Source organism: Ruminococcus sp., from assembly GCF_024691275.1.
Classification (GTDB): Bacteria; Bacillota; Clostridia; order Oscillospirales; family Ruminococcaceae; genus Ruminococcus.
Genome location: NZ_JAILNU010000009.1, coordinates 1 through 57671 on the forward strand (window position 1 = coordinate 1; position 57671 = coordinate 57671).

Sequence of the window (57671 nt, forward strand, 5' to 3'; positions counted from 1 at the left end):
TTCGTTCTTAATATGAACTGCAGCTCATCTTACCGCATCGACTCGACCATGAATAATGATTAGTGGCTCATTATTTTTTTATCAAAACCGGCTCACTTTTTTATTAGCGCTGTGGCTCAGTTTTTTATTGACAAAGGCACTCATATACTCTTTTATTGCACTATTTTTCGTTTACACAGAATTTGGGATTGACTCCTTTCCTCAGAAAGTTTCCCCTCGATTATTTCGTGTAAAGTTTCTGTATGAGTCCCACGCTCATACGCGGTGCTTTTTAAATATCATCTGTTTGCGAGCTTTTTCCTGATAAAGAGTACAACAGCCAGTATCAGTCCTGCAGCAGCTACACCGCAAAGTATCCTGAACCACAGGCAATAAAGCAAGCCTACCTGAATGAATGATACTTCCTTTATTGTGAAAGCATTTCCCGCTTCGTCAACAAGAACGAAGCTGAGGTCGTGCCAACCCTTATCAAGTGTATAAGTAAGAGTATCGCCGAAATCAGAATATTCAAACTTATCCTGCGGAACAGCCTGACCGTTGTCGTATACCATGCACTTTGACTTATCAAGCGATTCGCTGATGCCTGTAAGCTTAAATGTCTTGGTATTCTTCACGAAGAAATTATTCTTTTTAAGGTCAGAAGGGATATGGCAGGTCGGAGCGACTGCATCTATCCTTATCCAGCCCAGTGTAATGTGTGATGATTCGTCATTGTAAGTATTCTCAGCCCAGAGATACAGGTCTTTATTAGTACCCTCAGGGTAGTTGTCAATGAAGTACTCCTTTGGAAGCCTGTAATTATACACGCCCACTGCATACATATCAGACGAATTCTCGGCTGTGATGCCTGTGTCCTTAGCCACTCCGTTTTCATCACGAAGAATTATTCGTGTATTTGAACCTGTCTGAGCAAAAACAGTGATATCAAGATCACTGAATGAATCAGGTCTCTTGCTTATAGGTGTGTACTCGTCCTTCTGCAACGAATACCAGCCCTCGCCGTTAGCCTTATTGCTATTTGAAATATAAGCAAGCACATCTGTATTATTCATCATTACAAAGGTATTCTTGCAAAGTCTGCTCTTATTTCCTGCCTTGTCAACAGCAGTTATATTAACAGAATAAACGCCGTCCTTCTTGAATTCCGGAAGTGAGAAAACTTTTTCTTCTGTTATCTTGCCCTGCTCGAAGGTATTTGCGTCAACAACGACCTGTTTTGTCTGCTTATCGACCTTTGTAAGCTCAAGCTCCTTGCCGTTCTTGTATACAGGAGTATACACCGTAATGTCATAAACAAGGTGGTCGAAATTTACATCCGAGAAGCCTACAGACGGAACAAATCCTTCTTCAGCTTTGTTCTTTTCGTTGTATATCTCAAGCTTTTCATAGGATTTGGGATCGTCCTGAACGTACTCACCGTTTCTCTCAGAGATAACAGGTTTAGTGAAGTCTATCTCAAATACCTGAGTTGACTGTGAAGCTGTTGCATTTGAAGCAAGGTCAACAGGTGTTACCTTTATAAGGTATACACCGTCATCACCTTCCTTGAAAGGAATTTCAAGGATATGCTCATCGCCGTTGTCCTTCCAGCCATAAGCAGAAGTACTTATCATTGAAGATGTATTATGCTCTGATCCGGGATCCTTTTTCAATATAACGACATTAGCTCCCTCAGATGAGAAATTATGCTCTGTAACGGTTATCCTTGCGGTCTTGTTAAGACTGTCCGAACCATAATAGTTTCCGTTTCTTCCTGACTTGAACTCGTCGAAATTGGTTTTGAGTACAGGCGGTGTTCTGTCAATGACAAAATCAGACTGACTGAATGATTCAGCCATATTTCCTGCCATATCAGAGAACGATACATCAAAGCTGTAATTACCGTCATTGCTTATAGTAAAGCTTGTTGTATGAACAGCTTCGTCACCTTCTCCGCTTACGTTCCAGCTGCTCACAGGCTGCTCGGAACGGCTCCAGCTTCGGGTTGATTCATCATACCTGCTGAGAGTAAGCTCCACATCGGAAGCATTGAAGTTTCTCTCCTGTATCGAGATGCTCACTACCTGCTCAGTATTGAAGTATCTTCCGTTTGAAGCCGAATTATTGCTGAGAGATGCTGAAATAACAGGCACCGTTTTATCAATGCTGTACTGCTTTGTGATATAGCTATCATTTCCTGCGTTATCAATAAGCTTTACAAAAACTTCGTTATTGTTTGTATCGCTTTCAACCGTTATCCTGAAGCTGAATTCCGTTACGATGTTCTTATCTGTCAGGATAGCAGCTTTATCAGGAGAATCCGACTCTGTGACAACTGCTGCAAGTTCAGAATCACTTACAATATTGCCAAAATCATCAACTGTGATAACTCCTGATTTATTATCATTTCTGATTGACCACTCAATTCTGTTGATACCTGAGAATGTATCCTTTACATTGACTGTAAGAGGGATATTCTCCTTATACAGAGGAATATCGTCATAATCCCTTTTATCTGTCGGAATATCCTCTGTTATGGTAATGTCCGAAACTGTCTCGTGCAGTTCCCTGCCTTCAACAATAGTACCGTCAATAAATCTGTAACCCGAGGTATGTCTGAACTCAACAGGCATTTCCGCATCAGGCTTTTCCTTATCAGGAACGTATGCAGCAACTTTATCTGCCGCAAGGACCCATATCTTGCCCTTGAAGCCTTTCTTTACAGTAAACTCTGCATATGCAGTTTCATTCTCTTCATCAGCCTTATGATAGTCCTCTTCATCGCTGAACACGGTCGTAACTGATTTATTTCCCTCTGCGTCAAGCATATAAAGGTTTACATAATTGATACCTGAAGATACTCTTTTTATATTATTATCGTTTTCATCTTTTTCGTCATCAACATATACCTTTACGATCGTATCCTCATTAAAGAACAATCCGTACCTGTCATTTTCAGGTGCAACTTCTTCACCGTTCATATCATTAAGTTCGATCTTAACGACCTTCGGGTCTGCCTTATCAATATGAATGGTCTTTATTCTGTCTGCTTCAGTATTTTTGTCATCAGATGCGTAGTTTCCTGCGTTATCAAGTGCTTCGACAGTCAAACGGTAATGACCTTCTTCTTCGATAATATGATCGTATTTTTCAGAAAAATACTTCTTGTCATCTTTGATAAACTCAGGAAGCTGCTGTTTCGTATCATAGTTTCCGTCAACATTAAGAGTTTCTTCCTTATAATCAACTCTTCTTAGTCCTGATTTCGTATCCGAAGCAGATGCTGTAACATTTACGGATTCAGCATACCATATTTCCTTATCTATGATATACTGTCCCTCTTCAGGCAGTACGATCTTTGCAGCAGGCTTTTCGTTCTCAAGTTCGAGGAGTGTAGATTTATCGAGATTCTGACTAAGATTATCGTTTTCGTCAGTTGTGAAGTAATAAACTCTTTCATTTCCGACTATGTCTTTAATTGTAATTGTAGGTTCGCCTACATTATTAACAGGCAGATTACTGAAAACATATACATTGTCAGTTGATTTGTCTTTACGTTTACCTATTATTACTTTTCCGCCCCATAATAACTTTAGTGATGATTCATCAAGTCCGATACCTTCATCTTCTATCTCTACCTCGATATTAACAGTTTTATTTCCGAAAATACCAAACGACAAGAAATTCAATACTGCTTTTTCATAGTTATACTTGAAATTTCCTTTGATAGCAGGAGCAACACTGTCGAAGTAAAGTGTCCTTTCTTCTTCCTTAAAGTTGCCCGCAATATCTTCGGTCCTTATTATTAATTTATATTTTCCGTCTTCAAATTTACTATTGTTGAAACTACCCTCAACTTTATAAGTTTTTTGTGGGACTGTTATTGTTTTAGCCGTTGATACATTTTCTCCAGCATCATTTTTGCTGGTTACGGTGATAGTCGTTTGAGTTTTAGGAACAGTTCCACTCACTATTTTTGTTACCTTAGCTGTTTTTTCTTCAACAAGGGTTATTGAATAATTCCTGAGTCCATAATTATCACTGATATTCGCACTAACATTTATCTTGGAATTTCCAATATGATATAGTATACCATTTATTGACACCGTATCAGAAATTGAAACATCTTCTATTTCAGGTTTTTCACACTCATAATAGAATTCAACCTCATCACTTTTTTTAGCTAATCCATCTTCAATTACAGATGGATTGTGATAATCCCATGCTTCTATTTTAATAGTATTGACTTTTCCCTTTTTAAGGTCTTGGCATTTTGAAAGAGGTATATAGCAGTCATAGATATCATCATCACTGCTTATTTCACTTTCTCCATGCTTTACAAACGCTAACTTCTCCTGTTTTTCTATAGAAGGTTTAAAATAGAAAAAATTGGTGATATCATTATTGTATATTTTACCATTAATATTTAATTTAACTCTATATGGATTCTTTTCTTTAAAAGTAACTCTGATATAATCACCTGAGCAAGCATATATACGGCTTACATTTTCTCCGGTTTTTACATCTCCGAACTTATCTGCCTTTTTTTCTGATACATCACTTATTATATTTTTGTCGATATCTATTTTACCAGATACGACCTTAGAAGGTACAGTTATTACAGGGCTTACTTTATCATCATAAGAATATCTTTTACCTATAGCATTGCCTGCTTTATCAGTTACTTCAAAGTGAAGAGGATAAAATATCGGATTACCTTTATTATCATTACCTTTTTCTTTTAAAAATTCCTCTAAATCACCGTCTATTGGCAAAACAAAATTCAGCTTACCATCTTTTTCATTTATAATCAATTTACCGCTGAAATCAATCGTATTAGTAACTCTACCGTTATTGTCTGTTATTTCACCAAGACAGCTTAATGAGTTGAAACCTGATAAATACTCTTCAATAGAATCTACATTTCTGAATTCCCATATATTGCTCTCATAATTGTAATACTTTTCTACATCAAATGCACTCGGTCGAGTTTGATCGAATTTATACTTTAATGTACGTTCAGCTATAAAATCGTCTTTATACTTCAACCAGAAGTGAACATATCTTTCGCCTTCGGGGATTTGTTTATTCAAGTCATCTTTTCCCCATTTGTAATCCCATTTTATCTTCTCTTTGCTTTTCCACTCTTTTTCATCGTTCTTATCCGACGTATTGTAGTAAAGCTCGATATCATCGGTATTGAAGTTAACAGGCTTCCATTCTATATTTTTTTTCCAGTTGCCCTCATCAAGTCCGTCAACTCTGATAAGAAGGCTGTCTTTACTCGGATCATATTGGTTATAAGCCAGCATACTGTCAGATACTAAATTTCCGGCTTCGTCAACAACATATACTATCAAGTGATGACCATATGCTTCATAAGCATTTATCTTGAAGTTTTTCTTACCGTTGTTATTAGTAATTGATGTCTCTTTGCGTTCACTGATCTTCTTCAATTCTTCTATATCAGAACATTTCGGCTTATCGAGTGTGTAGTAAACCTTTAAGTTATTTGAATAATTGTCTTTCAAATCATTTTCACTGATTATATTTATATCATTTTCTTTGATATCGACCTTCAATTTAAATCTATCAGGAGAAGTTCTATCATACTTATACTGACGCTCGTCGGAAGATATTTCTTTTTCAACTCTCACTATATTTCCTGCTTTGTCAATTATTTCACATTCAACAACTGCCCATAACTTTATGTAATGCTCGCCCTCTACAATATCTTTACCTTGAAACAACATCTCAAATGGATATGTTCTTCCGAAATTATAATCAAATTTTTCGCTTCCTTCTACAGCATCGGCAATACTGCCCCAATCTATATCTTTATTATTATCTTTATCTTTTATTTTATAAAAGAATCTGACATTATACCGATACTCAAAATCATCATAAGTATCAGCATTTAATTCGACATTCCAATTCCTGGTAGTATTGCACCAATTATTATCAATTAGAGCCTCAAGCCTCACACTCTCAATGAATCGTTTTCTTGCATCATCGAATCTTTCTTCTGCTCTTTTACGATTCTCTTCTTCTCTTCTGCGCTCATCTTCCTCTCGAATTTTCAATTCTTTGTCTGTTTGAGTTATCACTTCATCGCCGCCGACTTTTACGTTATCTTCAGCTATAGCAGTAAAGCCTGCTGAATTTGAACTGCACATCAATGCCAAAGATGCAAGCCCTGCAAGAACTCTTTTCATTACAATCATTTATTAACCTCCTTACAAACAGCAAACGAATAATTATTGCCATTAAATACAGAATGCATATACATTGAAAACACTCCTGCCGACAGAAATATCATGCATATCCATGACGTGCCTGCTCCCATAAAATTAATGATTATGAGAACAACCGATGCAGCTATCATGACTGAATCAAAGAACCTTGCTTTCCTGTTCTTGAAAAAGCACAAAAAGCCGGGAAGATCGTACTTTTTATACTTAGCCTTCCTTCGTATCTTTCCGAGAACATAACTCATGACAATTCCTGCAATGAGTCCGCCCCAGAACAGGATACCAACAATATAAGCAAGAATTTTCTGCAATACTGTTCCGTTGAAATCAGATACAGGTATCAGCAGGAATGATGCGGCAGAAACTGCAAAAGCAACTAAGCTTCTCAGCATAATGCTTCTGTATTCAGCTTTTTTCAAAAGATCACTCCTTATCCTCGCCGTTCTGAGAAAGTATATCATGCAGCGCCGAATATGACGTACCGTTAACATACTCCTTCCTGAACAAATTATTTCCTTTACGTCTGTATGGGAAATATGCCATTGCACCGTATATGAAAACCAGCACTGCGCTCACGGCAGCAACAGCTATAAACGTCCACCATGTTTTATAATTGATATCGAGCCGGCTGTACAACCCTGATATAGCAGCAATGCCGAGAAACAGGAGCGACAGACAGACTGTGCCGACAAAACCGATAAAAATACCGTAGACAATATACCCGATTATCGGGTGTTTTTCAAAACGTCTGCCAATACGTGATTTAAGCTTTCTTACTGCGTCCATTGTTCACCTCGTTACAACTCTTCGACCTTATTAAGGAATTCAGCGACCTCAGAACGGGTCAGTCCGCTTTTTTCAGCGATCTCGTTGAGAACCCTGTCCCCCTTATTGTTAAGGGATATAGCCAGATGTTTGACTGAATTCCGATATGTGATACTGTTTTCGAGCTCCAGCAGCAACTGATAAGCTTCGTAATAATCATAATTAGTGTTATTTTCAGCACTATATATAGCTACTGCAAGCTTATACGCAGAGCTTCCGTCCTTCAGACCGAGACTGTTCACGGACGAGGAGATAGAAGATATCTCCGCAGGATTAGCATATTCGATAAGCTTATCTATAAAGACCATTTTATCGCTGTCATCGCCTATCTCCTTTATCATCGAGATAATAAGAGTAGTTTCCAGCGCACTTATATCATTATCCCTGCAAAGGTAGTCGAAACACTCCTGACATACCTCTTTCTTCTGACTGTCGTCACTCAGCTGCATTCTCTCCATAACTATTTTGGAGAGCTTATCGAACTGTGTTGCCTGATAGGCGGAATTACTTGCTGTATGGCTGTCGATATCTTCAATTATCTCCTCCCAGTCACCTGTAGCGATACGGTAACCTACAGCCTTATACACAAACGAGAACAGCAGCAGCGAGAATATGCAGCCGATACAGGTACCAAGAATAATGGCAGCATTCCTTATCTGCTTGTTTTCACCTTTTTTTACAGTCGGAATAGAGTCTCTTGCGTCCTCGATATCACTTTTAAGGTCTTCGTAACTATGGTAGAAACGGTCACTTTCAAGATAATCCTCAGTTCTCTGCTTAGTGCATTTCCTGATGATATCCTGCAAGGACCTGTGGTATCTTCCGCCAAGAGGTCCTGTACATTCAAGTGAGAGGTCTCTGTTGAAGTATGCTTTGTCATTGAGGAGATTCTCCTCATAGAATTTACGCGGATCGTCAGCAAATGTCTTGTTTTTGGTGACGAGCTCGACGATATTCATACATTCCCAGAAGGTCGCACCAAAAGAGAAAATATCACTTTCAATGGACATTCTTCCGATCTCATAGCCTACCTGAGAAAACGGGAAATCCGACTCGGCAGGCAGCGCATAGCACTCAGGTGCAGAAAAGCCGATGGTGCCGTGAGAATACAGTGAATTGATGTTTTCAGGCTGCTTATAGTCGACTTTTCGCATATTATGGTAAACAAAAGTCCCCTCATCAGGCAAAAAAACAGAGCGTCCGAAATCAATCAGGACGAGCTCCTCGCTCTGACGTGTGACCATGATATTTTCGGGTTTTATATCAAGATGCAGGACTTTTTTCTTTGAAGTTGTACTTATAAACATAAGAATACCGCACAGGCTCTGCATAAAATGGAGCAGCTTATCCTGATAGCGGAAGAATATCTTCTCATTCTTATACTTTTTGATGACTTCTTCTTTTTCGAGGTCGGTAAAGTCGTGAAAGCTCACCCAGTTATTGTTTTTCTGCTTTTCCAGACCCCAGAACTTTCTGCGGCAGTACTGTTCCAGTGACCAGCCGTCGATGTACTCCTCCACAACACAGAAGCAAGCCCTTATACTCTGCGACTTATTAGGATTCCTGCTGCGTATGAAAACGCCTGTACCAGGTATCTCGAGTTCAAAATCCTCGCCGATATCCTCTATAACGTCGTATATCCTGGCAACACTTCTGCATTCCTGAAGCTCCTCAAATATTTTAAGCTCCTGCTCCTTGAATCTTTCAAGCCTTTCCTCTGTTTTGGGCTTGAATTTAAGCACGCACGAAAACGACAAGTCTGTCTTGCCGTTTTTGTCCACTGAGATCTTTCTCCCCATGAAAACAAAGCTCTCAGTACCCATTGCTATGAAGCCGTGCGGAAAATCCTTTGTGTCTATCTCATAATGAAACTTTGTACCTTTGATCTGAGTACTCATTGAATCCTCTCAACCCTTATTTCGTCTATTTTAATTCAGGAAGGTCGAGCACGGCGAATATCGTCCGTGCGTCACCTTCGATAAGAGCATTCAGCTCGACCTTGCTTCTTCCGTTTGATGAATCATTGTCATCAATAGCTATATTTGCAAGGCTCATTGAGTTATCCGAATCTTTGCCGCTCATGAATCAGAGCCCTCCTCCGAAGTCGGATTCTCATTGAACTTTCCCAGATCCTCGTCGATCTGATTATAGGTATCCTTGATACTCTTCACGCTGTTGTTGATAGCCTCAAGAACTTCGGATACGCTGCCTATCTTTTCGAGGATATGATCGACCTCGGTCTTGTACTGATCCGCACCTGCACCCTTCCATTTTGTGAGAAGCGTATCATTTATATCCTTGAATTTAGTTTTGATCCTGTTGAATTCCTTGATCGCATCATTACTGTCAGATTCAAACTTTTCAAGCTTGCCTACATCTGCACAGCGAATATTGACTACATTGCTTTCAGCCATGATAAATTCCTCCGATCACTTTTCTTTTTTTATAAATTTGAGTTTCAAAAGCTTATCAGCTTCAATGTCATAGTAATAACCGTCACCCAGCTCACAGAGAGCGTATTCTTCTTTAAGGCTTTTAGCGTCCATGTTTCCGAGAACAGACTTCTGACCTCTTTCGCTGACGAATTCCGCTATATTATCCAACAGGAAAACAGAATTGAGCGAATTATTGAAGAAGTTATTGGTTTCCTGATCTGTTATCTTCTGAACGTCCGTGAATATGAATATCAGGTCTTCTTCCTCAGCGGCAGCAGCAAGTTTAGGCAGTATATTATTGATAAACTGCTTTTCGCCGTTGGCACTGAGATAGAGCATCTTGCTCTGAAGCACGAATACCGTGGGCTTGACGGGGTGCTTTTCTTCATTGTATGAAGGCATCAGCCTTGCATTCTCCTCACCGTAGATAAATGTTGCAACAGGAGAATTGAGCTGACTGTTCGCCAGACCGTTCCAAGTAAGATCCATGTAGTTATCATTGATAAAATGATAGAACTGCTGGAACGGTGAAAGGGTCTTGATTATCTTTCCCGATGATTTAGTCGGCTTAGCTAAAATATCTGTAAAGCCCCTTGACATATCGAATGTATCTGCTGCATCTTCCTCGGGCGGCAGAGTTGCTCTCTTTTTCGACTCTACGAATTTTTTGCAGTCCAGACCGAGAGCTTCACATTTTTCGTAGAACTCTTTTAGCTGCTTTCTTCCGTCGTCGAAGAAAACGAATCTTGCATTCGGTTTCTTTGCAAACAGCTCATCAAGAATGATACGAAGCAGGTTGGTCTTGCCGTATTCTTTCTTACCGTAGATGCCGATAACACGGGACTCTGAGAAATCAACAGTTACAGGACAGAAGTCTATATAGTCCAGACCAACTGAAACAGGACAAGGTATGCCCTCTGATTTTTTCTCTCTTTCCTTTGGAGTCTGTTTAAGTCTCTCATACTCATCAGGTATAAGATCACCCGAGAATGTGAGATATTTCTTTACGCACTTTGTATAGCTGCCGCTTTCTGCATCATAGCCAAACTTGTTCTTCATATCCTTCATGAACTCTCCGTCATCGGAAAGCTGATCTGCTATGAAGCACTGCAGCTCATACGGCGCATTCATTCTGAACGTACCTTCGATGCCCTCAGGCTTGATAGTAACGTTTGCAAAGCCTCTTCCTGCAATAGCGCCTATCTCAGTGACCTTTGAGTTGAAGATATCCATGTACTTGTCCGTTGGCATTTCAAGGGCTATCTTCTGTCCGAAGCTGTTGAGGTAAGAGTTCAGACCCTTTGTGTCAGCTGCCGTGAATACAACAGTTATTCCCTTTGAAAGACCGTCACGGCAAAGCTTTGCGAATTTTTCCTGATAAGCTGCATATCTCGGCTCGTCCTGAAATGCATTGAGATTATCGACCACAAAAGTGGTATGGACTATCTTCTTATCGCCCTTATATGAAGAAAAACCTGAATCCTCAAGTATAAGGGTATTATCCTTGATTATCTGCTCCAGTATCTTGAATACTCTCTTTACGTACTCCTCATTTGAGTTATCGAAATACGCAGAAACAAGTGGAAAATTCCTGTATGTAGACAAAGCGCCGCCAAAGTCAAGAATGAATATCTGTTCATCTTCATGTGAACATCTCATATGGAGCGTCTGTATCAGCAACTTCAGGAAATTTGTCTTACCACTCATGGAAGCACCGAACAGTGCAACGTTCTTATCAAGGAGATTCACCTTGAACAAAGGCTGTTTCTGAACGATCGGGATATCATACTGACCCAATGTACAGATAAGCGTTCTGTGTTCGGTATCATTATTTTTATTATTGTCTTTGTCCCTGATTATTTCAAGCTTAGTACTCAGCGGCGGCATAAATATCTGTTCGGGAACTGGCTTTCCCTTATTGACAGCAATGATAGTATCAACGACGAATTTGAGCTGAGTTGCGTTAGGATCAACGTTTTTCTGAGCTAATTTCTGAGCCACGTTGTCCTTCTGGGAGCGGTAGAACTTATCGTTGAAATTGCCGCTGTTAGGTACATAAGTGATGTCAAACGGCTTCTCGATACTAAGGTTCTGATTGGCACCTGTGTATGCAGACTGGAAATACTCAAACCTTGAACCCGTACCTACCAACAGATATGCACGACCGTTAAGAGGCATGGTCGGAGCAGCTGCCACAGGACTGTCTATCATTTCCTTTGAAGCCTGTTTTGTTGCAACTTTAAGGCATATTCTTGCCTTTGAGTTTACACGTATATCATCGGTGATCGCACCTTCGATATTCTGAGAAACAAGTATGATATGAAAACCGAGAGTTCTTCCGACACGGGCAATGGTAGTGATCTCGGCAATAAAATCCACGTCATTGCTCTCGCTGGAGAATCTTTTAAGCTCGGTAAACTCATCGACAACAAGTACAAGATGTGAAAGGCTCTTGATCTTGTCGATATCCTTTGATATAAGGACATTTGCCTGCTTCTCATTAAGCTTGCCGAACAATTCGAGTATCTTCTTGATACTGTCGGAGTATTCCGAATCCTCCGCAGCTATCATTTCCCTTTTCAGTTTCTTATATATCTCGTAAGCCTGTTTGAGGGAGATATCCTCCTTCTGGATAAGGTCATTGATCTTGACCATTATTCTTCTCGCACGGATATATGCATCAGCAGTATCAATACCGAATTCCTGAAGAAGAAGCTTTCTCTTCTTTATCTCAGCATTGAGCGTTTCAAGGAAGCGCTTGAGCATATATGCCGAAGAAATACCTTCGCTCTCACCTGCTGTATCGGTTACTACACCTACACAGTGCGGAAGATCGCCCAGTCGGTCGGAGAAGCCGCCGCCCTTCATATCGACCAGCATGAGGGTTAAGTCCATAGGAGAGAACTTCATACACAGACCAATGAGGTAGGTGATGATAGTCTCAGACTTACCTGAACCTGTAGTACCTGCTACCAGCATATGAGGGCCGTCAGCCTTCTCATAGAGGTCAAGCTTCATATCACCATGCTCATTCGCACCTATTTTTACTCTCAGGTTCCTTGTTACGTCGTATTCATCTTCACCGCGCGGATTAGTCCAGCTTTTAAGGAACATTTCCGCAGCCTTTGTGGTAGCGAGAGGATTGTCTGAATTCTTGTCCCTTATCTCTATCTCCTCACTGGAGATACCGTAAAGCTTAAAGAGAGTGACCATGCTTGGTACCTGACCGTTTTCAGCGATACGGGTATAATATATCGCACTTAAACGTCTGTAAGCAAGATCATACTGCTCATCGTAATCAGATGAATCAAAAACGTATTTATTCCAGAAGCTTGGATACTTCTTGGTATCTGTAACGGTAGCAAGGATATTTTCTCGTGTCATGACACTGTATCTCGGTACGACATAGCCGTAGCCTTCGCTGTTTGCTCCCTCGTCCAGATATATGACATCGCCGCAGTATCTCGGCAGCTTATCCTTGTCATCACGGCAAAACAGAAAAGTCAGTCCCAGCTTGTTCACATAGTCCTCGCCCTCCTTGGGAGCTTCCGGGAGATACTTTGAAAAGCCTGTTGACTTTATCTTATAGTCCTCAAAAACAACGCATACTATCTGCGTAACCTTATCAGCAGACGAATCATTTTCGTCATCAGACTGGTTGTCCTTTTCACGCTGATTCATTATATTGAGGAGCTGACCGTAAACAACGCCTGCGCTCTCCTTATTGAATACAAACTGAGATGTATCTTCAAGAAGCTCATTGCAGTGAGGAAGAAATCTGTACGATTCAACTCTTTTTTCCTGTTCTTCGACGCTGAGACCGTCCTCAAAGAAGAATATGAACTGAATATCTTCAGGAGAATGGTAATAGGTAAGGTCAAGTACACAGTGTTTTACGAATTCATGGGCATAGAGATTATCATGGGAAATGATACCCACAGCACCTGCATTCCTGATATCCAGCATACACGGTGCCTTGACACCGTCTGTGCCCCATGTCCTGCCGTCAAGGAAGCGGAAATATTCCGTGGAGAAATGATATGCAAGCTCGGACATAAGATACATTTCCTCGGAGATCCTGCCGTTTTTGAGCATTTCCTCTTTTCTGCGGGCTTCCTTTTTCTTCAGCTTGTCCTTTGGAATATCAATATATATACCCGATATTCTCTTCTCCTTGCCGTTCTGACAATTATCATAGCAAAGATGATAGTATACATCAGAGAATATCTCATCTTTCTTGTCAAACTTGATATTAAAGAGCGGCTTTACGTTTTCAGACACACCAAGAGTGATGCGCATAAAGTCGTTATCGCTCTGTGAGCGCGAGAAAATAGCAGAATCAAGTCTGGAAAGATTGGAAAACAGCCCTGACATATCGGGGTAGAGCTTTTGGAGATATGTAACGTCAGCCTGCTGCCATTTTCCTATTTTTTCGATCACACGCTTGATGTAATTTTCGTAGTTTTCCTTCCATTCCTTTTTCTTCTTTTTACTTGTAACACCCTGCCTGAAGAAATTATACGCAGTAGTGACCAGTGTCATAACACCTGTTGCGGCGGTCATCATCCACATCATTCCGCCCATGCCTGACGATGAACTTGACATAAAGGCACGAACGCCGACCATACCGCCTGTAGAAAGTATTGTAGGGACCATGATATCCGCAAGGGAGCGATCTTCCTTGTTAGGGACTTCACCGGGTGGGAGTATCTCTATATCCGAAGACTCAACAGCTTCAAGAGTACGGCTGCTGATATTATATTCAAGAGAATTGTCGTCAGAACGCAGGATATAGCTTCCGGGGATCTCCTCAAAGAGCACAACATCGGTCAGACTTGTCTCCATAGTTATCATCAGGACACTTGAAGTAACAAAACCGAGTTCCGTCAAAGTGATCTTCGTGTCTTTCAGTTCCTTATTGCAGTCAATTACCTTGAACTTGCCCTTTCTGGTGTAGTTTACCGCGATCTGGTGTCTGTGCCTGATATATTCCCTGTACAGCTGAAAATGCTGCGGAAAATTATTGTGGAGTCCGTAGTAAAGACCTTCCAGAAAGGCTTTAAGGGTAATATCATCTTTTACAAGAAAGGCAAGACTGTCCTTGATACCCGAGTAATCACCATACGCTGAATCTGTCGGGAAATCAAATTGTACGGAGATCATGATCTCATTATTCTTCATAAATTATGCTCCTTGCATACTATTTATTATTTTTTGCATCACATCATTGAAATCATTATCAGAACAGCAAGGGCTTTCTACTGATATTTTCGGGATATCCGAAACACCCGCGAATACATAGTCGCTGACATTGTATTCAGGCAGTTCAAGCTCCGGCATTTCAATATTATCTGTCATTTCCATTGTCGTGGAAACGAAACCGCCTACCTCAGGAACGGATATATCCTCGATCTGCGGCATAGAAATCTCGATATCAGGTTCCTCATATCCCTTGATATCGGGAACAGATACCCTTTCGACCTGCGGCATAGAAAGCTCGATATCAGGCTTCTCATACTCCGTGATATCGGGAACAGATACCTGCTCGGTCTGCGGCATAGCAAGCTCGATATCAGGCTCTTCGTACTCACCGATATCGGGAACCGAAGGCTTGCTGAGCTGTAGGTTAACAGGCTCAATGATATCAGTCTTGTAGATATCAAGGCGCTTATTGAGCTCAGAAGTATCAATGCCTGTTATCACAGGTCTTTCGATCTCACCAATAGTAACAGGCTCCATCTCAAACGATACCTCGGGAGCTTTCTGTACATCTGCGACCATTTTTTCAATACCGAGCAATGTCTCTTCATTGCTGCCTGAATACTCAAAGCTGAGCTTTGGTGCTGCTTTAACTGCAACATCGGGGAAATTCTTTATATCAACGGCATCAATGCCTGTATATTTCGCTATTTGCGGAAGCTCCGTTTTTACAGTTTCAACGCTAACGGCATCTCTTTCAAACTCAAAGGATACCTTCGGAGCATTAATCTTCACTGTCTCGGTCAGTTCACTTATGACGCTCCTGCCTATTGGCTGCACATTAAGTTCGGGAGCATCGACCTTTACCTTAACTCCCTCAATGCTGTCTATTTCATAGTTACCGATACCGCTGTATTCAACACTGTCGGGAAGCGGTACTTTTACATTCGGGATATCCGCTATCCTGACATTCTGCAGGATCCTTCCGATCATCTGCTGTCTCAGCAGACTGTTTTCTTTTCCTTTGCTGCCTATTTCCTTAACCTGCGCAATATCATCGGGCAGAGCGACCCTGACTTTTTCAGCAGCAATGTATTCAGGTACATCTACTCTGCGAACAGGCTTTATACTCTTAAATTCAGGTTTTACGTACTGGAAGTTGGCGTTTTCGATCTGCACAAGTTTCTCTACTAAAGCAACTCTTTCACGATAGAGCTTCAGCTCTCTGTTATACTGTTCCTTTTGTGAATCATCCAATAACGTAATCTCATCTTCTGTTAATTCGATAAATGCCATTACTTCCGCCTCCTAAAAAAATACAGCCTCAGCCAAATTAACAGCAATGAGGCTGTATATAAATACTATCAGATATGATCTATCCGATCAATCAACCGTCACCCTTGATGCTTTCAGCAAGCTTTCCATCAACATCATCAAACTGCTGTAAGTTTGTTGAAAGAAGTGAAGCAAGACCTGTTACTGCACTTGGGAGATCCTTTGTTACAAATCCTTCGATCTTTGTCTCAAAGAATTCGAGAAGAGCGTCCTTTGCAGCGCCTTCCATATCAGCAATAGCATTTTTGAAAGCTGTAGCAAAAGTGTTTCCTGCTTCTTCATACTGCTTTGCATAATTATTAAGATTTGTAACGCTCTGTTCAACAGATGCTTTTACTATTCTACAACTTGCCATAATAAAACCCTCCTATCAATTACTTTCCGTTAGCTGAACCGAGCTGCTCGTCAACGCCCTCTTCAGCAGGAAGAGCTGACTTGATGCTGTTGCAGACCTTCTCAAGAGTATCGAGAATATCTGTAAGGCTCTTGCCTGTTGCAGGTTCAATATTGTTAGTGTAGAACTTTACTAAACCTGTTGATGCGGAACCCGTGAAATCCTTAGCAGTAAGATTTGTTATCTCGGTATTTACACTCTTATAAAGTGTTTCTGTTGTTGAACGATAAGCAGAAATAGCCTTTACTGCTTCATCCATCATTTCAGGTGTGATATTCACTGTTCCTGTTGTACCCATGCCTGGCATAAATAATTCCTCCTAAATGTTTTATTTATCCGTTAAGTTCTTCATACTTCACGAATATATCCTTGTAATAACCTGTACCCTTGATAGTTTCAAGAGTAGTTGATATGTGGTCGATGACAATGCTCATATCCTCAATAGGTTTGAGCAGAACGTCCTTTGCGGTCAGCTTGAGTTCTTTACCTGCGTTAGTATCCATCGCTTCTGATACATCCTTGTACATACCCTCAAGCTTTTCCTTCAGTTTTTCCGCATCTGACTTCAAGGTCTTCATATCCTTTGAAGCAGTTGCAAAAGCATTGTCATCAAGAACGATATCCTGAGACAGAAATGCCATATCATGCACCTCCGTTTTGAGCCTTGTTTATTTCCTCCAGAAGTTCGTCCTGTAATTCCTTTCTGAGATAGCTGCACTTCTCTGCTGCCTCATCATACTGCTCTGTATCAATAAGACATCTTATACGCAGCGTCATCGCATTAAGATCAGTAGGATCCTTCAATATCGCATTTCTGAACTTCTTCTGAACTTCATCATATTTATCCTGCCAACCTTCAAGTGCCAGATCCTTCATAGCGCGAGCCTCTGTGTACCAGCCAAGCTCAGCCATACTCTCGTCCTTGCTCTTTTGCAGTTCAAGAGCGTAGTACATAACCTTTCGGAAGTCTTCCTTCAGGGTATAAGCTCCTATGTAGATACGGTTTATCCTGTCACTGCTGTCAGGTGAAATAATGAATTCATCATCTTCGGAAATAGTATAAGTTTCATTTCCGTCATTCTCCTTAGTGTCGGGAGAAAAATATGTATCGCTGTTTCTCATTGCTTCGAGCTGTTCTGTACTGAGCTGCTCATAGCGGTAAAGATTAGCGTTCATCTCATTGAGAATGGAATTCTCATCAGCCTGCTGCGGGTCATACTCATAATAGAACAGTCCGTTATTGTATGAAAAAGCAGGCTTTTCAGCTCCTCTCAGGCAAGCGATCGTATTATCAGCATCTTCGATCTGCAAATACAGCTCGGCAGCATTGAGATAGCACTGAGAAGCTTCATCAGCTGTAGGCTTTTCAGTCTTCATATAATGCTTGATATACAGCAGAGCTCTCTCGAAGCATTCTTTATCCTGAGTTTTAGCGTATGTGGACATCTCAAAATCCACCATATCCTCACAAAGCTCTATCGGGAAATTCATCAGGTTCTTTCTCGCATAGGCGAGCTCCTTGAAAGCGTCCTCATTGCGTCCTGCCTGTTTAAGCAGGATATAAGCGACCTGATAGCCTGCGTAATCCGAAGGTGCGATAAGCTTCATCTGATTAGCAACGCTGAGACCACTTGGAACATCATCAAGAATACCGTATATAGCAGCTTTACGCTTCATGATATCCATATCTCCCGGGATAAGCAGCTCTGACTTTTTCAGATTGATAAGAGCGTCGTCCAGCTTGCCCAACTGCTGATTAGCAATGCCGAGAATATGATACATCTGAGCAGCTGCATCTTCGTTCAGTCCAAGTTCATCTGCCTTTGCAAAGCTCTGTAAAGCCTCTGCGATCTTGTTGACAGTTGCCTGTGCATAACCCAGATTGAAGTAGCGGTTGCCGTTGTCAGGCTCGCAGTTTACAGCCTTCTGGTAGTAATCAATAGCGTCTTCGTATCTGCCGAGCGACATACATACGTTTGCCGCACACTGGTATGCATCTGCACACTTGTCGTCAAGGTCTATCGCTCTTCTTGCAAGATTGAACGCTTTCTGATACTCACCATTAAAAAAGGCTACTTGTGAATTTGAGATAAACTCAGCTAATTGTTCGTTATTGACTTCTGGCATTTTTTCACCTCGTTACTTAATTATTTTTTATTAGTCATCAACTAAAATGAACCATATCATACGGATAATATTGTTCGTTTTTTAAATTTTCATCATCAAATCCGAGTCTTTTAACAATTGCGCCTGCTTCAAAACACCAATATCCATAGTAAAGATTATCATCTTCAATTTTATGAGTATCATACCACGAACTATCCTGACAGCCTTTATACCATCCACGCAGATACTTTTCTAATGCATCTTTATCTGCACACTCAATACTTCTTAGTAATTTTTTATAGGGACGTGGAAATGATACTTTTGATTTATCCAGTGTAGTATCTGAACCAACAAGAACAAAATCTATGAGGTAATCATATGTTTCAGATTTCATTAATTTTTCTCTTATTTTTTTTAACTTCACATTATCTATCCCTAAAAGATATGCAATTGAAGCAAAAATTAGATTATCTTCATAGACTTCGCCATCCCATGACTCACAAAACGAGTCTAACATATCTTCAAATTCTTGCTTAATTTCTTCTACAGAATCTCCTCTTGAATATTTGGCTATAATTATGCCCATTTTAATTCGCAATATTTCATCTTTTATATAATCAATTCTCTCCTCTTCTATTTCACCTTTTGCAATACAGTCTTCAAACATTTTGACTCCATCTTCTTCTTCCTCAAGAATAAAGGTATCAAAATATTCTTTTGATCTCAAAGTATCTCTCATTTACATACCTTCTTTCATTTTTTACGGAGTTTTAACGACATAGCCATTTGAATTTAATGTTTTAACATTGATTTTCGGACCATTGTTACCAAGTTTTATCTTAAATAATTCCCTTCCATAGCCGCCAGAACTCTTAATTTGTCTTGCGGTCTTCTTTCCAACAGCCTTTTCCAAATTCTTTTTAATCCACGGATCACTCATTTGCCTTCCAGCACCCTTAGTATTCGCTAATCTTGATGAACCATATTTGGATTCCGCTATTATATACTTAGGATCGCCATTTGGATTATGATATACACCATCAATTCCATGATGAGTAGGATCATTTAATGAAGAAACTCTATCTTTGCTTACTCTCTTATAGCCTTTACTTTCATAATACTCATCCATTTTCATTTCGCCGTAATTACCCTTTTCTTGAGTAGTTTCCAGCTTTTTTTGTCCAGATTCAACTTGATTTATACAATCATTGTTATGAACCCAAACAGCAATACCGCCGACGAAATAGGTATGATAATCCTCTACCTTAAAATTATACACCGAAACAGTTTCTTTTGTCAACTCTATTTCAAAAGATTCAACAAAAAGATCTTTTCCGTCAACGCTGATGAGCTTATCACCAACAAAAAGACTTCCTGCCTGTATAAAGCCCCTGCCCTGTACATAGAACGGGTGATTGTCTGTAGTGACTATCTCCTCACCATTTAATCAAATATAATTATTATCGACAATGTACTTTATATTATTTCTATTCAACATCCACATTTTATTTCTGGCACCATTTTTATATTCTTCAATCTGATTAATAATATCCGCAGAAAAACTGTCTGAAATTTGCTTAACTTTATTCTGTATTATATCTTTACCTAAAGTATCTGCAATATAATCCAAATGAACATTAAACTCATCAAATTTTTCATTAAATAAATATTCAACCGCTTCATTATAATTTTTTTCAAACATTGAACATAAACTTTTTATCTCAACATTTAAAACTTTTCTAAGCTCTGCAAATACTTCATTCAATTTTTCTTCTGTAGTAATATCAAACCATTCCTTGTCTTTAGGCTTTATCATTTTAGATGCAACAACGCTATCTACAGGAATTTTTCCATAATTTTTATTATAAATATGGAAGCCTACGTTTACTTCTATTCTATCACCAACTTTATTCCATTTGCATGAATAAAAATTTAATATAAAATCTAATTTCTTAACTGTCTTTTTCAAACATTTTTGGCTTTTTAAATATTTGAAATCCAGTTCATTAGCTAACGAAGATATTAAAGTAGTCTCTGCATCATTAATCGTTAAGTATCTCTCATCCATCTAAAAAACCTCACCTAAAATTAATAATATTGTTTCGTATACATTGATTGACTTTTTTACATAGCAAATCATTCACGCGGATCATATTTCCATCTTAAATCGCATCCGAAATCACAATAAACTTCTTTCAACTTGTTTAAAAATTTTTCTACTACATCAGGGTACATATGCGAAAAAAATATCAAAATAGCGGGTTTTAATTCGCCATATTTTTCCTTAAATTGCCCAGATTGAATAAATCCCATATAATCTTTTAATTTATCTTGTAAAATTTCCCAATGTCCTTTAATAACATCGTCATTCCATGGAATATGATCACTAATGCATAATACTTCGTAATCTTCTTCACTAAAAACAAGATCAATTACATTTCTATCAACAACCGACATTATAAGCTTCCTCCATGTGCAGCAAGATCTTGTGAAAGTGGCACAGTTACACCATTTCTGGTTGTATAACCAGGAGTAGGTGGCAATTTTGTTCCCCCTTCAAATCCTGGCTTGCCCTTACCTCTAATTTCGCCGCCATATTTTTGTAACAATTCATATCCTTTTCTTTGATTTGTAGTATATGGCGCTGTTTCTGATGCTTTAACTTCATTAAAAAATTCATTATTTATTTCATCAACTCTAACATTATAATCTACTAGATTACCATTTTCATCATAGGGACGAATAGTTACTTCTTGTTGTGTATCAGGATGATCTTTAAGTAATTCCGCATGCCTTTCATCCTGCGCTTTTTTTCCTTTAGCTTTATTATCATCAAGGACTTGCGCTTTAGTACAATCATCATTATGCACCCAAACAGCTTTTTCGCCAACAAAGTAAGTATGGTAATCCTCAACCTTAAAGTTGTACACTGTAACAGGTTCATCAACTTTCTCTATTTCATGTGATTCTACAATAAGATCTTTTCCTTCAACGCTTATTAGCTTATCACCTACAAAGAGGCTTCCTGCCTGTATAAAGCCGCGTCCTTGAACATAGAAAGGGTGATTATCGGTAGTGACTATCTTCTCACCGTTTATTGTAAGATGAACAAGCTTGTCAACCTTACGCTCAAATGTATCGAGAATCGTCTTCTCTCCTACTTCAAAGGTATCAGGATCAGCAGCTATGATCTTATCACCTTTTACAAGGTGTTCGATAGCAACGAGACCCGTAACTGTATTTATCATCGTTCCTGCTATGAAGCAAGCCATTGTCGATGATGCTCCGCCTGTGAATGCTGCCACCATTGATACGCCTGTCTGGAATCCGTTGTACAGCTTGCTCGAATGGAGCTTGTTATTCAGAGCTGTTATCGGGTTATTCGGGTCTATCATGCCAAGTCCCATTGCCAGCGTGTCAAATCCGCCCATTACTGTTGATATACCATTAGTAATCTTAGCAGTCATCTTGATAGCTTTGCCAAGCTTGCTCGCACATGAAACTGTTTTTCCGAACAATGCTCCTGCTCCGCCGAGACCTCCCATGATAGCACCTGTAATAGCTCCCTCGAAGGCTCCATTCTCGAAACCTTCAAGGAACGAGCCTCCCGACAAGACACTTGTAATGCCGCCTATAAGACCGCCAGAGAGCGCACCCATAAGAGCACCTAAAGCAGCTGCTCCGAGAATTCCTCCTACACCTGTACAGATCAATGCAATAGCTGCAATACAGATCACAACCGTAACTATAAGCTTCCAGTGATCCTTGCACCACTCGCCAACCTTCTTGAGACCGTCGCAGAATTTCTCCCACTTTGATTTTTCACACTCGGGTTTCAGGTAGGAATACTTCTTGTAGAACTCCTTCTTCTGCTTTGCTATCTCAGACGATGCCGAATTATCGCGGTTTATTGTAAGGTCTATGAACGCATTTACCTCTTTCTGAGTAGCCTCCAGACCCTCGATCTGCTGTTCCTGCGTCTTTGAAGATGATGAAATGCTCGTAACAACATTATCGCATACACTGCTGTTTATACCGAGTATCTTCTTTTTCAGAGCCGACAGATCCACACAGAAGTCGCTTACAGCACTTTTTGCCTGTGATATGTAATTCGACATACTGTTTATTTTGCTTTTATATAACTCTATGCTTGCCATATCTTCACCTCTTTCTTAAAAATGACTTGTTCCAGATGAATACTCATCTAAAATATCAACCGATCATTTACAAAGCCTTATTATTAAACATAAAACAATAAAATTAGGCCCTCTCTATTTTGTTAAGATAATAAAGCAGATCCTCATAATATAAAAGTGCTCTATCACCACAATCAATTATTAGGTAGTCAGAAGGATAGCAGAAATCAGACCATTTATCACAAAATAACCTTGCAGATACTTTTAATGCACATTCACTATAATAGCATACATTAACGTAACTGTCAATATATTCACTCAATGTACTTTCAAGTAATGTACTTGTCTCTTTCTCTGCTTTTTCATCTCCCCAACCACAATCATTAGTGATAAGTCGCAACTTATTAAGTCCAGTTAGAGCAAATGAACTTTTAGGTAGTAATTTATTATCACAGTAACAGAACCATATATCGCTTGCTTCTTTCTCAGATAATACTCGCATTTCAGATAATTCCGATTCAGAAAAAACAGCAAACTCCTCGTCTGTAAATCGACATCCGAATAAAAAATCTTTTATATCCATTATTAATCATTCTCCCAGAATATATGACCTTCTCCACCACTTTTTCCGTGTGACCAATCCTCGAATTTAATGTGAGGTCTATTGAAATTCACATCTCTTTCTATAGGATGTTCTTGGTAGTATTTAGCTCTTGGACCGTTCTCTTGGTACGTTGGCTGTTTTGGCAGATCTGGTCTTGCTTCTTCTATCAGTCTCAACGCATCTGCTTTTGTTTCTGTTACATAATTATTTCCTTTTCCCTTCAGATTCCCCTCTTTCAAGGATTTTACCGCGTCCTTCCATGTACGGCTTCCAGGTTTTCCTGTTCGAGGCATATCTTCAAAATTTTCGTATCCACGATTATGAACTAATATTTTCTGTTCACCAACAAAATATGTATGATAATCCTCTACCTTAAAGTTATATACATTTACAGTTTCGTCATTCTGCTCTATCTTGATTTCATCAACAACGAGATCCTCACCGTTTGCATTGACAAGTTTATCACCGATAAAAAGCTTGCCTGCTTCAATAAATCCTCGCCCTTGAACAAAGAAAGGATGATCTACGGTTGCAACAATCTGTTCTCCATTCACCATAAGATAAACAAGATTATGGACTTTTCTGACATATGTTTCAAGAACCTGCTTATATCCTACCTGCATTGTTTCTTCATCAGCAGCAAGTACGACATCACCCTCTTTAATGTTCTCAATGGCTTTATATCCATTTAAAGTTGCAATCAATGTGCCTGCAATAAAACAAGCTGCATTGTCAACATAACCATATGAAAATGATGCCAAACCACCTGTTACAAGCTGAAAAGCATTATAGTAGGGATTTGAGTGAGCTTCATGATTAAGGTAAGATATAAAACTCCCCATTACCGGATTGATCAAACCAAGATTAATGCCTGTATCATGTTGAAATCTTACTTGGAAATCATTGGTTAAAGCTAACAAATCAAATTCCAACATACCAAGTGAAAGCTTACCTGATACAGCAAATATCCCATTCATCACTGTACTACATCCAAGTGTTGTTCCAGCAATTGCACCAAACCCGGTTAAACCTCCAAATGCCGCTCCCATAAGAGCACCATCTATCGCTCCATTCAATACACCGCTTAGAATTCCTTTAACACCATACTGAGCGTAACCTGATATTCCTCCTATGACTGCACCTGCCGCAAGACCTATAACAAGCCCCTTCAGCATATTTCCAAGAATAAGAACTCCAAATTCTTCAAGTCCAGGCACTATCAGACATACCACTGCCACAACAAGTTCAATTACAATAAGTATCTCTTTCCAGTGATCTTTACACCACTCGCCAACCTTCTTGAGACCGTCACAGAACTTTTCCCACTTTGATTTTTCACACTCGTGTTTCAGGTAGGAATACTTCTTGTAGGACTCCTTCTTCTGCTTTGCTATCTCAGACGATGCCGAATTATCACGGTTTATTGTAAGGTCTATAAACGCATTTACCTCTTTCTGAGTTGCTTCAAGTCCTTCGATCTACTGTTCCTGCGTCTTTGAAGATGATGAAATGCTCGTAACAACATTATCGCATACACTGCTGTTTATACCGAGTATCTTCTTTTTCAGAGCCGACAGATCCACACAGAAGTCGCTTACAGCACTTTTTGCCTGCGCTATGTAGTTCGACATACTGTTTATTTTGCTTTTATATAACTCTATGCTTGCCATATTTTAACCGCTTTCTGTGAAACATCACATAAACTTTTTATAGTAAGCCATATTAGCAAGGCATTTCTGCTTGTCCCTTTCATACTCACTTATCATGCCCTGAGCCCTGCTGATATTTGAATCCAGCTCATCGCGTCTTGATTCCAGACTTCTCAGTTCTTTGTCCAAATTATCGATCTCACCTGAAATAGTTTTTTTACCGTTGCTGATATGCTGATAAATATCAGTAAGCTTTGAATTTGCTTTTGTAGCATCTTCGCCGAAGGAATTTGAAAGATTTGATGCTTTCACAGTGCTCGAGCTAACCATATTGCTGAAGTTGGTCGAAGCCTCACTTACCTTCTTATTGATATTGCTAAGATGCGAAAACATAGCATCTTTATTATTTGTTGAATTGCTGATAGCTTCGAGGATAGATTTATTCTTTTTGATCTCGTCCTTTTTATTATCAATGGCAATACATTTCTGCTGACGTTCCGAGCGGTATTCACCTATTTTCTGCTCATAGGAGCGTATATAGCCGCAGTATTCATAATACTTTCTCTGCTCAGAGTTATAAAGTCTTGTAGCTTCATCAGATGTCATTCTGCTGCCTCCTTTTCAATCAAAACCATTTAATTCCTGACCATTTAGCGGTCATACCTTTTACTAATCGGTTATTTCTACCAAATTAAATATATTATATCATTATTTTCTCGCACTTGTCAAGCAAATTACACAATTATTCTTCCCGATTCTACGCTGAATTGTGGGGATTTGTTGACCACAAAATGCCATTTCAACAGCCTGTATTTCCAAAGTCAATCAAATATTGCTATTATTTCAGCAAAAGTGCCAATATACCGCATTGAAATTTGTTCAACAATATGAAATTTGAAATAACAAAGAGCCACATATCTGTGGCTCTTTGATACATATAAATGATTCACAGTCTATCAGTTTTTGGACATGATATCTGTCAGCTGTGCTTGGGTCTTGTCCTTGGTACAACGACTTTTTCTCCGAGGGCAAGCTTCGTGATGAGCACCAGATCATTGATCCTTGTATCACCGCTGCAATCTATATCCGATTCATCTATAGTTGATTCTCCGTTAACAGCTTTTACCAGTTCTCTTCGCGCGATCACTACGTCAAAGGAATTGACAATAAGATCACCGTTGAGATCACCCGGAACATACTTAGGAGCAGGCTTTATTTCCTGATCACTTTGATTTGAAGGATAGTAAATATCCTCGCCGTTAATCTTCACAGTATTCTTATAGACTTCTGCCTTGCCGCTGGACTGCAAACCGCTGACTGTGAATGTCACGTAATCAGGATCAACAACGTCAAGCGCATATTTTTTCCATGCATAGAAATGATCGTTCAGATTGATCGTTCCCTCAGCTTTACCGTCCCTGTCAAGCTGATTATCTCTGCGGACGCTCCAGATCTGGTTGAAAAAACCGTTATCAGGCACTTCATAAAGATCATAGACAGCATCATTGCTCAGACTTACACTTCCGAGATGAACCGCATCATCAGTAATATGCCAGTCTTTCCACGCTTCAACGATAAAGTATTCGGTCTTTAGCGTATTGAGCCAGCCATATCCGCCTGCCCATGAAGCACCTTCCGACTCAAGATCAACACCGTACTCAATGGTCAGCTCCTCATTATTATACTTTCTAACGACGGAGCGATTGGCGTTTTCAGAGTTGTAATACTGCAATCCTCTGCTAAATTTAGCAAGATAATTATTTTCCCATTCACACTTGAACGCACCGCCTTTAAGGAGCTCAAGCTTGGTTTCACCAACTTCGGGAGACATTATGAAATCTTTATACAGATTAAAGTAATATCCGTCTCTCTCATCTGTTACAAGATCATTGAAAACAGTGTCATGAAGCACATCAACAGTGTTCTCGTCAGGCATCTGCCACTGATCCTCATAGTCAGGATTTATGTCAACATTGACATCTTTATCAGTTACTACAGAATACAGATCATTTTTCAGGATATGAGCACTTCCGCTCGAATTTAAGCCCTCAACAGCAAGAGTTATCTGATATATATCGCCTAACTCCGCTCCCGCTTTTTTCAATGCCTCCAAATGCATACCTATGGATATTTTTCCTTCAATTATATTGCTTTCAGCGGAGCGTTTTTCCGTACGTACACTGTAATACCTGTAAACTATCGGGCCTGAAGCCAGCCCCTGCCGTAAGTTCAAAGGCTGAATATATATTTCATATTCACCGCCGTCAAGTTCAACTTTTGCAATAGGATCATTTTTGAAAGTCGGCCTATTTATGCCCCAGTCATCAATAATAAAGAACTCCACATACGGATCGGTGAACCAGCCGTAAGCTCCGAAATAATAATCAGAAGCAGGATCCATAACAGCTTTGTAATCACTCACAGGACTTCCTAAAATCTTCCTCTTTTCCTGAGCATTCTTCTGGTAAAACTCGCCCGTCTTGAATAAGCAGTCAGTAACGTCCCGCCAGTAACAATCATACGAACCGCGCATACCCGGAGTCATTTTGATGCTTCCTGATGAATCATTCCAGTAACCGTAATCATAGAGCGCATAATTTCCATCATAATTGACAGCGCCCGAGATAAATCCGTCATCATCATTCTCAGTCGGAACCACAGTGTCACTCAAGACCGTAGTATCATTATCGGCTTCTTCCGCATTTACGAATGAATAAACAATTCCCGCAGTACTCAATGATGCAGCAAGAGTGAATGAAATGACTTTTTTTAATAGCTTTAACATAGCATCAACCCTCCGTAATGATTTTATCATATTATAATATAAAAATATATCTTATATAATTTTATTATAGTATTAATTTTTGAGTATTTCAAGTTAAATATTGTGTAAAACATCAGTTCAAGCGTCAAATTCTGACCAATAATTGCTATTTTTCGTTCTCACTGTGCAAATATTGATATAATAATAACATTCAGTCACTTTCTGTTCAAAAATTATGGTAAAATAATAATATCATGTGCCACTTTATACCCAAATTTCGGCAAAAAAGCAACTTTTTACACCTGCGGAGTCTCAAATATGAATGAAAAATGACCACTTGACATCAACTTTATTATATAGTATAATAAATTTCGGTTTATTACTTTATTCATTTAAAGCTTTACAAGTTTATGAGCCAAAACTTTAAAGCAACTGAAAGGTCGGGATACAAATGGACTCAAAATCCGCAACATTCGTCATACTCGCTGTTTATGTAACAATAATGGTGGGCATAGGAATCTATATGTCAAGAAAGACGAAATCCACTGAGGATTTCATGCTTGGCGGAAGAAGTGTCGGTTCATGGCTGACAGCGTTCTCATATGGAACAACATACTTTTCTGCCGTGGTATTCATCGGATACGCAGGTCAGTTCGGTTGGATGTACGGTGCATCATCAACATGGGTCGGTATAGGCAATGCCATAATCGGCAGCCTTATCCCCTTCTTCCTCATAGGAAAACGTACACGTCTGATGTCCAATCATCTTGGCGCAAAGACTATGCCTGAGTTCTTCGAGCACAGATTCGACTCAAAGGGACTTAAAACATTATCCGCACTCATCGTATTCATCTTCCTCATTCCTTACACAGCATCTGTATACAACGGACTTTCACGTCTTTTCGGAATGGTATTTGATCTCGGAGAAAACGGCGCTACATACATAATCATAGCAATGGCACTTCTCTCCGCTATATACGTAACCCTCGGCGGATACAAGGCAACAGCTCTCAATGACTTCTTCCAGGGCATAATCATGCTGATCGGTATCGGAACAGTCGTAGCTCTTACTGTACATAAGAAAGACGGTCTTTCCGCAGCTTTAGACGCTCTCAATACTATCTCGGACAGCAAGACCGAATCAGGAACTCTCGGTTCACTGTTCGGACCTGATCCGATAAACCTCCTCGGAGTTGTTATACTTACATCTCTCGGTACATGGGGACTTCCTCAGATGGTTCAGAAGTTCTACGCTATCAAGGACGAGCAGGCTATCAAGAAGGGTGCTATTATATCCACATTCTTCGCTATCGTCGTAGCAGGCGGTTCATACTTCATGGGCGGATTCGTAAGACTTTACTGCACACTTGACAACACTGACGGTTCAGGCAAGGCATTCATCGAAACAGTTAACGGCAAGCCTGTATACGATACAATGGTACCTTCGCTCTTACAGCAGGCTCTTCCGAATCTTCTTATCGGACTTGTTGTGGTACTTGTACTTTCTGCATCGCTTTCAACTCTTTCATCTCTGGTACTCACATCAAGCTCCACACTTACAAATGACCTGATAAAACCACGCATCAAGAACTTCGATGACAAGCACCAGATGACATTCATGAGAATATTTATCGCAGTATTCCTTATTATTTCTGTAATCATTGCCTGCAATAAAAATGCATCTATCTCAACTCTCATGTCATACTCATGGGGAGCACTTTCAGGCGCATTCCTCGGTCCGTTCCTCTATGGTCTGTTCATGAAAAAGGCATCTAAGGCAGCTTGCTTTGCAAGTCTCATCACAGGTGTCGGCATCAGTGTAACACACATGATACTGTTCAGTCTTAACATCGAAGCATTCAACGGCATCAAGCAGTCTATCATTGATCTCAACTGTCCGCTTTCGCTTCTCTCACCTATCAATGCAGGCGCATTTGCAATGATCGTGTCACTTATTATAGTACCTATCGTAAGCAGCTTTACGAAGGCTCCCGAGCAGAAGGTCGTTGACAACGCTTTCAGTTCACTTACATCAAAATAAACAAACAGCCCGAAAGCTCAAAAGCTTTCGGGCTTACTTTTATATTAAAAAATACCGGGCAATAAGCAAGGAACTTATACAGAAGTTTTTACGTGAGATATTGAGGAGAACCTTTCCTCAGAAAGATTTCCCCCGATAATTTCGTGTAAAGTTTCTATATGAGTACGTCGCTTAAGCTCGGTATTTTTTATTATTTGAACTGACTTGCAGTTAATTGCTTATTTCTTTCCCTTAATGAAATTATTAAGGCTTATAATGTCATCATCTTTAGTTGTTGAAGCATAAGCATAGTAAGCAAGTATCTTACTTGCATCAACAGAATCTATCTTGCCATCACCGTTTACATCAGCACAAGCAGTCTGAGCTGCTGTAAGACCTGAATCCTGATTGGAAGAGTTCTTTGCATAAGCCTTCAGTACATTAGATGCATCATTTGAATCAATACGTGAATCATCATTTAAATCGCCGAGCTTTCTGTCGCTGACATTTAAAGGAAGAGCCTCGCTATTCTCAGCAGGGAAAACTTCCTTGAACTTACCATCACCTGTAGGACGGCAAACAACGCTGGTGAAATATGTATTATCATTGATTACATCAATGCTGTAGCTTCCGCAAGCAGCGTCCTTTGTTAAAACAGCATCAAAGCAAGCCATCGGATAAGCATCAGATTTTTCAGCTGTATAAGCCATCGGTTTAGCTGAGGATATTGAAGAATAATTTGCTCCCATACCGTTGATCTCAGTATATGTTGCAAGATTCATAGAATCATCAGATGTGAATTCCTTGTAAGGAGTTGCGCCGTACTTAGCAACAGGACCTGTAATATTCTTGAGTTCAAGGCTCTTGTTCTTGCTAGCCCACTTAACGAATACCTGACCTGCTACCTTGTCCTCATCCTTGATGTAGATAGCAGCAGGAATAGTGGAAGACTTCTTCTGGTTTACATAGATAAGACCTGATAAAAGCTCCTCAACGCCATCGGTTTCAACACCCTTGAAGTAGAATGTAGGCTCTTTGAATGAATTAGCATCAGCAGCATTAGTGCAGAATGCAGCTGATAAAGTGGCTGTTATAGCCATAGAAGAAATGATTGAGATAAATTTTTTCATGAGTTACTCCTTTCACAGCAGTTCAGCCATACGCAGAACGACCTCTGCTACGCGCTTAGCTGCGATCTTTTCAAATTCGTCAAATGACATCGCACCTTCGTCGTCCGCATTATCTGATATACAGCGAACACTGACATAAGGTGTCTTGTTGAGGTAACAGCAGTGCCCAACTGCTGCACTCTCCATATCCACGGCATACGGATCGAATTTTTCCTGAATAGCACTCTTTACAACATTGCTTGTAATGAATGCATCACCCGAAACGATACGTCCTCTGAATGACTCTATACCGAATTCTCCGCATACCTTTTCAGCTGTATCCATAAGCACGCCATCAGCCTGGAATACGCCGCAGTACGGCGGATAATCCTTGAGGAAATGGAGATCGAGATCATGTGGAAGTACCTCTGTGGAAATAACGATATCACAAACCTTAACTGCCCTGTTCATTCCGCCTGCAATACCTGTATTTATCACACAATCGGGGTGGAAATTATCTATCATAACCTGTGTACAAACGGCTGCATTCACCTTAGCGATGCCGCAGCAAGCGTTTATAACAGTTTTGCCGTTTATATTATTTATGTAAAAATCAAAGCCTGAAAAATGCTTTATCTCGCTTTCACCGAGTATTTCTCTTATGTCCTTTAATTCTGAAGGCATTGCTCCGATAATAGCTATAGTATTCATAAAATCACTCCTGAAATAATATTATGTTATTATTATATCACACAAATATTAATAAATCAAGTATAAAAAAAGACCGTACCAAATTAACCAGCATTTGGCACAGTCATCTTTTTTTGCGGAAGCGCGGCATAAGTCGTTTTCTGTACAGTCTGAGCATAAAATCAAGATCAAGGTCATATACAAGGAAAATGACATTGGTTATTCCGAGCATTATGTACCCGCCGAAGCTGCCGAAATCATCAAGCTGTTCAAGCAGCTCCTTCAGTCCCAGAAGGTATACCGTTACATAGAAATATGAGATTATACATACGTTGAATATTGCAAGCTTTACAAGTATCCTTGTTAATTTCAACGGTATTTTCTGGATATAGGCTCTGAGTATGGGGTAATGTCCGAAAAGCATTATAAAAATAAGTGCTGCTTCTTTATCAAAAGTTATAAAAAGCGAAAGCAGGCTTACCGCAACATAGGTAAGCAGTGCCCATGGAGTATTGACCTCAACTGCGATTATCATGAGCAGTATGCCTGCTATTCCGGGAAGCAGCAGATAGAGCGCAGGGAGAACGCCCGCAAGGAACATTGTAACGAGACATAGTGCAGAAACGATGCCTCCCAGCGCAACTCTGTAGCTGATATCTCTCATTATTTAAGAGCCTTTTCCTTTCCGTCAGAAGTTTTTTTCGCCTGCTGGATATTATACACTATTGCAGCAAGGAGCTTGTTCGGAACGAATCTTGAACCTATAGCTCCCAGCTTTACAGTAAGTCCCGGGAGAGCAAAAAGCTTGCCCGCAAATGCCTTTCTGAGAGCATATTCCGCCGCCTGATCCGCTGAAATAGGCTTTACCGAGAAGCTGACACCTGCACGGTTATTGAAATTGGTATCAACAGGTCCGGGACAGAGTACGGTTATGGAAACATTTGACCTGTCTCTGCGAAGCTCCTCATAAATTGCAATAGAAAGCTTCAGGACATAATTCTTTGAAGCATAATACGACGACATGAGAGGTCCTGCCATAAAGCCTGCGGCAGAAGCAACATTTAGTATGATACCGCTGTCTTTTTTCTTGAAGTCCCTGAGAAAGAGCTTTGTGAGGATATGGAGAGCAGTGATATTCAGGTCGATCATGTTCAGCTCATCTTCCATATCTGTCTCGTCGAATTTACCGAACAGACCATAGCCTGCATTATTGACGAGCATATCGACATCTTTGTCCCTGCAAAGCTCATAAACGCGGAATACCTCCTCGCGCTTTGAGAGATCGGCTGTGATTATCTCGGTATCATTTCCGAAAGCTGCCTGCATCTTTTTAAGGACAGCTTCATTTCTGCCTGTAAGTATGAGCTTCCAGCCTCTCTTAGCAAGCTTTTTTGCAATACTTTTTCCAATGCCTGATGTTGCACCTGTAACAAGAGCCTTCATAAACCTCAATTCCTTTCAATTATTTTAGTAAGATCGGATCTGCTGCTGAGATCCTCGATGCCGAACAAGAAAAGTGTCTGTCCATATTCATTGATGTCAAGCTCTTCCGTCAGCGGTCTGTCCAGTTTCTCAGGAGAAACCACAGCGATCTCGCTGTAATGCTGCATGAGAAACGGAACAAAGCAGTCCGCATAGCTGTCCTTTATCACAAGGAGCTTTTTTTCGTTGTTTACACTGGTCTTTATCTTCATAACAGGTGCAGCTTCGCCCAGATACATAGAGTACATATTACTTGTACCGAGCCTGCTCCTGTCGAATACAGTGCCCTTTGAAACTTTACCGTCATTGCCGATACATTCACATACAACGTCATCAGCCGCATCTTTATATCTGTAGATATCAAGGATATCAGCCTTTGTACGTTTCGAGAGAGTTTTGTTGTAGAGATTCCCTCTGAATCTGTCGGTAACGTGTTCTATGGAGAATTTATCATACAGTGTCGGCTGAAAACCCAGCTTCTGAACGACAGTCTTATAAACACAATATGCCCCATAGCAGGTCCACTTAGTATCGTTGCGATAAAAAATATAGTTATCCTTCATCATTTTAAGGATATCATAAGCGTCGATCTTTCTTATGTCATTGCCAAGAGCGTCATAAAGATCGTTTATCTGCTGCTTCTCTGAATTGATTATCATATGCGACGGCAGTACATCGCCGTAAACACCTGCTGATGTAGGTATAGCAGCGAAATAGACCGTGCCGTCATATTTCACCGAAAAACTGTTGACAGCTGCTGCATCGTCCATGACTTCCTCTGAACTCCTCTGTGAGCTTTCCACATAAAGCATTCTGTCATCACTTATATAAACTCCATTGACAATGCTCTCCGAAAGCTCTGTCTGCAAGGCTGTCTTGGCAGCGACCCACAAATGCCTGCCTGCAAAATGATCGGCAACATATGAGCCGAGCTCAGCTGTTACGCTGCCGCTGTACAGTCCTTCCGCATCAATACACGGCAAAACTGCGAGCTCTCTGTCCTCGGAAAATGAATCGGGCAGCTTATGGCTGAACATAGTGATACTTCCGAATACAGCTATAAAAGTGAGCGACATTACAGCAGTGATCTTATTCATACGTTTACTCATACGTCCCTCCTTACAGTTTCAGAAGTATCATATCAGAGCTTCCGTCATACGACATGAGAGCTGTACACACTGCCAGAGCAAGTACAACTATTAAAGGAGTAACAGCGTTCACAAACGCCTTAACCTTTTTCCTTCCTGTACGCAGCATCATGTTCCTGAAAAGATCCGTTGCTGCATACATGGAAACAAGCAGCATAACTATATAGGATTTTAGCAGATAGAATGACTGCGAATCAGCAAAGCTGCCGTTTCCGCCTATCATGGCGAAAAGATACCTGACTGAGTATTCCGTACCGTTTCCTGCAAGGAATACCGTACAAAAGATAACTACCAAGAACGTATAGATACAGCCTGTGATATTCAGCGGCTTGTTCCTGAGCAGTCTTCCCTCGATAACAACGGCAAGACCAATGAGGAAGCCCCATAGTGTACCGTTGATACCGACGGTATACCAGAATCCGAAAATTGTCCACCCGAAAACGAAGACAGCTTCCTTCATCCAGCGCTTTGAACACACATTATATATAGGCTTCGTAACATACCTTCTCAGCCACTGTATGACCTGCGACTGCCAGCGGGCTGCAAAGTATTTTATCCTGATGCTGAGCAGCGGATAATTGAAGCTCTGAGGGAATCTGAATCCGAAAAAGTAAGCTATGCCCATGCCCATATCGGCAACTCCCGACAAAGTATAGTAAAGGCAAAGCACATATGCTGTAACACCGAGCCATGCGGTCATAGCAGACATCTCACTTAAATTTACAGCTTGAACAGCACAGTACAGCTTGAACAAGCCGTCTGCTGCAATTACCTTCTTGACCAGTCCCTTTGCAAAGATACCCATTCCCTTTCCTGTTTCCGCAAGGCACTCATTGCGGTTGTCCAGCGCCTTTGTGAAAACGCCGTATCGCAGAAGAGGTCCCATTATGAGCCTCGGGAAGAACATCATATACAGAGCAAACCTAACAATATTCCCGTCAGCCTTTACCCTGCCCTTGTATATATCTATGAGAGTACCTATAGCTGCAAGGGTGAAGAATGAGATTCCCACAGGATAGAAGCCTTCAGGAACTTTTATTATTCCCTGAAGCCATGTGAAATATTGGGTACGGAATACCAGTATAGTTACAAGATCAAAGGTTATACCGCAAGCAAGCGGGACTGCAACGAGCTTATCGTTCTTCCTGACTTTGCTTATCATATGGGCAAATCCATAGTTTACTGCGGTATACACGAGCATAAATACGAGAAAATACAGGCTTATCATGCCGCAGAACACCATGCTCAGAACAAGGAGAGTCAGCTCCCTGAACCTTTTTGGCGTAAGATAAAACAGCAGCAGTGATATCGGCAGGAACCCGTATATAAACAGCAGGCTGCTATATACCATTGTATTCCTCCTTAATTTTCTGAGTTATACGCGCAAGCTCAGCACTGTCCATCATAGTACACAGCACCTCTACAAGAGCACCGGCGGAGAGCTGCTTTGGCAGCCCAAGACTATGCTGTAATCTTTCACGGAGCTCACGGCTGTTTTCACCGCCGCTCAGCCCCAGCTCATAAAGGGTCATCTTAGTGATATCCGAGCGCTTTCCGCCCTGTGAAGCGGTTATTCCGGACTTTTCAAAAGCGCTCAGCAGAGTTTGTACATCAATGCCCTCAACACCCAGCTTGCCCTCAGCGGAAGGCTTGACCTTTCGTTTTTCCTTGCCGAAAACATCGGGGATATAAACATTCGTGACCTTTCCGCTGCCGACAGCACCTTTTATATAGCCTCTTATCTTCCGACCTGCCGCATCGGAATCGGTGAGGATTATTATACCTGTTTTTTTAGCGTAATAGCGGATAAGCTCCAGCTTTTCGCTGTCTTTGAAAATACCGAAACCATTTGTAATGATTATGACTGCATCAACGATAGAAGCGAGCTTTATCTTGTCATATTTGCCCTCAACTATGATAGCTTCATCTATTTTTATCATGATATCCTCCGCTAATTTTTTGTCATGAGCATTTTTGTGACCGTCTGTTCGAGAATGATCTTCTCGTCACCGCCGCCCGAATTAAGCTTCACATTGGTATCGCGCAGTATCCCGATGCACTCACGCAGCCTCCGTATGCTCATGCGGGAGCTGTCACGGAAGGCATTTTTGACCTTGAATTCCCAAACATAGCCAAAATCATTTTTCACGTCTATGATCTGTTTGCCGCACTTCCTTGCACAGGCTGCGCGGTACATATCCACAAATGATGCAGTTATATTTGCAAGAACGGCGCCGCGGTTTTCCTTATCCTGCATAAGCTCGTCAAGAGCATCGAAAGCGGCACGTTTGTTGAAAGCCGCAACAGCGTCTGCAAGCTTGAAGAACGTGACATCGCTCTGTCTGTGAACGAGATTGTGAAGTATCTCAGGCGTTATCTCATTTTTCTGCGCATATGAGCACAGCTTGTCTATCTCATTTTTGATTGTGAGAGTGTCCGACTGACACATTTCAGCGAGCTCACGGGCAGTATCAAGGGATATCAGCCCTCCCCTTGCCGAAACACTTGCCGCGATATCTTTGGCAAGCTCAGCCTCGGTCTTTATGGCACATTCAACAAGTTCGCCGATCTTTGCAGCATAGTCAGCCAGCTTTTTATTCTTGTCCTTGATTATGCTTTTGCCTGTCTTGTAATCAGCCTTAGCAGCTATCTCAAAGCCCGTGACATTGAATATGACAACTGTCTGAGGCGGTATATCCTTCAGGACTTCCATGAGCTTTTTATTGAGATCGTCCGCTCTCAGCCCAGCCATATTTTCACGAGGCTTTTCGCAGTTGTAGTCATTGATGAGGATACAGTTGTGCTCCGCAATCATAGGCATCATCTGTATCATATCGTAAAGCTCCGAGGTATCAAGGTATCTGCCGTCCAGCTTATTGAGGGCGAACTCCTCATTATCGCCGACAGCTTCTTTGATTATGAGCTTTGTTATCTTTTCGACTTCGGGGATATTTTTACCGAAGATATAGTACAGATTTTTCAGCTCGCCCTTTTTGAGCTGAACCTTAATGGATTTAGGATCTGTCTGTGGCATTACAGCCTCCTTATATCAAATCTGCCGCTATCCGACAGCACTATCTCAAAATTATTGTTTCCGCTGATATACAGCGTATTATCTGGAACATCGGCATCGTGCGGAGAATTTCCGCATATAACGGCAAGAACGCCGCTATCCTTTACAGCTTTTATGCTATCGGCAAAGCATACCGAGCTGCCGCTGTCTTCCACACGTACTGCTCCGTCATCGAAGGAGATCCTCAGATCACCGCATCTTATCTCCGCAGAGCATCCTACAGCAGAAATACCCATATCTTCCCCGACAAATTCATCTTCACACACAGCAAGCCAGTTTTCCACATCGGTATAACTCAGCTCCTTGTCATATGAAGCAAAAGCCGCATTGACCTTTTCCGTGAGAACAACATTATCAACTCTGCCGATACCGTTCTTTGAAAGGTACTTTTTCACATATGCAGCCGAACGGTAATGACCGCTCAGGTCAATGACCTCTGCCGTACCGTTTGAACTCACAACAATCGCTGCATTGTTTCCTTTGCCTAAAACAGCAACTATAGTCTGTTCACTGCGCTTCATCTGTGAAATACCGCTTACGGCAAAAAGAAATGCAACAGCCGCAGCTGCTGAAATACATATATAACGCCTGTTTCTGAATATGGCAACGGCGAACGCGACACATATCGCACATATTATCAGTCCGCCTCTTACCGCCCTGCTGTCACATGCAAAATGAGTGTACCTTATATGAGCAGCGGCATCTGATATGCGCAGCACCATATCGTTCACAGCCTTTGCAAACGGCAGAAGATCAACAACACCTGCTGTCAGAGCATAAATAAGTCCTATGACCATTGACAGCGAACAGAACGGAACGATAATTATATTTGTCAGCGGTGAAACAAGTGACGTTTCATCAAAGTACATAAGCGAAAACGGCAGTATACAGACTGTCGTACACAGCATTACCGCAAAGTTTACTGCTGCTTTCCGAAACAAAGTATCTCTCGGCATATCTTTTGTCATGTACGGTGCAAAAACCGCGATTCCGAAAGCACCTGCAACTGACAGAATAAATCCGCTGTCATAGACCGCATATGGCTGACAAATACATATAAGCAGAACAGCACCAGCAAGTGCATTGAAGGAGTCGTTCTGCCGTCGGAAAAGCCCTGCCGCATAAAAGAAATTCATCATTATTGCAGCACGTATCGCGGAAACAGGATAATTCGCAAGAGCTGTAATAAATATTATCAATATTTCCATGACAGCAAAGGAAATGTATTTATTCACTCTGCAAATTCTGAGAAGTCCCATGAGAACAAGCACAGCCACCGAAACATGAAGTCCCGACACTGCCAGAATATGACCTATCCCGCAGCGGTATAAAGCAGTTTTCACACCCTGATCCATGCCGCGTTTCTCTCCGAAAACCATACCTGCCATCAGGTCGCCGCTGTCATCTCCGAGCTTAACGCGGAAATCCGAAATAATGCGTTCACGGTAGGAAGCTGCCGCCCTGCTCAGCTTTTTGGCATCAGTATGCTCGATACTGATATCCTTTGCGCTATCCAGTGCAAGGAAGACTCCATCTGACTTGTAATACCGCTCACTATCGAACAGATAATCACAGGACTGGCGTGAAAATTCACATTCGCCTATACTGATGATATCTCCAAGCTCGGCATATTCACCCTGCGTGTAAAAACTTACCCTCGCAGGAATATCGCCGTTTATGCGTCCGCTGAGGATATAGTTCGATTTTTCTCCGCTGTACCGTACAGCATCGGTGACCTCGCCGCGGAAGCTTCCCTTACACTCCTCCATAGTCATGCATCTGTCATAATCTGCGGCAGTATAAACACTGAATACTATCACCGCAGCTGCAAAGAATACCGACATCATTCCGTAGTCAAAAGCTTTAAAGCTATACCTCCTGCCCACGACAGCCGCTGCTGCGATAACAGCTGCGAAGCCAACGATCAGGGCAGGACTTGTAAAAAATGAAGCGAAAAATAATCCCGCCATATACGCTGCCGCAGCTCCAATCATTTTTCGCTTCATAAATTATACCTTATTTAAAGAAAAGCGGAAGCTTTTCAAGGAAGATTATATCCTTCCTGTCAGCAGCATCGCCCTCAGCAAGAACGGCTGCCTTACCTGTGATCTCTCCGCCTGCCTCATTGACAAGCTTTTCCAGTGCGAGAAGTGACTCACCTGTGCTGATAACGTCATCAACTATGAGAACCTGCTTGCCTCTGAGCAACTCGGCTTTTTCCTGTGAGAGGTAAAGTGTCTGCTCAGCCGCAGTAGTGATGGACTTTACTGTAACAGCGATAGGATCTGTCATGTAGAGCTTTACAGACTTTCTTGCTACTACATAAGGCTTTCCGCTCTCTCTTGCCATTTCGTAAGCAAGCGGGATACCCTTTGACTCAGCTGTCACTATCACATCAAAGTAAGGAGACTTTGCGAGAAGCTGATTTGCAACAGCCATAGTAAGCTCCACATCTGAGAACATAACGAAAGCAGCAATATCCAGCTTATCATTAAGAGGACAGATAGGAAGCTCTCTCTCAAGACCTGCAACCTTTAACTTATAAGTATTTTCCACGATCAACACTCCTTATTCAGTTTTGCCGAGGGATTCAGGACCCCAGCCCATTTTTACGCCTGCAAGCATATGGAAATGCAGATGCTTTACGGTCTGACCTGCATCGTCGCCGCAGTTATTGATGATACGATAGCTCTCGATACCCTCAGCCTTTGCGATCTTTGCAGCAGCCTCGAACACCTTGGCTACAGATGAGGAATTTTCCTCGGTTATCTCGTTAGCAGAGGAGATATGCACCTTAGGGATTATAAGATAATGAACAGGAGCTATAGGAGCGATGTCCTTGAAAGCATAGACAAACTCGTCCTCATAGACCTTAGTGCTTGGAATCTCGCCGTCGATAATTTTGCAGAATAAACAATCCATACTGATTCTCCTTTACAATATTTTTTATATCAGGGCGGACTCAGCCGCCCTTAGAATTACTTAACAGTGTCTGCAACAACGTCCGCAAATTTAGCAAGTGCATCGTCGATCTTAGCGATATCGCCTGCACCTGCCATAGCTCCGTCAGGCTTTCCGCCGCCCTTACCGCCTGTTACAGCAGCTATCTCGCGGACGATCTTGCCTGCGTTGGCACCCTTCGCAACAGCTTCCTTTGTACATACGCAGTAGAATGTGCCCTTTTCGCCGACAGTGCCTGCAAAGAGAGCTATAATAGCTTCGTCCTTGTCCTTGACGCTGTCGCCCAGCTTTCTGAGAGCATCAGGAGCAGAACCTTCCATACGTGCGGAAACGATCTTCACGCCGTTTACTTCCTTAGCGTTGTCGAAGAGAGCAGCTGTCTTGGAGTTAGCTATCTGCTGTGTAAGGCTTTCCAGCTTCTTGTCCTTCTCCTTTGACTCAGCAGCAATTGCAGCGCACTTCTCGGGGAGTTCTGTGATATTTGCAAGCTTGAGAGCCTTTGCTGACTTGATGATAGTATTCTTGAACTCGTTGAGGAGATTGATAACGTTCATACCTGTAACAGCTTCGATACGTCTTACGCCTGCTGCAACAGAGCTCTCGGAAACTATCTTGAAAAGACCGATCTGAGCAGTATTTGATATATGAGTACCGCCGCAGAACTCAACTGACTTGTTAGCAGTTACAACGCGGACAGTATCACCGTACTTCTCGCCAAAGAGAGCCATAGCGCCCAGCTTTCTTGCCTCGTCGATAGGCATTTCCTTCATAGTAACAGGGAAAGAAGACATTATCTCAGCATTTACGATGTCCTCGACTCTTGCTATCTCCTCCTCAGTCATAGCGCTGAAGTGGTTGAAGTCGAAACGGCAAGCCTTTTCGTTAACGAGCTGACCGGCCTGATGAACGTGGTCGCCAAGCACCTGTCTGAGTGCGTGCTGGAGAAGATGTGCAGTTGTATGGTTGCGCATGATAGCCATTCTGCGATCCTTCTCTATCTGAGCGAGGACTTTGTCTCCCTTGGAGATGCTTCCCTGCTCAACTGTAGCGATATGGAGGAAATGTCCCTCTGACTTTATAGTATCATCAACAGAAGCGATATTAGCGCCGTTGATGAGCATACCTGTGTCGCCGACCTGTCCGCCGCTCTCAGCGTAGAAAGGAGTAACATCGAGAACGATAACAACATCGTCGCCCTCAACAGCTGTTTCAACTTCCTTGCCGTCCTTGTAGATAGCGAGTATCTCAGCGTCCTCAGCCTCGAAGTCGGTATAACCTGTGAATATAGTTGCCGGAGCATCTACCTTGATGCTGTTGTCAGCCCATGACGAACCTGCCTTTGCAGCGTGGTCAGCCTTAGCTCTTGCTCTCTGCTCCTTAGCAAGCTCTGTGAAGCGCTCGCGGTCAACTGTGTAGCCCTTCTCCTCGCATATTTCCTCTGTGAGGTCTATCGGGAAGCCGTATGTATCGGAAAGCTTGAATGCGTCGTCGCCCGAGAGTACCTTACCGCCCTCAGCAGCAAGCTTTTCTGTGAACTGATTGAGGAGCTCTGTGCCCTTGTCGATAGTCTTTGCAAAAGCTTCTTCCTCAACGCCTATTATCTTCTTGATATAGTCGCGCTTTTCAGCAAGCTCAGGATAAGCATTTGCGTTCTCGTTGATAACTGTATCGCAAACCTCTGTGAGGAAAGGTCTCTTAACGCCTAAGAGTCTGCCGTGACGGGCAGCTCTTCTGAGGAGGCGGCGGAGAACATATCCGCGTCCCTCGTTTGAAGGAAGGATACCGTCGCCTACCATGAAGGTAGTGCTTCTGATGTGATCTGTGATAACACGAAGCGAAACGTCCTTCTTAGCGTCTTTCTTATATTCAACACCTGCAATGGAGGAAATGTGCTTCATGATATTCTGAACAGTATCTACCTCGAAGATATTGTCAACACCCTGCATTACACAAGCAAGTCTTTCAAGACCCATACCAGTGTCGATGTTCTTGCTCTTCATCTCAGCGTAGTGACCTTCACCGTCACTGTCGAACTGGCTGAAAACGAGGTTCCATATCTCAATAACTCTGTCGCAGTCGCTTGCCTGCTCGAAGCTCTCGAAAGGACCATAAGCCTCTCCGCGGTCAAAGTGTATCTCAGAACATGGACCGCAAGGACCTGAACCGTGCTCCCAGAAGTTGTCCTTCTTGCCGAGACGGATTATCCTGTCGTGAGGGATACCGATATGGTTCTCCCAGATCTGCTCAGCCTCGTCATCGCTCTCGAATATTGTGATCCAGAGCTTTTCAGCAGGGATCTCAAGTGTCTTTGTGAGGAACTCCCAAGCCCAATCGATAGCCTCTGTCTTGAAGTAATCGCCGAAAGAGAAATTGCCGAGCATCTCGAAATATGTACCGTGACGAGCAGTCTTGCCAACGCTCTCGATATCGGGAGTTCTGATACATTTCTGGCAGGTAGTTACTCTCTTGTTCGGAGGAGTAGCCTGTCCGAGGAAAAACTTTTTAAGAGGAGCCATACCTGAATTGATAAGAAGGAGGCTCTTGTCACCCTGAGGTACAAGTGAAGCGCTCGCCATTCTTGTATGGTTCTTACTTTCAAAGAATGAAAGATACTTTTCACGAAGATCATTAAGACCTGTCCACTGCATAAATATATCTCCTTTAAAATATTATTGCGGTGTACCGTACAGGATTTTAACCTGTGCCCTCCGACGTGGAACAGTTATGCTGTTACCGTCTTTGGCAAGACGGAGTTTTACATCGGCGTTCTGAACGCTGAACTAACGGTACGTATACATATAGGTGCGCCGTGCGGGATTTGAACCTGCGGATCATAAAATGCTGAACCTCTCTTATACAAGACAGTGATTTGCTCTGCCAACTGAGCTAACGGCGCATAAATAAAAACACCTCCGCCGCCAAATGGGACGAAGGCTCTCGTGGTACCACCCAAATTTAAGAAAACAGCTGTTTTCTCCTCATACATCTTTAACGCAGAAATACGCCTCGGTTTCCCGAAGAAGCTCAGGGGTAGCACCTGTCCGTCATGTAAAAGCTCGCACCGTCCGCTTTTTCTCTGAGGCATAACGCATACAGTCAGTCCCGTCAATGCTATACCTCTATATTATAACGCTGTTTCGTTCAAAAGTCAATGGGTTTGAAAAGATTTCTGCAAAAATGCTGCTTTATTATTTCTTTTTAATGTTGAGTTCCCTTATCTTCTCTGCGATCTCCCGAAAAACAGGAGCAGCTGCTTCGTTGCCGTAGCCGCCGTTCTCAATGAGCACCGTTACTGCGTATTTCGGCTTTCTTGACGGAAAAAAGCCTGTTATCCATGCATGGCAAAGCTCCTCCCCTTTCTCGTCCAGCTTTCCTGTCTGCGCTGTTGAGGTCTTCGCACCCAAACTTATCACATTTGACCGTGCTTTTGAGTTTTCGTTGTCCCGAACCGCAGATATCATCATTTTGCGAAGCTGCATTGCCGTATCACTGCTCATTGCCGTTGAATAGCGCGTAGGCTTTTCGTCCGCAACTGCCTCACCGTCAGCTGTAATACCTTTGATAAGCCGAAGAACAGGCATATCTCCGCCATTGCATATCCCGCAGGTGAGCTGTGTTATCTGTAACGGTGTTGCAGCGAGCTTACCCTGACCAAAGGAAAAATTCGCACGTTCAGCAGGTACCGAAAGCTGCTTTTCCGTGGGAAGAACTCCTCCCGAACCTGTAACTCCTGCGCAGAGATAGTTTTCCTTTCCGAATCCGAGATACTCTGCCATTTGCCTGTATTTCCCTATATCAAGGCTCCTCGCAAGATCTATGAAATACGTGTTGCAGGAATTTGTCATTGCCTCAGTCATATCCTGCAATCCGTGACCGTCAAGCTTGTGGCAGTTGAATATCTTGCCTTCGATGTCTGTACTCCCTGTGCAGGCGTATGTCCTTCCGCCAAAGCCCTCCTCGATAGCTGCTGCCGCTGTAACAAGTTTGAAGACCGAACCGACACTGTACGAGTACAGTGCGCGGTCTATAAGCGGACACCTGCGGTCTTTCATCGCTTTTTCAATATCACTCGTTTCGTAGCACGGGAAACTGGCAAGTCCCAGAATATCACCTGTTTTTACATCTGCACAAACTATCGCTCCTGTATCAATGCGGCTGCCGCAGTCCTCGCATATCTTCTGGATATCGCTGTCAAGAGTCAGAACTACACCTGTTTTATATGAGCTGCTGCGAAAGACCTTCTTGCCGTCACCTATCAGTATACGTCCCATGCCGTCCTTTTTGTAGGAAACGCTGTTAGACGGAAAGTTGTTTCGCAGAATATCATCATAGGCATATTCTATGCCGTCAGCTCCCTTATCATCGGATAAATAGCCTATTATGTGCTGAGCGGTCTGATGCTCGGAATAGCGTATCGGCACTTCAAATATGGTAAGCCCGTCGGATTCAAGCGCCTTGTCGCTGCAATCAAACACAAACGGCTCGCCTTTATCAAACTGCTCGTAAAAGCTGTCCTTATCAATGGCATATTCGGCAGTCTGTTCCCTGTCAAGTGCGGAAGGCACCGCGGCTGCGATATGCTTTTTTTCCGCATTGATGAGCGGACGCATATTCCTGTCGTAGATAGTTCCCTGACACCGCCCCGCTTCAATAGTCAGTGTGCTTTCGAGCTGTGCCGCCGGAACGTCCTTCTGCTCAACCGCTATGCGATAGTAATTCAATGCTATGAATGTAAAGCTGATGAAAAAAGCTGCCGTAAGTATCAGTACTCCGTGCTCGCCGCGTTTTCGTACCATGATATCACCTCACGTATAGCATTGACAGGAACAGAGCTAATATTCAGTCATCATAAAATAGAAAGGACGACCATTGGTCGTCCAAATTAAGTATTTTCGTTTGTTGATTCAGTGTAAGTATAATCCATCAATACATTATACCTCAGAACTCGCCATTTTATTTTCATCATACTCTATTGTATCAGGAATTGTTTTTGATAAATCATATATTGTAAGACGAGGAAGCACTAATGGTTCGTTTTTAATTTGAATTAACTTATATGGCGTAAACCAAAATAAATAATCAATTCCTTTATTATAAAAGCTGTCCAAAAAAGCTTTATCTACAAAAAACAAGTGTGGAAAACATAATACTTCCTGTCCTTCGTAAAACTGAGTTTTAGGTGAAATATCTTCTTCTAATTTTAGATATCCTGTTGATTCATCATATACAATAAAAATTGTCTTATAATTCGGGTGATTCTTTTTATATAATGGAATATTCGCTATATGTTTATTTATAACACGAGCAAAATTTTTTTTATAGAAAACATAATTATGATCTTCATACGTAGATAAACCTGTATCCGCATTTATAAAAATTTTAGCTTTAGGATAACTTTTAATACTACCTTTATCTTTTAGTTCTCTATATAATTTACGTTCTCGCATAATTGTAGGATTATGCAACTTTCCTTTTTTCCCTTTTCTTTCAGTATCATTAACTCGCATAACATCTATCATCATTCTATATTCATCTGAGTAGAAATCTGGTGGTGGATCTGATTTTCCTGAACTATCAATCCATTTGTTCCAGTTATATTTTGAATGTATCATCTCAAGTACTTCTATAGCTTCACTTGATTCAACTGGAAAACAAATTTCTGGATTAGTACATTTTTGCAAGTGTTCGATTATATCTAATTCCTTATCTCCAAAAAGCATACTCGTCTCCTTAAAATCACGCGACTCCTTGCAAGGTTTAGAATCAAGCTGTATCTTCACATTATCACTCCCAAAACAATTGCTACCAGCTAACAGCTACTCCAGTATTACCGTAAAAGGTCCGTCATTGAGCAGTTCCACCTTCATATCAGTGCCGAACGAACCTGTCTCAACGTGCTTGCCCTTGCTGCGGAGATACTCCACAAAATACTCATACAGCGCATTTGCCTTGTCGGGCTTTGCAGCCTGTATGAAATTGGGACGATTTCCCTTGCGGCAGTCCGCATACAGCGTGAACTGCGGAACAACAAGCAGTGAACCGCCCACGCTGTCAAGGTCAAGATTTATCTTGTCATTCTCGTCGGAGAATATCCTCAGTCCGCATATCTTATCGCCCAGTCTGCGGCAATCCTCCTCGGTATCTTCGTGACCTACCCCGAACAGCAGCAGGAAGCCTGTTCCTATCTTGCCGATGACTTCACCGTCTACTGTAACACTTGCAGAGGTCACTCTCTGTAAAACTATCCTCATTTATGCCTACTTTCTGACTACGTCCATATCAAACGGCTTCAAAGTGAAATTATCACGCTCTCCGCCGTCGATTATGCTGAACATCGCCTTCGGAAGCGTTATCTCCACTTCCTGCTCTGAATTATTGAAGAAGAATATATAATCATCAAGACCATTTGTACGGGTCGTTACTTCCACGCCCTTCGGCAGGTCCTTCAGACGCGGTATGCCTGTCTGCTTCATTATGTTGCCTGCGAAGCTCTCATAGAACTCCCTGCTGCACACAGTTCCCACATAATATGCAACTCCGCTGCAATAGCGATTCATTGTCACCGCAGGACTTCCGCTGTAGAAGCAGTCTTCATATTCCGCATAAGCACGGGCTGTAGTAAGCTCCATTATATCACACCACTTGGAACATCTGAACTCATTGCCTGCAAAGTCCTTGATAGTCTGCTCCATATCGCCAATTGGATCATACTCTACTATCTCAGCACCGATAAGCTCTCTGTATACTGTTGGCAGCGGCTCCATGATGCAGTTGTTGAATGCATCTTTTACACCGCTGCGGTTCGTCATAACAACTGTTCCGCCCTTTATAACATAACGGTAGATATTTTCAGCCGCATTCTGATCGTACACGTACATTTCGGGAGCTATTACCGCCTTGTACTTGGTAAGATCAGCCGTAGGCGATATTATATCCACGTTTACTCCATAGCGAGTGAATGCAGCATGGAATAGCTTCAGCTGCTCAAAATACTCAAATCCGCTGGTCTGCGGCTGTATACCGAACGCCCAGTCATTGTCGGGAGAGTAGAGTATCGCTATGTCCGATACCAGCTCCGTTGTCTCTATTGCAGTGAGCTTCATTGCCGTCCTGCAAAGGTCTGCAAACTCTATAAAACGACGGGACGGAACATTGCTGTGGTCGATAAGTCCGTGCCAGTACATCTCTGCGCCCTTATTGGCTGTTCTCCAGCGGAAATGTATCACGGTATCGGCTCCGTGCGCCATTGCCTGCAATGCATAGCCCTTTATCTGTCCCGGACGCGGAGTCGGGCTCATGGGCATCCAGCAGCCCGTCGGACCGCTTAACTGCTCCATTACCCAGAAGTTCTTCTGCTTTACACCGCGCATAAGGTCGAGATAAAATGCGTGTGAGTATATCTCGTCATCATCTTCGGGGAGCATGATCGGCGGATAATTGTCATACGCAACAAAGTCAAGCAGCTCATACATACGATAATAATCAGGCTTATTCTCTGAAAAATAGGTGTTCGTAGTTACCTTTGCCTTTGGATAGTGTCTCCTCACTATCATAGTCATATCATTGACGAACTTCACAGCCATATCCGAAGCAAATCTGCTGTACTCCAGACAAAGCGAAGGGTTCTGCCACGCCTTCGGGTAGGCTGTCGGAGGCTGTATTTGTGATATATCACTGTATTCACCGCTCCAAACGCTGTTTCCGAACGCCGAATTGATATTTTCAAGGTTATCATACTTGTCTATCAGCCAGTCTCTGAACAGTCCGCGGCAAACCTCACAGGTACATGGGTAGGCTTCGATCTCGTTATCTATCTGCCAGCCCACTACAGCCGTTGTCCTTGCATATCTGTGAGCGAGCTGCTCGGTGATACGCTTTGCATAATACAGGAACATCGGCGCATTCAGACACCTGTGTGCTCTTATTCCTGTCTGGATACGCTTTCCGTCAGGTCCTACCTGAGTTATGTCAGGATAAGTCTCATACATCCATAAAGGCGGACAGCTCGTGGGAGTACAAAGTATCACGCCTATGGAATGCCGTGCAAATATGCTTATGGCTTCATCGAGCCATGCAAAGTCAAACTGTCCGTCACGCGGTTCAAGTCTTGACCATGCAAATTCGCCCATTCTCACAAGCTTTACGCCTGTTTTTACCATAAGATCAGCGTCCTTCTGCCACATTTCCTTGTCCCACTGCTCGGGATAGTAATCTACGCCTATTCTCATATCTTCCTCCGATCAAACAACTGTATACTCTATAAGTCCGCAGTTATCCATGAACCAGTTTGCAAATTTCTCTGTACTCATGTCATTGAAGTAAGTCTCTATTACTCTGCACACACCGCCATGACTTACGATAAGTACGTTCTTGTCGCTGAACTTCGATATTATCTCGTCAAGTGCAGTATATACCCTGTGTGAGAGCTGCAAAAGAGATTCTCCGCACCTTCCCATACGCACACCGAAATTCACCTTATTATCCGCAAATCCCTCAGTATATCGGCTCTTACCCTCATACTCGCCGTAATCCCATTCACGAAGTCTGTCATCTGTTATCATTTCGATGCCGCAGCGCTCTGCAACTGCGCGGGCAGTCGTCATCGCTCGTTTCATGGGTGATACGATCATAAGATCAATATTTCCCATCTCAGCCACCTTCTCCGCAAGTTCATGAGCCTGCCTTACCCCTGTTTCATCAAGCTCAATATCGGTTATGCCTAAAATGATATCCTGTTTATTGTACGAGGTCTGTCCGTGTCGTGTTGAATATATCTTCAAATCAATGCCTCCATTAAAGCTCCGCAGCTTTTGCTATCTCTGCGCGGGCATTGTCGAGCATCAGTGCGCTTGGGTCTTCTCCGCCCATGATACGCGCTATCTCTGCGACCCTGCCTTCCATATCCAGCTGCATTACGTGAGTTTCTGTTCGGTCTTTCACTATCTGTTTCTCGATGAGGAGATGATTGTCCGCCATTACAGCTATCTGCGACAGATGGGTAACGCATATCACCTGTCTCACCTTGCCTATCTCACGCAGCTTTATGCCTATTTTCTGCGCAGCCTTACCGCTTACGCCTGTATCTATCTCGTCAAATATCATTGTGGGGATCGAGTCCTTGTCCGCGATAACGCTCTTCAGTGCAAGCATTATCCTCGATAGCTCACCGCCCGATGCTATTTTCGATATGGGCTTCGGTTCTTCACCCCTGTTGGCTGATATGAGGAACTTCACAGTATCCATGCCGTTTACTGTGAGCTTTCCCTTTTCATGGCGGACTGCTATGATAACTCCAGCCATATTCAGGAATTCCAGCTCATCTGTAACGCGCTTTGTAAAGCGCTCCGCCACCTGTCCGCGGTACTCATACAGTGCCTTTGCCTGCTCCGTTACCTTATGGAGAAGCTCGTCACGCTTTTCCGCAAGCGCCTTTATCTCACCGCCTGCGCTTTCAAGCTGCATTGTTTCTCGGCAGGCATCATCGTACAGCTTTACCAGACCTTCACAGTCGGTTGCGTACTTACGCTTCAGCTTATTTATGCTGCCCAGTCTCGTTCCGAGGTATTCAAGTCTCTGACCATCAAGCTCCACCTTATCCGCAAAGGCTTCCAGCTCCGAGGAAATATCAGCAAGCTCTATCTCCGCAGCCGACAGCCGCTCATACAGCTCGCTCAGCTTCGTGCTGTTATCGGTATACTGTGCGATCTCAGTTTCCGCCGACACTATCATATCATTTGCGGCTTCCTCGCCGGTTATCGCACTGACAGCATTCTTTATGGCGATAAGAGTCTTTTCGGAATTTTTCGCTGTTTCGTATTCCTTTTCGAGTTCTTCATCTTCGCCTTCGCGGAGTTCAAGCTCGCCTATATCGTCAATTATCTCACTGAGGTATCGGCTGCGTTCAATTCGATTCTGCTCCTGCTTTTTCAGCTCACCAAGCTTACGTGCGGTATGCTGGAGCTCACGGAAGGTCACTCTGTACTCATTGAGCAGGGTATCATCTCCGCCGAAATCATCAAGGATCTGCAAATGCTTATCGCTGTCAAGGAGTATCTGATTATCATGCTGTCCGTGGATATTGATAAGGAGAGCTCCTATTTCCTTGAGAAGCGCGGCTGAGGCAGTCCTGTGATTTATCCTTGACACACTTCCGCCGTCTGCACTTATCTCACGGGTGACTGTCATCTCATCACCGTCGTGTGATATTCCCAGTTCGTCGAGCTTTTCGCAGACCTCCGCAGACAGCTCCGTAAAAAGCGCCGTTATAACAGCCTTGTCACAGCCTGTACGCACTATATCCTTAGTGCAGCGCTGTCCGAGCACAGCATTGATGCCGTTTATAAGTATGGACTTTCCTGCGCCTGTTTCGCCTGTGAATATATTCAGCCTGTTATTGAGAGGTATAACTGCTTCTTTTATTACTGCAAGATTCTGTATATATATTTCCTTTAACATTTTGAGAGGTTACCTCCTCTGGAAAAGCTCGCTGCGAAACTTCTTTGAGAGCTTCTTGGCATCGGCTTCGCTGCGCACCAATATAAATATGGTGTCATCACCTGCTATAGTGCCCACTATTCCCTGATGCTCCACCGAGTCTATGGCTGCACACGTTCCCTGAGCCATTCCTGCACGGCATTTCAGCACTATGGTGTTCATCGCATAGTCCACCGATATAACAGCTTCTTCAAACAGCGATTTCTCTGCGGTAGCAGCTGCGGGCATGGAATAGCGGTAAACGCCGTTCTCGTCACGCTGCTTCACCAGAGACAGCTGCTGTATATCCCTGGATAAAGTTGCCTGCGTCGTGTTTATGCCCCTCTCTGCAAGGAGCTTTATGAGCAGCTCCTGTGTTGCAACAGGCTGCTCCGTGATTATTTCAAGTATTACTTCATGTCTGCGGTTTTTCATGATACCACCGTATTCCTTATTTTATGGGCTTGCACATCTTTTTGCACAACGACTCATGGAATGAGTTTCCTATAAGATCTATGAAATTGATGTTGTTCTTTCCGCGGCATATCTCTATGCTCTCGCCGCTGCGGAGAGTTACATAATTCTCTCCGTCAACATTTATCACCATACTGTCATCACGCCGTGTCGTATCCTTCATGCACAGTTTCCTGCACGGCGAAAACATTGTCGCTCTTGAAAACAGTGAATGAGGGCATATCAGCGTCATCTCGATACATTCAAGATCAGGCTCGATAATAGGTCCGCCTGCCGAAAGTGCATATGCTGTCGAGCCCGACGGTGTACTGAAAAGCACTCCATCCGCACGATAGCGTCCTACAAGATATTCGTCGGAGTAGACTTCAAAATCGCATATGTGAAAGCTGCCTGACCGAGCCGAGACTTCATTCAGAGCAGTGGCAGTCACATCACCGTCCTTGCCGCGGTATACGACGTCCAGTGTCATTCTCTGCGATATCTCGTACTTACCGTCTTTAAGCAGACTCAGCTTATCGAGCTGGTCGGCTTCAAGTCCTGCCATAAAACCGAGAGTTCCCGTATTTATGCCGAGAAGCTTTGTATCGCTGCCCATGAGCAGCTTCGCACAGCGCAGTATAGTGCCGTCGCCGCCAATAGCGATAACTACATCTGCGGTCTTTGCGGATTCTCTTATATCCTCAAATACTACCTGCGGCTTGTCGGAAAAATCATGCCTGAATATCTCGCTTACCGTTACATCTATCCCGCTCTCAGCAAGCACATCGCAGGCTTCACGGGCACAGCTGAGTGCATTTGGCTTCTGAAAATTCGGGTACAATGCTGCCTTCATATACGTACTCCTTATAATTTATTGAACGAGCTGTCTGCAAGCTCTCTGAAATCATGTTCCGCGGACTCTCCCGACCTCTTGCACAGCTTCACCAGATACTCTATATTGCCGCTTCCTCCGCGGACAGGCGAATAGGTATACTTCTCGGTCACAAAGCCTATTGACTGTGCAAAAGCGTCGATCTCGGAGAGCACTCTAATATGCACCTTCCTGTCCTTTACCACTCCGCGCTTTCCTATGTCGCTTCGTCCTGCCTCAAACTGCGGCTTTATGAGAACTGCCGCATATGCTCCATCACTGAGGAGCTCATATACCTTTGGCAATATCTTCGTAAGGGAGATGAATGATACATCGACCGAAATGAAATCGGCAGTCCCGCCGATCGCCTCAGCGGTGACCTCACGTATATCAGTTCCCTCCATATTTACTACTCTCGGATCGGCTGCAAGCGCCTGTGCAAGCTGTCCGTGTCCAACATCAACAGCATACACCCTTGCTGCTCCGCGCTGAAGCATAAGATCGGTGAATCCACCTGTGGAAGCTCCTATATCAAGACATACCTTCTCTTCAAAATCGAGCCCGAACTCCTCCGCTGCCTTTTCAAGTTTAAGTGCGCCCCTGCCTACGTACACCTCAGATTCAGCCGATTCGATAACATCTGTTTCCGCAACCTCGTCAGACGGCTTTTTGGCTGCTTTACCGTTCACGGTTATACTTCCCGAGCGTATCATTTCCTTTGCACGCTCACGGCTCCGCGCGATACCTCTCGAAACAAGCTCACTGTCAAGCCTTGCCATTTTCTTTACTCCTGCTGATAATATACTCTGCCATTTTTTCGCTTGTAAGCCCAAGCTTTTCCAGACATGACATGACTGATGCCTGCTTTACGAAGCCCTCTGCCGTTACTCGGCTGTAATCGCCGCTGTAACCGAGCTCTGCCAGTATTTCTCCAACTTTTTCGGAAATACTTCCCTCGCCCATAGACTCTTCAAAAAAGACTATGCACTTGTATTTGCTTATCTCACTTCCCAGATCGTCATCAAGGGGATATATTCTCGTAAGCTTCAGTATATCACACTTCAGCCCCGAATCTCTGAGCTTTTTCTGGGCATTATAGGCTTCGTTGTAGAGCCTGCCGTATGTTATTATAAGAGTCTCGCTGCCGTCCTCACGGATATACAGATGCTCCGTAGTCAGATGGAAGCTGCTGAAATCGACCTTTTCCGAACCTCTCGGATATCTTACTGCAGCAAGTCCCTTCTCGTCGTATAAAGCCCTTTTCATGCACATCTTCATCTCGGAATAGCATGACGGCGAATATATTACAGTATTTGGGATAGATGTCAGCATCGGCACATCAAGCAATCCCTGATGAGTTTCTCCGTCCTCTCCGACTATTCCTGCGCGGTCAACTCCGAGAACTACGTGGAGCTTTCCTATTGCCACATCATGTACGAGCTGGTCGTAAGCTCGCTGTATAAACGTAGAATATACTGCAAACACGGGGATCATTCCCATGGAGGCAAGTCCTCCCGCAAAGGTCACGGCGTGCTGTTCGGCTATTCCCACGTCAAAGAAGCGGTTCGGATACTTGAAGTGGAAGAACTGCAAGCCTGTTCCGTACTTCATTGCCGCGGTTATGGCACATATCTTATCGTCCTTGTCCGCAAGGCGAACGAGCTCCTTACCGAACACTGTGGAATAGCTGTCCGCGGGCGCTATCTCGGGATTTCCCGTAGCTATGTCAAACTTTGAGATACCGTGATACTCTCCCGGATTCTGCTCAGCAGGCGCATAGCCCTTGCCCTTCACGGTCTTGACGTGAATAAACACGGGCTGGTGATATGACTTGGCAACATGAAGCACTTCTTCCAGCTCCGAAAGGCTGTGTCCGTTGACAGGTCCGAGGTAAATGAAGCCCATGTCCTCAAACATGGTGCTCTGTTCAAGAATATTCGATTTAACCGAGTCCTTGACGTTCTTGATACCTCTTGCAACGCTGTTTCCGACTATCGGAATCTTTCCCAGTCCGCGTTCTACCGCACGCTTGGTATTTACATACTTTTCGGTAGTACGCAGTGTTGTAAGGTACTTTGAAAGTGAGCCTACGCTCTTGGAAATAGACATATTATTGTCGTTGAGTATGACTATAAGATTGTTCTTATGATCTCTGCCGCAGTTGTTCATGGCTTCATAGAACATACCGCCGGTCATTGCTCCGTCACCGATGACCGCAACTGCATAGTTGTCCCTGCCCTGAAGTTTCATTGCTTCAGCTATGCCGCAGGCTACGGATACAGATGTACTGCTGTGACCGCTTATGAACGTATCATGCTCTGACTCCTCGGGCTTGGGGAAGCCTGATATTCCGTCCTCCTGACGAAGTGTAGAGAACCTGTCAAGTCTGCCTGTAAGTATCTTATGTGTATACGCCTGATGTCCTACGTCCCACACGATCTTGTCCTCAGGCGAATTGAAGTTCCTGTGCAGCGCCATTGTCAGCTCAACTGAACCGAGATTCGATGCAAGATGTCCGCCGTTTTTGGAAACAGTGGAGATAAGGATATTCCTTATCTCCTTGCACAGTGCTGTACACTGTGCTATAGTAAGCTTTTTAAGGTCCTGCGGGAGCTGAAGCTCCTCGAGTGTGACCTTGTCATTCATACTTATATTTTCCTTCATTTTTATGAAATGCGGATAACCCTCCGCAGCTCCTTCATATTATTTCTTTCTTCTCAACAACATTTCTGTAAGCTCTGTAAGAAATGCATCGTTCCCGAATACTTTAAGGCATCCAAGTGCTTCTTCTGTCACCGAATTGGCTATTTCCTGAGCCTTTTCGACTCCGTAAAGGGTAACAAAGGTAGTCTTGTTCTCCTCTGCGTCGCTGCCCACAGGCTTGCCGAGCTCCTCAGTAGTGCTGGTAACATCAAGAATGTCATCTATTATCTGGAACGCAAGTCCAAGCTTGAAGCCGTAATCAGCGGCTGCCTGTATCTTTGCTTCATCTGCTCCCGCACATATACAGCCCATCATGCAGGATACCGCTATGAGCTGACCTGTCTTGTGGCGGTACATATTTCGGAGATTAGCTTCGTCAACGTCTGTGCGCTCCTCGTTCTCCATATCTATGACCTGACCGCCTATCATGCCTTCTCTGCCCACTGCCTTCGCAAGACATGAGATTATCTTCACTTTCTGCTCAGCAGTAAGACTGCCATCATTGGCAATGATCTCGAAGGGCTGAACCGAAAGGGCATCGCCTGCAAGTATCGCCATTGCCTCGCCGTAAGCCTTATGGCAGGAGAGCTTTCCGCGGCGGTAGTCGTCATTATCCATTGCGGGAAGGTCATCGTGAATAAGCGAAAAGGTATGTATCATCTCTATTGCCGCAGCAGGTGCTTCTGCTTTTCTGTAGTCGCCGCCGAGTGCATTGCAGAAAGCATACACCAGCACGGGACGTATCCTCTTTCCGCCTGCTTCAAGTGAATAATTCATTGCATCAATGAGATTTTTCTGAGCCTCCATGCTGTCGGAATGTGCATTGTATTTCTTGAGGTTTTCCTCGGTAAAAGCTATATATTCATTAAGTTTTTCTTTGATATCTGCCATTTTCTCACTCCTCCGACGGTGCTGAACCGTCGTCCTCAGTTATCTTTATCTGTGCTTCGTCAAGCTGTCTGCGGCAGGCTGCGGAAAGCTTCACTCCCTCGCCGTAAAGCTCGACTGCTTTTTCAAGGGGGATATCGCCCTTTTCAAGCTCAGTAACTATTTTACTCAGCTTGCTCATATTATCTTCAAAGGTCACTTTTTCTTCCATTTTATCACCATTTATCTGTTATCTCGGCTTCTGCACCGCCGCTGCCGAATCTTATCTGTATCCTGTCGCCCTTTTCGAGACTGTCAGACGCACTGAGCAGCTTCTCGTCCCTGTATACCAGCGAATAGCCGCGTGAAAGGACTTTCAGCGGACTCAGGCTGTCAAGACGCGCCGCCTTTTCACTGAGCTGACGTTCAAGCTTGTCCATGTACCGCAAAAAGGCTGTTTCACAGCGCTTGTCAAGGGAAGCAAGACGCTCGCCGCTGAGTTTCAGCCTGTTCTCGGGAGACTGTCCTATAAGACGTGCATTGAGAGCTGTAAATCTGTCCGTCGCCTTGTCGAGCACTGCATACGCCGAGCGCTCTGCTCTGCGTTCAAGAAGGTCTATGCGCTCATAAAGGCTTGCTATATCGGGAGCTGAAAGCTCCGCTGCTGCTGACGGCGTAGGCGCACGAAGGTCGGCTGCAAGGTCGGCTATGGTGAAGTCGGTCTCGTGTCCAACAGCCGATATCACGGGTACCTTGCAGTTATATATGGCATATGCCACTTTTTCTGTATTGAATGCGCTGAGGTCTTCGCTTGAACCGCCGCCGCGTCCGACTATGATAACATCACAGCCTGCGGCTTCTGCTCTGAGTATGCCTCGGCATATGGACTCAGGAGCCGCTTCGCCCTGTACCTGCGCATTGACAGCATACAGCTCACACAGCGGATAACGCCTCGACAGTACATTTATGATGTCGCGCACTGCCGCACCGCTGAAAGAGGTAACAGCTCCGATCTTTCGTGGCATTGACGGTATCGGACGCTTATGCGCCGTATCAAATATGCCCTCCTTTTGCAGCTTCTTTTTCAGCTGCTCAAGAGCAGCTCCTGCCGCTCCTGCTCCCTCGGGAATAATGTCATTTACATAGAGCTGATACGCTCCGTCGCGCTCATATACTCCGATACTGCCCGAAACTATCACGGACATACCGTCCTCGGGAGCGAATTTCAGACGCGCTGCCGCATTTGCGAACATCACCGCCTTGACTGCGCTTTCGCTGTCTTTGAGGATAAAATATACGTGTCCGCTGCGGTAATGCTTCACGTAGTTGGATATCTCACCGCGAACCATAACGCCCTGAATGTTCCTGTCATTTTTGAGTATCGAGCCTATATATCTGTTTATCTGTGTGACTGTTATTACAGGCATTTCTTCTCTCCTGCACTTTTAAGATAGCCGTATATCGCCACTCCTGCCGCATTGTCGCACGAAAACTGCGGCTCTGCGAACTCAGCTTCGGGAAATCTGGAAATTATCCTGTCGCGGATAATAACGTCCGACATAACTCCGCCTGCAAAAATAAGCGGGAGCTCACCATGCTCCTCAACTGCATGAGCTGTCATAGCAATAATAGTCTCGGCTATGTAGTCGAGGCAGTACTTCGCAATATTCTCGTGGCTTTCGCCGCTGTCCAGCATATTTCCGCACTTGTTCTCCAGTCCCGAAAGGCAGCAGTTCCCGCCCTTCAGCACAGGCTTTGCCTTGAAGTGCTTGTTGGCATTAACAGCAAGCTTTTCGAGCTCAGATCCACACGGGAATCTAAGTCCCAGCATCACCCCTGTACGGTCCACAGCCTGTCCTGCTTTAAGGTCCAGCGATGTACCGACTTCGGTAATTTTCAGGACATTTTCGCTGTCAGGCTCACAGAGCAGACAGTCTGTTGTACCGCCGCTGACATGAAATGCGATAAAGCGCTCATTCACAAGTTCAAGCCGTCCTGACGAATAAAGCGCTGCGAGGATATGTCCTACCTGATGTGATGTGGTATAAAGTGCTGCTCCTGTCACTGCCGCATATGAACGTGCAAAGCCTTCTCCGCATAAAAAGCACGGCATATACGAGCCCTCGATATTACGCGGTCTTGCC

49 protein-coding genes, 1 tRNA gene and 1 pseudogene (1 of these 51 running past the window's edge) are annotated in these 57671 nt (G+C 43.0%); 1 reads left to right on the forward strand and 50 read right to left on the reverse strand.

The features are described from left to right. Window positions 1-278 precede the first annotated feature (278 nt). The 22 genes from K6G33_RS01050 to K6G33_RS01155 form a co-directional block, all read right to left on the reverse strand. The gene (locus tag K6G33_RS01050) at window positions 279-6203 is read right to left on the reverse strand and encodes a hypothetical protein (protein WP_296775277.1); all 5925 of its coding nucleotides are present in this window, start codon (window positions 6201-6203) and stop codon (window positions 279-281) included. Continuing rightward, window positions 6200-6649 (reverse strand): hypothetical protein, encoded by a 450-nt coding sequence (locus K6G33_RS01055; RefSeq protein WP_296775280.1) that lies wholly within the window; start codon window positions 6647-6649, stop codon window positions 6200-6202. Before K6G33_RS01055 ends, K6G33_RS01050 begins: the two co-directional genes overlap by 4 nt. 4 nt (window positions 6650-6653) lie before the next feature. Continuing rightward, a complete protein-coding gene (locus tag K6G33_RS01060) occupies window positions 6654-7016 on the reverse strand; it encodes a DUF4153 domain-containing protein (RefSeq protein WP_296775282.1) in 363 nt (120 codons plus the stop codon). A gap of 11 nt (window positions 7017-7027) precedes the next feature. Continuing rightward, entirely contained in the window at window positions 7028-8953 is a 1926-nt protein-coding gene (locus tag K6G33_RS01065; RefSeq protein WP_296775285.1) for a protein kinase, read from the reverse strand. Window positions 8954-8978: 25 nt separating this feature from the next. Next, window positions 8979-9137, reverse strand: a complete 159-nt coding sequence (locus K6G33_RS01070) for a hypothetical protein (protein WP_296775286.1) — start codon at window positions 9135-9137, stop codon at window positions 8979-8981. After that, a complete protein-coding gene (locus tag K6G33_RS01075) occupies window positions 9134-9469 on the reverse strand; it encodes a WXG100 family type VII secretion target (protein ID WP_296775289.1) in 336 nt (111 codons plus the stop codon). Before K6G33_RS01075 ends, K6G33_RS01070 begins: the two co-directional genes overlap by 4 nt. A 15-nt stretch (window positions 9470-9484) precedes the next feature. Next, window positions 9485-14671 carry an FtsK/SpoIIIE domain-containing protein gene (locus K6G33_RS01080; RefSeq protein WP_296775290.1) on the reverse strand — a complete coding sequence of 1729 codons (5187 nt, stop codon included), beginning with the start codon at window positions 14669-14671 and terminating at the stop codon, window positions 9485-9487. Window positions 14672-14674: 3 nt separating this feature from the next. After that, a complete protein-coding gene (locus K6G33_RS01085) occupies window positions 14675-15985 on the reverse strand; it encodes a hypothetical protein (RefSeq protein ID WP_296775293.1) in 1311 nt (436 codons plus the stop codon). Window positions 15986-16076: 91 nt separating this feature from the next. Next, on the reverse strand, window positions 16077-16379 hold the full coding sequence (locus K6G33_RS01090) for a hypothetical protein (protein WP_296775295.1): 303 nt from the start codon (window positions 16377-16379) through the stop codon (window positions 16077-16079). A 19-nt stretch (window positions 16380-16398) separates the two neighbouring features. Beyond that, the gene (locus K6G33_RS01095; RefSeq protein ID WP_296775298.1) at window positions 16399-16725 is read right to left on the reverse strand and encodes a hypothetical protein; all 327 of its coding nucleotides are present in this window, start codon (window positions 16723-16725) and stop codon (window positions 16399-16401) included. A gap of 25 nt (window positions 16726-16750) precedes the next feature. Continuing rightward, on the reverse strand, window positions 16751-17059 hold the full coding sequence (locus tag K6G33_RS01100; protein ID WP_296775300.1) for a hypothetical protein: 309 nt from the start codon (window positions 17057-17059) through the stop codon (window positions 16751-16753). A gap of 1 nt (window position 17060) precedes the next feature. Next, a complete protein-coding gene (locus K6G33_RS01105) occupies window positions 17061-18545 on the reverse strand; it encodes a tetratricopeptide repeat protein (protein ID WP_296775303.1) in 1485 nt (494 codons plus the stop codon). 37 nt (window positions 18546-18582) lie between these two features. Beyond that, window positions 18583-19263: a PoNe immunity protein domain-containing protein gene (locus K6G33_RS01110; RefSeq protein ID WP_296775305.1), complete on the reverse strand. Its 681-nt coding sequence runs from the start codon at window positions 19261-19263 to the stop codon at window positions 18583-18585. 21 nt (window positions 19264-19284) lie between these two features. Further along, window positions 19285-19956, reverse strand: a complete 672-nt coding sequence (locus tag K6G33_RS01115; protein ID WP_296775467.1) for a polymorphic toxin-type HINT domain-containing protein — start codon at window positions 19954-19956, stop codon at window positions 19285-19287. Window positions 19957-19971: 15 nt separating this feature from the next. Next, the gene (locus tag K6G33_RS01120; RefSeq protein ID WP_296775308.1) at window positions 19972-20592 is read right to left on the reverse strand and encodes a hypothetical protein; all 621 of its coding nucleotides are present in this window, start codon (window positions 20590-20592) and stop codon (window positions 19972-19974) included. Between the two features lie 68 nt (window positions 20593-20660). Continuing rightward, window positions 20661-20981 (reverse strand): DUF6572 domain-containing protein, encoded by a 321-nt coding sequence (locus tag K6G33_RS01125; protein ID WP_296775310.1) that lies wholly within the window; start codon window positions 20979-20981, stop codon window positions 20661-20663. Beyond that, on the reverse strand, window positions 20981-22681 hold the full coding sequence (locus K6G33_RS01130) for a polymorphic toxin-type HINT domain-containing protein (protein WP_296775313.1): 1701 nt from the start codon (window positions 22679-22681) through the stop codon (window positions 20981-20983). Before K6G33_RS01130 ends, K6G33_RS01125 begins: the two co-directional genes overlap by 1 nt. 103 nt (window positions 22682-22784) lie before the next feature. Continuing rightward, a complete protein-coding gene (locus K6G33_RS01135) occupies window positions 22785-23243 on the reverse strand; it encodes a hypothetical protein (protein WP_296775315.1) in 459 nt (152 codons plus the stop codon). A gap of 2 nt (window positions 23244-23245) precedes the next feature. Further along, a complete protein-coding gene (locus tag K6G33_RS01140; RefSeq protein WP_296775317.1) occupies window positions 23246-24481 on the reverse strand; it encodes a polymorphic toxin-type HINT domain-containing protein in 1236 nt (411 codons plus the stop codon). A gap of 261 nt (window positions 24482-24742) precedes the next feature. Next, complete coding sequence (locus K6G33_RS01145) at window positions 24743-24934, reverse strand: hypothetical protein (protein WP_296775318.1); 192 nt, start codon at window positions 24932-24934, stop codon at window positions 24743-24745. A 24-nt stretch (window positions 24935-24958) separates the two neighbouring features. Continuing rightward, window positions 24959-25519 (reverse strand): hypothetical protein, encoded by a 561-nt coding sequence (locus K6G33_RS01150; RefSeq protein ID WP_296775321.1) that lies wholly within the window; start codon window positions 25517-25519, stop codon window positions 24959-24961. Between the two features lie 373 nt (window positions 25520-25892). Next, entirely contained in the window at window positions 25893-27698 is a 1806-nt protein-coding gene (locus K6G33_RS01155) for a glycoside hydrolase family 11 protein (protein ID WP_296775322.1), read from the reverse strand. A 430-nt stretch (window positions 27699-28128) separates the two neighbouring features. Here K6G33_RS01155 and K6G33_RS01160 point away from each other — a divergent pair, with 430 nt between their 5' ends. Then, window positions 28129-29718 (forward strand): sodium:solute symporter, encoded by a 1590-nt coding sequence (locus tag K6G33_RS01160; RefSeq protein WP_296775324.1) that lies wholly within the window; start codon window positions 28129-28131, stop codon window positions 29716-29718. Between the two features lie 218 nt (window positions 29719-29936). Here the strand turns inward: K6G33_RS01160 and K6G33_RS01165 are convergent, their stop codons facing one another. From K6G33_RS01165 to K6G33_RS01300, 28 genes and pseudogenes are all read right to left on the reverse strand, one after another. Further along, window positions 29937-30827 (reverse strand): dockerin type I domain-containing protein, encoded by an 891-nt coding sequence (locus K6G33_RS01165; protein WP_296775327.1) that lies wholly within the window; start codon window positions 30825-30827, stop codon window positions 29937-29939. A gap of 12 nt (window positions 30828-30839) precedes the next feature. Then, window positions 30840-31517, reverse strand: a complete 678-nt coding sequence (locus K6G33_RS01170; RefSeq protein ID WP_296775330.1) for a 5'-methylthioadenosine/adenosylhomocysteine nucleosidase — start codon at window positions 31515-31517, stop codon at window positions 30840-30842. Between the two features lie 103 nt (window positions 31518-31620). Continuing rightward, window positions 31621-32160: a hypothetical protein gene (locus K6G33_RS01175; RefSeq protein WP_296775331.1), complete on the reverse strand. Its 540-nt coding sequence runs from the start codon at window positions 32158-32160 to the stop codon at window positions 31621-31623. Beyond that, a complete protein-coding gene (locus K6G33_RS01180; protein ID WP_296775334.1) occupies window positions 32160-32939 on the reverse strand; it encodes an SDR family oxidoreductase in 780 nt (259 codons plus the stop codon). The genes K6G33_RS01175 and K6G33_RS01180 overlap by 1 nt, the downstream gene beginning before the upstream one ends. A 5-nt stretch (window positions 32940-32944) precedes the next feature. Beyond that, window positions 32945-34087 (reverse strand): DHHW family protein, encoded by a 1143-nt coding sequence (locus tag K6G33_RS01185; RefSeq protein ID WP_296775337.1) that lies wholly within the window; start codon window positions 34085-34087, stop codon window positions 32945-32947. A 10-nt stretch (window positions 34088-34097) separates the two neighbouring features. Beyond that, complete coding sequence (locus tag K6G33_RS01190; RefSeq protein ID WP_296775339.1) at window positions 34098-35477, reverse strand: hypothetical protein; 1380 nt, start codon at window positions 35475-35477, stop codon at window positions 34098-34100. Continuing rightward, entirely contained in the window at window positions 35467-36066 is a 600-nt protein-coding gene (locus K6G33_RS01195) for a toprim domain-containing protein (protein WP_296775342.1), read from the reverse strand. Before K6G33_RS01195 ends, K6G33_RS01190 begins: the two co-directional genes overlap by 11 nt. 11 nt (window positions 36067-36077) lie before the next feature. Further along, window positions 36078-37160 carry a DNA polymerase III subunit delta gene (gene holA / locus K6G33_RS01200; protein WP_296775344.1) on the reverse strand — a complete coding sequence of 361 codons (1083 nt, stop codon included), beginning with the start codon at window positions 37158-37160 and terminating at the stop codon, window positions 36078-36080. After that, window positions 37160-39205 (reverse strand): ComEC/Rec2 family competence protein, encoded by a 2046-nt coding sequence (locus K6G33_RS01205; RefSeq protein ID WP_296775347.1) that lies wholly within the window; start codon window positions 39203-39205, stop codon window positions 37160-37162. The genes holA and K6G33_RS01205 overlap by 1 nt, the downstream gene beginning before the upstream one ends. A 10-nt stretch (window positions 39206-39215) precedes the next feature. Beyond that, window positions 39216-39755: a phosphoribosyltransferase family protein gene (locus tag K6G33_RS01210; RefSeq protein WP_296775349.1), complete on the reverse strand. Its 540-nt coding sequence runs from the start codon at window positions 39753-39755 to the stop codon at window positions 39216-39218. A gap of 12 nt (window positions 39756-39767) precedes the next feature. Then, window positions 39768-40121, reverse strand: a complete 354-nt coding sequence (locus K6G33_RS01215) for a histidine triad nucleotide-binding protein (RefSeq protein WP_296775352.1) — start codon at window positions 40119-40121, stop codon at window positions 39768-39770. Window positions 40122-40177: 56 nt separating this feature from the next. Continuing rightward, entirely contained in the window at window positions 40178-42808 is a 2631-nt protein-coding gene (alaS, locus tag K6G33_RS01220) for an alanine--tRNA ligase (RefSeq protein ID WP_296775353.1), read from the reverse strand. Between the two features lie 30 nt (window positions 42809-42838). Next, window positions 42839-42950 (reverse strand): annotated as a pseudogene (locus K6G33_RS01225). 13 nt (window positions 42951-42963) lie between these two features. After that, window positions 42964-43056, reverse strand: a tRNA-OTHER gene (locus K6G33_RS01230). Between the two features lie 292 nt (window positions 43057-43348). Then, on the reverse strand, window positions 43349-44956 hold the full coding sequence (locus tag K6G33_RS01235) for a penicillin-binding protein 2 (RefSeq protein ID WP_296775356.1): 1608 nt from the start codon (window positions 44954-44956) through the stop codon (window positions 43349-43351). A gap of 135 nt (window positions 44957-45091) precedes the next feature. Then, a complete protein-coding gene (locus K6G33_RS01240; RefSeq protein ID WP_296775358.1) occupies window positions 45092-45940 on the reverse strand; it encodes a hypothetical protein in 849 nt (282 codons plus the stop codon). Between the two features lie 36 nt (window positions 45941-45976). After that, window positions 45977-46411, reverse strand: a complete 435-nt coding sequence (gene dtd, locus K6G33_RS01245) for a D-aminoacyl-tRNA deacylase (protein WP_296775360.1) — start codon at window positions 46409-46411, stop codon at window positions 45977-45979. 6 nt (window positions 46412-46417) lie between these two features. Beyond that, window positions 46418-48388, reverse strand: a complete 1971-nt coding sequence (locus K6G33_RS01250) for a beta-galactosidase (RefSeq protein ID WP_296775362.1) — start codon at window positions 48386-48388, stop codon at window positions 46418-46420. Window positions 48389-48400: 12 nt separating this feature from the next. Then, window positions 48401-48940 (reverse strand): histidine phosphatase family protein, encoded by a 540-nt coding sequence (locus K6G33_RS01255; RefSeq protein WP_296775363.1) that lies wholly within the window; start codon window positions 48938-48940, stop codon window positions 48401-48403. A gap of 13 nt (window positions 48941-48953) precedes the next feature. Further along, window positions 48954-50615, reverse strand: coding sequence for a DNA repair protein RecN (recN, locus tag K6G33_RS01260; protein WP_296775365.1), 1662 nt, complete (start codon window positions 50613-50615; stop codon window positions 48954-48956). 9 nt (window positions 50616-50624) lie between these two features. Further along, window positions 50625-51068: an arginine repressor gene (gene argR, locus K6G33_RS01265; RefSeq protein ID WP_296775368.1), complete on the reverse strand. Its 444-nt coding sequence runs from the start codon at window positions 51066-51068 to the stop codon at window positions 50625-50627. A gap of 16 nt (window positions 51069-51084) precedes the next feature. Beyond that, complete coding sequence (locus K6G33_RS01270) at window positions 51085-51939, reverse strand: NAD(+)/NADH kinase (RefSeq protein WP_296775371.1); 855 nt, start codon at window positions 51937-51939, stop codon at window positions 51085-51087. An 11-nt stretch (window positions 51940-51950) separates the two neighbouring features. Next, window positions 51951-52736, reverse strand: coding sequence for a TlyA family RNA methyltransferase (locus K6G33_RS01275; protein WP_296775373.1), 786 nt, complete (start codon window positions 52734-52736; stop codon window positions 51951-51953). Then, a complete protein-coding gene (gene dxs / locus K6G33_RS01280) occupies window positions 52723-54603 on the reverse strand; it encodes a 1-deoxy-D-xylulose-5-phosphate synthase (RefSeq protein WP_296775376.1) in 1881 nt (626 codons plus the stop codon). Before dxs ends, K6G33_RS01275 begins: the two co-directional genes overlap by 14 nt. Window positions 54604-54660: 57 nt before the next feature. Next, window positions 54661-55551: a polyprenyl synthetase family protein gene (locus K6G33_RS01285; RefSeq protein WP_296775379.1), complete on the reverse strand. Its 891-nt coding sequence runs from the start codon at window positions 55549-55551 to the stop codon at window positions 54661-54663. 4 nt (window positions 55552-55555) lie between these two features. Next, complete coding sequence (xseB, locus tag K6G33_RS01290; RefSeq protein WP_296775380.1) at window positions 55556-55759, reverse strand: exodeoxyribonuclease VII small subunit; 204 nt, start codon at window positions 55757-55759, stop codon at window positions 55556-55558. A gap of 4 nt (window positions 55760-55763) precedes the next feature. Continuing rightward, window positions 55764-56954 (reverse strand): exodeoxyribonuclease VII large subunit, encoded by a 1191-nt coding sequence (xseA, locus tag K6G33_RS01295; protein WP_296775383.1) that lies wholly within the window; start codon window positions 56952-56954, stop codon window positions 55764-55766. Beyond that, window positions 56945-57671, reverse strand: partial view of a peptidase M22 gene (locus tag K6G33_RS01300; protein WP_296775385.1) — the 3' portion only. The gene runs 230 nt beyond the window's last position; 727 of the gene's 957 nt are visible here — the last part of the coding sequence; its start codon lies off the right edge, out of view; its stop codon occupies window positions 56945-56947. The genes xseA and K6G33_RS01300 overlap by 10 nt, the downstream gene beginning before the upstream one ends.

What these genes read in the sequence shown, in the direction of transcription:
- K6G33_RS01180 (WP_296775334.1), bottom strand. Translation starts at nt 32,939, where the DNA reads ATGAAGGCTCTTGTTACAGGTGCAACATCAGGCATTGGAAAAAGTATT.
- xseA (WP_296775383.1), bottom strand. Translation starts at nt 56,954, where the DNA reads ATGCCTGTAATAACAGTCACACAGATAAACAGATATATAGGCTCGATA.
- K6G33_RS01135 (WP_296775315.1), bottom strand. Translation starts at nt 23,243, where the DNA reads ATGGATATAAAAGATTTTTTATTCGGATGTCGATTTACAGACGAGGAG.
- dxs (WP_296775376.1), bottom strand. Translation starts at nt 54,603, where the DNA reads ATGAATGACAAGGTCACACTCGAGGAGCTTCAGCTCCCGCAGGACCTT.
- recN (WP_296775365.1), bottom strand. Translation starts at nt 50,615, where the DNA reads ATGTTAAAGGAAATATATATACAGAATCTTGCAGTAATAAAAGAAGCA.
- K6G33_RS01190 (WP_296775339.1), bottom strand. Translation starts at nt 35,477, where the DNA reads ATGGTATATAGCAGCCTGCTGTTTATATACGGGTTCCTGCCGATATCA.
- K6G33_RS01095 (WP_296775298.1), bottom strand. Translation starts at nt 16,725, where the DNA reads ATGCCAGGCATGGGTACAACAGGAACAGTGAATATCACACCTGAAATG.
- K6G33_RS01130 (WP_296775313.1), bottom strand. Translation starts at nt 22,681, where the DNA reads ATGGCAAGCATAGAGTTATATAAAAGCAAAATAAACAGTATGTCGAAT.
- K6G33_RS01110 (WP_296775305.1), bottom strand. Translation starts at nt 19,263, where the DNA reads ATGAGAGATACTTTGAGATCAAAAGAATATTTTGATACCTTTATTCTT.
- K6G33_RS01270 (WP_296775371.1), bottom strand. Translation starts at nt 51,939, where the DNA reads ATGAAGGCAGCATTGTACCCGAATTTTCAGAAGCCAAATGCACTCAGC.
- holA (WP_296775344.1), bottom strand. Translation starts at nt 37,160, where the DNA reads ATGCCACAGACAGATCCTAAATCCATTAAGGTTCAGCTCAAAAAGGGC.
- dtd (WP_296775360.1), bottom strand. Translation starts at nt 46,411, where the DNA reads ATGAGGATAGTTTTACAGAGAGTGACCTCTGCAAGTGTTACAGTAGAC.
- K6G33_RS01165 (WP_296775327.1), bottom strand. Translation starts at nt 30,827, where the DNA reads ATGAAAAAATTTATCTCAATCATTTCTTCTATGGCTATAACAGCCACT.
- K6G33_RS01090 (WP_296775295.1), bottom strand. Translation starts at nt 16,379, where the DNA reads ATGGCAAGTTGTAGAATAGTAAAAGCATCTGTTGAACAGAGCGTTACA.
- K6G33_RS01185 (WP_296775337.1), bottom strand. Translation starts at nt 34,087, where the DNA reads ATGAGTAAACGTATGAATAAGATCACTGCTGTAATGTCGCTCACTTTT.
- K6G33_RS01275 (WP_296775373.1), bottom strand. Translation starts at nt 52,736, where the DNA reads ATGGCAAGGCTTGACAGTGAGCTTGTTTCGAGAGGTATCGCGCGGAGC.
- K6G33_RS01155 (WP_296775322.1), bottom strand. Translation starts at nt 27,698, where the DNA reads ATGTTAAAGCTATTAAAAAAAGTCATTTCATTCACTCTTGCTGCATCA.
- K6G33_RS01150 (WP_296775321.1), bottom strand. Translation starts at nt 25,519, where the DNA reads ATGACATCTGATGAAGCTACAAGACTTTATAACTCTGAGCAGAGAAAG.
- argR (WP_296775368.1), bottom strand. Translation starts at nt 51,068, where the DNA reads ATGAAAAACCGCAGACATGAAGTAATACTTGAAATAATCACGGAGCAG.
- K6G33_RS01065 (WP_296775285.1), bottom strand. Translation starts at nt 8,953, where the DNA reads ATGAGTACTCAGATCAAAGGTACAAAGTTTCATTATGAGATAGACACA.
- K6G33_RS01100 (WP_296775300.1), bottom strand. Translation starts at nt 17,059, where the DNA reads ATGGCATTTCTGTCTCAGGATATCGTTCTTGATGACAATGCTTTTGCA.
- K6G33_RS01060 (WP_296775282.1), bottom strand. Translation starts at nt 7,016, where the DNA reads ATGGACGCAGTAAGAAAGCTTAAATCACGTATTGGCAGACGTTTTGAA.
- K6G33_RS01195 (WP_296775342.1), bottom strand. Translation starts at nt 36,066, where the DNA reads ATGATAAAAATAGATGAAGCTATCATAGTTGAGGGCAAATATGACAAG.
- K6G33_RS01235 (WP_296775356.1), bottom strand. Translation starts at nt 44,956, where the DNA reads ATGGTACGAAAACGCGGCGAGCACGGAGTACTGATACTTACGGCAGCT.
- K6G33_RS01075 (WP_296775289.1), bottom strand. Translation starts at nt 9,469, where the DNA reads ATGGCTGAAAGCAATGTAGTCAATATTCGCTGTGCAGATGTAGGCAAG.
- K6G33_RS01160 (WP_296775324.1), top strand. Translation starts at nt 28,129, where the DNA reads ATGGACTCAAAATCCGCAACATTCGTCATACTCGCTGTTTATGTAACA.
- K6G33_RS01250 (WP_296775362.1), bottom strand. Translation starts at nt 48,388, where the DNA reads ATGAGAATAGGCGTAGATTACTATCCCGAGCAGTGGGACAAGGAAATG.
- K6G33_RS01205 (WP_296775347.1), bottom strand. Translation starts at nt 39,205, where the DNA reads ATGAAGCGAAAAATGATTGGAGCTGCGGCAGCGTATATGGCGGGATTA.
- K6G33_RS01105 (WP_296775303.1), bottom strand. Translation starts at nt 18,545, where the DNA reads ATGCCAGAAGTCAATAACGAACAATTAGCTGAGTTTATCTCAAATTCA.
- K6G33_RS01080 (WP_296775290.1), bottom strand. Translation starts at nt 14,671, where the DNA reads ATGAAGAATAATGAGATCATGATCTCCGTACAATTTGATTTCCCGACA.
- K6G33_RS01125 (WP_296775310.1), bottom strand. Translation starts at nt 20,981, where the DNA reads ATGTCGGTTGTTGATAGAAATGTAATTGATCTTGTTTTTAGTGAAGAA.
- K6G33_RS01070 (WP_296775286.1), bottom strand. Translation starts at nt 9,137, where the DNA reads ATGAGCGGCAAAGATTCGGATAACTCAATGAGCCTTGCAAATATAGCT.
- K6G33_RS01285 (WP_296775379.1), bottom strand. Translation starts at nt 55,551, where the DNA reads ATGGCAGATATCAAAGAAAAACTTAATGAATATATAGCTTTTACCGAG.
- K6G33_RS01175 (WP_296775331.1), bottom strand. Translation starts at nt 32,160, where the DNA reads ATGAGAGATATCAGCTACAGAGTTGCGCTGGGAGGCATCGTTTCTGCA.
- K6G33_RS01215 (WP_296775352.1), bottom strand. Translation starts at nt 40,121, where the DNA reads ATGGATTGTTTATTCTGCAAAATTATCGACGGCGAGATTCCAAGCACT.
- alaS (WP_296775353.1), bottom strand. Translation starts at nt 42,808, where the DNA reads ATGCAGTGGACAGGTCTTAATGATCTTCGTGAAAAGTATCTTTCATTC.
- K6G33_RS01085 (WP_296775293.1), bottom strand. Translation starts at nt 15,985, where the DNA reads ATGGCATTTATCGAATTAACAGAAGATGAGATTACGTTATTGGATGAT.
- K6G33_RS01145 (WP_296775318.1), bottom strand. Translation starts at nt 24,934, where the DNA reads ATGGCAAGCATAGAGTTATATAAAAGCAAAATAAACAGTATGTCGAAC.
- xseB (WP_296775380.1), bottom strand. Translation starts at nt 55,759, where the DNA reads ATGGAAGAAAAAGTGACCTTTGAAGATAATATGAGCAAGCTGAGTAAA.
- K6G33_RS01050 (WP_296775277.1), bottom strand. Translation starts at nt 6,203, where the DNA reads ATGATTGTAATGAAAAGAGTTCTTGCAGGGCTTGCATCTTTGGCATTG.
- K6G33_RS01170 (WP_296775330.1), bottom strand. Translation starts at nt 31,517, where the DNA reads ATGAATACTATAGCTATTATCGGAGCAATGCCTTCAGAATTAAAGGAC.
- K6G33_RS01120 (WP_296775308.1), bottom strand. Translation starts at nt 20,592, where the DNA reads ATGGATGAGAGATACTTAACGATTAATGATGCAGAGACTACTTTAATA.